This window comes from Sinomonas atrocyanea, assembly GCF_030811715.1.
In the GTDB taxonomy this organism is placed as follows: domain Bacteria; phylum Actinomycetota; class Actinomycetes; order Actinomycetales; family Micrococcaceae; genus Sinomonas; species Sinomonas atrocyanea_A.
The window spans coordinates 54,358-110,527 of the sequence record NZ_JAUSRH010000007.1 but is presented as its reverse complement, the minus strand read 5'-3'; the positions used below and the strand labels follow the sequence as shown (position 1 = coordinate 110,527).

Genomic DNA, 56,170 nt, shown 5'->3' with positions numbered 1-56,170 from the left:
GCGCGCCACGTCTGCCTGGGCGACCACCGCGGCGGCGCCGTTGCCCGCGGGGCCGCGGAGCACGCCGTCGTCCCCCACCATCGCCTCGAGGAAGTCCGCGTAGAGGCAGTCGCGCAGGAACGTGTAGCCGAGGCCGGCGGACTTGATGTACTCCTCGGTGGCGAAGTGGTCCCGGGCCAGGGTGAAGGTCGCGTCCGGGGCGGCGCCCATGAACGAGGTGTAGACCACGTGCCGCACCCCCGCCGCCGCGGCGGCGTCGACGAAACTGCGGTGCTCGTCCAGGCGGGTCTCGCTCTCGCGGCCGGAGACCATGAGCAGGGTCTCGACGCCCTCGAGCGAGCGCTCGCAGAGGCGCCGGTCGCCGTAGTCGGCGGGGCGCACGACGGCGCGCGGCAGCTCGGGTGCCTTCGCCGGGTCCCGGGGGAGCAGCACCAGGGGCTCGCCGCGCTCGGAGAGGAGGCGCGCCACGTGCCCGCCGATCGTGCCCGTGACGCCGGTGATGCCGAGGGTAGGGGAGCCGTCCATGCTTCTGAGCGTAGCCGCACAGCGGTTGGGCGCTATCTCCACAAGAGCGCGAAGCGGGTCTACAGTGTCGCCATGACTGAGCAGCGCGACCCCGGCCAAGAGCCGGCGGACGACGAGGTCGAATACCCCTCGCGCCAGGAGGCCGACGGCCCCGGCGACTCCGGCGACGACGCCAACGCCCTCCGCTTCACCGAGGAGGAGCAGCTCATCCACGAGCAGATCCGCCGGCACCGCGAGGAGGCGGAGCGGAAGAAGAAGGCGGGGCAGGGGTAGCCCTTTAGCCGGGCAGACGGCTGTGCCGCCCAGGAACGTCGGAGTCAGCTAATAGGCTGAGCCCTATGAGCATGTTTCGGGGAACAAAGGAAGACGGCCGCAGGCCCGACGGTTTTCGCGAGACTCTGCGCCCCGAACTGCTCCCACGGCGCTTCACTGCATGCGGTTTCGAGTGCGAGGAGCATTCCGGAAAAGTGTGCGAAGACGAGCGCGTCCTTGCGCGGGGGCGGTTCGGGGTGGTCGCCTCATGATCACGAGGTTTGGGCTGGAAGAGGATTCCATTCGGGCGCAAGTCATGGAATGGCTCGCTGTCCGAACTCATGACGGAGCGGGCGCGCTGCCGTGGGCGGAACTCCGAGACTTCACGCTAAATGGGGAGCGCCTGCCGTTGAAGGACCGCGTAAAGGGCATCTGGAAACCTGCGGGCTTCGGTGCCGCTCTCTCGATCACGACGACGTATCGTCCGGAGGGGGCGGAGCGGCCTTACGACGATGGGGTCTACGGCACAGACATTCTGCTTCGGTACAAGTGGAACGGGACTGATCCGCTAGAGGCGACCAACCGTGCACTTCGGGCAGCAATGGAACAACGAGTTCCGCTCATCTGGTTCGTGGGAATCTCAAAGGGATTATTTCAGCCCTACTTCCCTGTCTACGTGGTCGGCGAGGAATATGACCAGCACCAGTTCTTGGTGAGCGCGGACGCCGCAGAGCTTGGTTCCGACAGCTATGCGGAGGAACACATCAGGAGATACCTCGATGTCACGAAGCGTCATCGCCTTTTCCAAGGTATTTTCCGGAGCCAGGTCCTGCTTGCATATAACCAACGGTGCGCAGTGTGCAACCTTGGCCACGCTCCATTGCTGGATGCGGCACACATCGTGCCGGACCGTGATGAAGAGGGTATTGCGTCAGTCGTGAATGGGATGGCCATGTGCAAGATCCACCATGCGGCCTTCGATGCGCACCTACTCGGTGTGCGGCCCGATCTAGTGGTTCAGATCAAGGCAGATCTCCTTCAGGAAGTCGACGGTCCGATGCTTAAGTATGGTCTGCAGGAAATGCACGGACGTCCGCTGATGTCCGTTCCCCGGTCTAGGGGCCACCGTCCGCGGCAAGACCTGCTCGAGATGGCGTGGGACAGATTCAGAGCCGGTTAGCCAAGTCTTCAGACCGCCCCAAGGCGAAGGGGTGACCTTGTGCCGCAGGGGGCGGGGCGGCCGTCGAGCGCGGGTTTCGACTTCGCTCAACCACCGGGTTTCGACACCGCTCAACCACCGGGTGCCGGCTCTGCGTAACCGCCGCGCAGCCGTCATCCGGCGCCTCCTCAGTTGACCCTGCCCCGCGGGCCCCGGGAGGATTGATGGATGCCTACCACTCCACCGGGCCTGACCCTGGCACTGCGGCTCGTCGGCGCGGGCGTGCCCGACGGGCTCGCCGCCGTGCTCGCCGAGGCCTGCGCGCTCCCGCCCGGCCGCCGCACCGGCGAGGCCGCAGGCTGCGTCCTGGACCAAGCGGGGGCGCTGCGCGTGGTCGAGCTGCTCGAGGGGCAGCTGGGCCCGCAGGTTTCCACCCGGGATGCCGTGGTCGCGCTGCTCGGCGCCGGCGCGGTGCTGTTCGGCGCCGAGGAGTCCGCGCGCCTCGTCCTGCGGCACATGCCCGCGGCCGAGCAGGCGCTCGAGGAGATGGCCCAGGAGTCCGAGGAGGCGGCCTGGGAGGACCCGCTGCTGTCCGTGGAGGCCAAGGCCGAGCCGCTCATGATGCGTGCGGCGCTCGAGCTCGCCGCGGCGTCGGACCCGGCCTTCAACCGCGAGCTGTACATGGACGAGTCGGTCCTGCTGCCCGGGTTCATGATCGTCCCGCAGGGCAACGCCGAATCCGTCGAGCTCAACGGCGCCCTCGTGAGCACTCCGGGCGGCTTCGTCTTCGTCCTCAGCGACGGACTGCTCTCCGCCGAGACCGCGGGACTGCTGCCCGTGGAGCGGCTCGGGAAGGGTGCACAGGAGTTCCTGCTCGGCCAGATCAGCGCCGCCGTGTTCCTCGTTCCGGACTCGGTCGAGGAGGTCGAGGCTGGCGAGGGCACCGAGCTGGGCCGCTCCCCGGACGGCGAGCTCTACGCCCACTTCGAGGTTCCCCCGCGCGGGGTGGTCAGCATCGGCCTCGTCTACTCGCACTGGCCGGCGAGCCGGCAGGAGGTCCTGCTCCGGCGGTTCGAGACCGTCATGGAGCGCGTCGAGGACGCCCTGCAGGCGGCGTGACGCAGCGGCGGCCCCGCACCGGGAAGGTGCGGGGCCGCCGTCGTGCGTGGTGCGGTGAACGCGCCGGTCAGTCCTCTGCCGCGACGGTCACGGGCGGTGCGGGGATCGGCTCGATCCGGCCCATGAGGAGCAGGTACGAGGCCAGGCCGCCGATGAGGGCGATGCCGCCGATGATGAACGCATAGACGAAGTGCCCGGTCGCGTCGACGATGAAGCCGGTGACGATCGGGGCCGCGACGCCCGCGAGCAGGTTCACGCAGTTGACGATCGCCGCGAGGGAGCCCGCGCTGCCCTCGGGGGCGATCAGGGCCGGGAGCGAATTGCTGGTCACGTAGACGAGGGCGATCCCGGCGCTGCCGATGGCAATCCACGTGATCGCCACGAGGGGAGAGTTGCTGAACGCGGCGCCCACGGTGAAGAGGGCCACGATCATGCCGGCGACGAGCACGCCCTTGCGGATCCTGTCCGGGTTAGCGCCGCGGCCGATCACGCGGTCCACCCACCAGCCGCCGATCGTGAGCTCTGAGACGAACATCGCCAGGGCGGGGACGGCCGCGTAGATGCCGCTCTGGAGCACGCTCTGGTTCATGCTCGTCTGCATGTAGCCGGGCAGCCAGGTCAGGAGCATCCACAGCACGTAGCCCGCGCCGGCCAGGCCCAGCGAGAGCCCCCACACCTTGCGCTGGCGCAGCAGGTACCCGATGGTCCTCCAGTCGCTCGCGGGGCGCACGTCCTCGCTTGTCGCGCCGCCGTCGATGATGTAGCGGTACTCCTCGGCCGAGAGCGTGCCCTTGGCGAGCTTGTGCTTGGGGCCGGTGTAGCGCCAGAGGAAGGCGCCCAGGAACACGAGGGAGAGGACCGCCTGGAGCCAGAAGGCCTCGCGCCAGCCCCACGTGGCGACGGTGAACGCGATGAGCGGCAGGCCCAGGACGTTCGCCAGGCGCGTCCCGCTGTCGAAGATCGCCGTGCAGAGCCCGCGCTCGTGCCGCGGGAACCACAGCCCGGTCGCCTTCATCGCCCCGGGGAAGGCGGGCGCCTCGGCGACGCCGAGAAAGACTCGGGCGAGGACGATCACCCAGGCGCCGGAGGCGATGGCCGTCAGGACGGAGGCCACGGTCCACAGCACGGCGCTGGCGCCCCAGACCTTCTTGACCCCGAAGCGGTCCAGCAGCATCCCGGAGGGGATCTGCATGATCGCGTACGACCACAGGAACGCCGAGGAGAGGACGCCGAACTCGATCGCGGTCAGGCCGAACTCCTTGGTGAGCGGGCCCTGGGTGACGGAGATCGAGAGGCGGTCCACGTAGTTGATGAGGATGCCGAAGCCCATCAGCAGCGCGACGCTCCAGCGGGCCTTGCCACGCGGACGCACCGCCTTGACCGAAGGCTCGTGGTGGGTGTTCTTGGATGCTTGAGACAGCAAAGGAAGCTCCTGGGCAATGAAGAGAAGGACTCACTGCACGGGGCCGGGCGTGGTGCGCTCCGGCCCGTGCGCGGCAGGCCCGCCGAGGCGGTGCCGCCGATGGTTCAGCTGCGGTGGAGTGCTCTGCGTCGAAAGTGGCGTCAGGCGAGACCGAAGGGCGGCCGCGGACGGCCTGTCGGTCTGGGGCGTCCACGGACGATCAGAGTCTGGGGAAGGCGGCGACGGTGCCTGCACTTCCCGGCGCGCACCGAACTCGCCTTCAGCGCGGCGCCAGCAGAGGGATTCATCGGATTGCCATTTCTGTGTCGGCGAGGCGGCTGAGTGAGCTGCCTCACGTTCTGGATTGGTGTACCCAGAGTAGGACCCTCACTTCGGATTTCGCAAGAGGAAATTCCATTTTCGCATTGCGGAAGTCTGTGTGACGGTGCGCGCCCCCTCTGGCCTCGCGCGGCGCCCCCTCCGTAGGCTTGGCTCCAGGCGCCCGGCGAGCCGCCGGAACGTCACCAGGCACGGCGAAGGGGCTGGCACAGATGACCAAGACGCACGTCCACGAGTCACACCGGATCTCCGACCACGAGCACGGAGACGGCTGCGGCCACGAGGCGGTGGAGCACGGCGACCACGTCGACTACGTGCACGACGACCACCGCCACTTCCTCCACGGAGACCACTACGACGAGCACGAGCACGTCGCCGAGCACAGCGCCCAGGACCACCGGCACGGGCCAGGCTGCGGCCACGAGGAGATCCAGCACGGTGACCACGTCGACTACGTCCACGACGGCCACAAGCACGCCGAGCACGAGCACCACTACGACGAGCACTGAGGAGAACGGGATTTCGGCTCCGACCCATCACCGCGACGCTCCGTCCGACCGCCCGGAAATCCCGCTTGCCGGCGGGGACGTCACCGAGGGGATCGTGCGCGTGGGGGACACGGTGCGCCGCCCGCTAGGGCCGCACTCGCCGCTCGTCCACGCCGTGCTGGCGCACCTCGAGGCCGTCGGCTTCGACGGGGCGCCGCGCTTCCTCGGGCTCGACGGCCGGGGCCGCGAGGTCCTGACCTTCATCGAGGGGGAGGTTGCCGGCCGCCCGCACCCGGCGTGGCTCGCCGACGATTCCCGGCTCGCCTCGGTGGCGCGCCTCCTGCGCGCGTACGACGACGCCGTGGCCGGCTTCGCGCCCCCGGCCCGCCTCCTCGAGCCGGTCGCCCCGCCCGAACTGCCCGGCATGCCGCCCGAGCCGGACGCCTCCCCGGAGCTGATCGGGCACCTGGACATCACCCCCGAGAACGTCGTGTTCCGCGGCGGCGAGGCCGTGGCCTTCATCGACTTCGACCTGGTCCGGCCCGCCACCCGCGTCGACGAGGTGGTGAACCTGTGCCTGCACTGGGCGCCCCTCTCTCCCGAGCGGGACCGCAGCGGGGCGCTCCGGCGAGTCGACGCCGTCGTGCGCACCCGCCTCGTCGCCGACGCCTACGGGCTCGACGACGCCGCGCGCGCCCGCCTCATCCCCACCGCGGTGCGACGGACCGAGCGGTCGTGGCACCTCATGCGCCACCGCGCCCAGACGCTCGGGGGCGGCTGGGCGCGGATGTGGGAGGACGGCGTGGGGGAAGGGATCCTGCGCCGGCTCGCCTGGCTCGAGGCCGAGGGGGAGCGGATCAGCGCGGCGCTGTAAAGGCCGCCCGTGCCCGCTGAGGAGCCACGTCCGGCCCCTTGAGGAGTCACCTCCGACGCGTTGAGAAGTCATGAACTGCACGTTGAGGAGTCAGGTCCGGAGCGTTGAGGAGTCAGCGTCAGGACGTTGGCTCCTGGAGCGGGCGGAGGCGACTCCTTGAGCACGCGGAGGTGACTCCTTGAGCGGGCGGAGGTGACTCCTCAACGGGGAGGGCCCTACGCGCGCGCGGGCTGGACCGCCGGGAGCAGGATCCCGGCGAAGAACTCGCCGAGTTCGGCGTGCGCGTCGAGCGGCAGGACCTGCGCCACGTACTGGTCCGGCCGGGCCACCACGACGGCGCCGCGCTCGCGGTCGATCCCGCGCTCGTCGAAGATGTCCCGGCCGGCCTGGAGATCCGGGGCGAACATCTTCTCGTAGTCCACGAGCCCGAACCGGCCCTTGCGGGGCTTGAGGAACTCCGGCAGCTTCTCCACCGCGAGGTCCCGGTGGCCCTGCTGGAACACCGCGCGCACGTCGAACACGGCGTCCGGGTCCGCGCCGTCGGGCGTGAAACGCCGCACGGGCGAGCCCTCAGCCTCGGCGAGGAAGCGGCAGAACCGGGCGATGCCGGACTCGGGGGAGTGCGGGTCCCCGGCGTCGGCGAACGCGTAGATCCGCCACCGCCCATCCGCCCGGGCCACGTGCCCGAGGCCGATCCCCTTCGCATCCGCGACCCGGACCACCGGCGCCGAGTAGAAGCGCTGCCCGACCGGGAACCCCGCGGCGACTGACTGGTGCTCGCCCGAGCCGGTGAGCGGCCCCGGCGCGTACTCGGTGGCGAAACCGGCCGTGAAGCGGCCCGCCTCGGTGAAGATGCGCTGCTTCTCCGCAGCGTCGACGCCGCCGGCCTCCGGGTGGGCCGGGTCCTTCGGCTTGGCCGCCATCATGGTGGAGAAGCGCAGGTCGAAGTCGATGAGCTCCTGAGCGATCGCGCGGCGCTCCCCGGCATAGGTGTCCAGCAGCGACTCCGGGCTGCGGCCCTCGAGCACCGCGGCCAGCTTCCAGCCCAGGTTGAAGCCGTCCTGCATCGAGACGTTCATGCCCTGGCCGGCCTTGGCGCTGTGGGTGTGGCAGGCGTCCCCCGCGATGAAGACGCGCGGGGTGCGCGTGCCGCGCTCGGCGTCGGCCACGTCGTCGAACCGGTCCGCGATGCGCTGCCCCACCTCGTACACGGACCACCACGCGGTGTCCTTCACCTCGAGCGTGTACGGGTGCAGGACCTCCTGCGCCGCCTCGACGATCGACTCCCGCGTGAACCGCCTGCGCGCCTCGCGGTCGCCGGGCTCGAGGTCGCCGAGGTCCACGTAGAAGCGGATCAGGTAGCCGCCCTCGCGCGGGATGATGAGGATGTTCCCGCCGGACGGGCCCTGGATCACGGACTTGAGCCGGATGTCCGGGAAGTCCGTCACCGCGAGCACGTCCATGACGCCCCACGCGTGGTTGCGCGCGTCGCCGCGCAGCTCGATCCCGAGCGACTTCCGCACCGCGGACCGCGCGCCGTCGCACCCCACCACGTACTTCGCGCGCACGACGGCGGTGTCCCCGCCCTCGCCCCGGAGCGTCACCTTCACGGGGTGGTCGCCGCCCTCGGGGAGGACCTCGACGTCGGTGACCTCGAGCCCATAGTCCGGCACGAGCCGGGAGGGGGAGGAGCGCATCTTCTCGAGGAGGTAGTCCTGCATGCGGGCCTGGTTGACGATCACGTGCGGGTACTCGGACAGGCCCTCGGCGACGTCCTGGATGCGGCCGGTGCGGGCGATCCCGCCGTCGGCCGGCCCCCAGAACACCGTCTCGTTGACCCAGTACGCCTCCCGGAGGAGCTTCTCGGAGAGGCCGAACGCGGTGAACATCTCCACTGTGCGGCACGCGACCCCGTCGGCCTGGCCGATCTCGAGCGGGCCGCCGCGGCGCTCCACCACGCGGGTGGTGATGCCGGGGAACTCGGCGAGCTGGGCGGCGAGGACCACGCCCGCGGGGCCCGTGCCCACCACGAGCACGTCCACCTCCTCGGGCAGTGCGCCGCTGCCGGCGGCCGGCTCGGTGCCGGGGGCCGCGGGCCGGTCTTCGGGGTCTCCGGGACGGTAGCCGTCAAGGTAGAACTGCACAGACGCTCCTCGTTGCTCGCACGGGCGCGAGGGCCCCCGTCGGCCCCGCGGTCCTTGTCGGCCCCGCGGGCGGCACTGCCCGCGGGGCCCACCACCGAGGGTAGTGACAGGCATCACCGGGACGGCGAATCTGTTCTGCTCTGCAGAATACCCGGCTCAGGGGGCGAGCTCGGCCCGGAGGGCGCTGCAGGCGGCCTCCAGGGCGGCGACCGTCTCGGGCCGCTCGAGGGCGGCGGCCCGGGAGATCGGTGCGCTGAGCGTCACGGCGAGGGTCCCGGGCCGGCCGGGCAGGGCGAGCGCGGCGCCCACCGCGGCGATCTCGGGCTCGGTGCGGCCCAGGTTGCGCGAGTACCCGCGCCCGCGGACCTCGGCGAGCTCGCGGCGGAGGTCCGCGAGCTCGGCAGGGGTGAGGGAGTGGCCGCCCAGCTGCGCCCCGCGGCCCGTGTAGAGCTGGTCCACCACCGCGTCGGGCAGAGCGGCGAGGGCCGCGAGCCCGCCGGACGCGGTCCGCGCCGGCAGGACGGTTCCCGTCCGGTCCCCGACCCGCAGCAGCTGGGGGCCCTCGGCGGTGGAGAGGAAGCGCACGGTGGCCCCCACGCGCTCCACGAGGTTCACGGTCTCGCCGGTCTGCGCCGCGAGGGCTTCGAGCCGTGGCCGCGCCGCCGCGACGAGGCCGCGCACGTGCCGCTGGGCGGGCCCGGCGGCGAGGCTCGGGCCGGCGGTGTACCGGCGCTGGTCGTCCTGGAGGGCGAAGCCGCGGAACACGAGCGTGGACATGAGGCGGTGGGCGGTGGACGGGGCGACCCCGAGCTCTCGCGCGGCGTCGGCGATCCGCAGCCACTCGCGCTCCTGCAGCAAGAGCAGGATCCGCAGCGCGTTGTCGACCGAGTCGACCGCGTACTCGGGCCGCTTCACGATTCTCATGTTCTGCATAGCAGAATGCTAAGCGCTCGTGGTGTCCTCCGTGAGCGGCGGGACGCCGAACCGGTGGGCGGTGCCCGGGTGGAGCAGGGCGTCCTCCGGCCCGACCCGGACGCGGACGGGAGCGGCGTCCCCCGGCGCCGAGGCCACCTCGAGCGCGGCATGGGTCAGGTGCACGTCGAGGAGCTGGTCCCGGTAGCGCACGCGGAAGGAGACCGAGCGCACCTCGCGCGGCAGCCGCGGGGCGAACACGAGCGCGTTGCCCGTGAGGCGCAGGCCCGCGAAGCTGCGCTGCACCACGTCGATCGAGCCCGCCATCGCGCCCAGGTGGATGCCCGTCTGGGTCGTCCCGCCCTGGGTGTCGTCCAGGTCGGCGTCGAGGACCTCGCGGAACGTCTCCCACGCCCGCTCGGGGTCCATGCTGGCCAGCACCGAGGCATGCGCCACGCGGCTGAGCGTCGAGCCGTGTGCCGTGCGGGCGAGGTAGTAGTCCACCGTCCGGTCCAGCTGGGACGCGGTCACGGTGTAGCCCAGTCGTGCCAGTACGGCCTGGAGCTCCTCCTCGCCGAGCAGGTAGAGCAGCATGAGCGTGTCCGCCTGCTTGGCGAGCCGGTACCGGTTGGTCGTGTCCCCCTCGGCCTCGAGGATCAGGTCCAGCCGTTCGATGTTGTGGTACTTCTCCCGGTACCCCTCCCAGTCCAGCTCGGCCAGGTCCCCGTAGCCGGCGAACTGGCTGATGATCCCGTCGCCGTGGAACGGCACCGCCATCCGCCGGCTCAGGTGCTCCCAGCGCCGGACCTCCTCCGGATCGATCGCGAGGCGGGCCACGAGGTCCTCGCGGTCGTGGCCCTCGACGACCGTGAGGATCCGGCAGGCCTGCTGGCAGGTCCACGCGGCCATGACGTTCGTGTAGGCGTTGTCGTCGAGCCCCGGCGCGTCCCGGCCCGGGTAGCCGGTGTGGTACTCGTCCGGACCCATGACGCCGCGCACGTGGAAGCGGTCCTCGGCGGGATCGTGCTCGGCGAGCGAGGCGAACAGCCTGGCGACCTCGACCACGAGCTCGGCTCCGTGCCGCAGCAGCCAGAAGCGGTCCTGGGTCGCCTCGAAGTACTGCCAGGCGCTGAACGCGACCGCGAGCCCCACGTGCCGCTGCAGCCGCGAGACGTCCGGGATCCAGTGCCCGGAGCGGCGGTTGAACAGCCACCGCGGCGTCTCCTCCCGCCCGTCGCTGCCGCTCTGCCATGGGAAGAGCGCCCCCTTGAGCCCTGCCTCGGCCGCCGCGTGCCTCGCGGCCGGGAGGCGTCGCCACCGGTAGGCGATGAGGGAGCGGGACACGGCCGGGATCCGGGAGGTGATCAGGGGCAGGACGAACAGCTCGTCCCAGAACACGTGCCCGCGGTAGCCCTCGCCGTGCAGGCCCCGGGCGGGCACACCCACGTCCAGCTCCGTGACGATGGGCGAGAGCGTCTGCAGCAGGTGGAACACGTGCAGGTTGACCACGGGCTGGACGTCCTTGGCGGCGTCGATCCCCACCGTGAACAGCCGCCGCACGCGCCCCCACACGGCCGTGTGCGCGGCCGCGAGCTCGTCGAACCCGCCCCGCGACCGCTCGAGCACCGCGACCGCCCCGGTCCGGGGCGAGGAGACGGCGCGGTCCCGCGAGGTCGCGTACGCGCAGGTCTTGGCCACCCGCACCGGGACCCCGTCCGCGAGCCGCAGGGTGAACTCGCGGTAGTGCAGGCCGCCCACCTGGCCGCCGGTCGCCTCCGCCGGCACCTGCCCGTCCACCGTGTGGCGCAGGGCCACCGCGATCCGGATCCCGCTCTGGAGCGTCTCCGCCTCGATCACGACGCCGGCCCCGGCCCCCGCCTCCGCGTCGCCGCCGGCGGGGGTCACGTCGCGCAGGTGCCGGCGGGCCAGGAGGGCGTCCTCGAGCACGTTCTCGTTCGCCACGTCCACGTCCACCCCGCTGCGCAGCTCCGCCTCGCCGCTCCAGCCCTGGGCCGTGACCGTGGTCTCGAGCGCCATGAGCTGCTGTTCCGCCATCGAGACGAACCGCCGCTGCTCCACCCGGAGCCGCCGGCCGGCGTCGTCCTCGAGGTCCACCTGCCGGTGCAGGACCGCGGCACCGAGGTCCAGCACGCGGCGCTCGCGGCGGACCGTGAGGCCGCCCCGGGACCACCACTCGCCGCCGGCGATCCGCAGGTCCACGGGGAGCCAGTTCGGGGCATTGACCAGGTGCTCGTCCTCGGTCTCCTGGTCCTGGACCAGGTTCACCACCCGGTTGTACACCCCGCTCAGGTAGGTCCCCGGGTACCCGGTGCCGCCGTGGGCCGATTCGGGGGCGGCGCCGCGCACGCCGATGTACCCGTTCCCGAGGGTGGTCAGGGCCTCCCGGTGCCCCTCGTGGCCGGCGTCGAAGCCCTCGTAGACGAGCGTCCACGGGTCGGCGAGCACGAGGCCGAGGTCCAACTCGCCCACGTCGCCGAGGACGAGGTCGGCGCCCGCCTCCTCGAGCTCGGTGCGCCGCCCGGCCCGGTCGATCCCCACCACGAGCCCGAACCCGCCCCGGCGGCCGGCCTGCACCCCGGCCTCGGCGTCCTCGATCACCACGGCCCGCGCCGGGTCCACGCCCAGGCGCCGGGCGGCCTCGAGGAAGAGGGCCGGGTCCGGCTTGCCGGGGAGGCCGAGCTCGGCGGCCTCGTTCCCGTCCAGGACCAGGTCGAACGCGTCCTGCAGGTGCGCCGCCGCGAGTACGGCGTGGGCGTTGCGGCTCGAGGTCGCGAGCGCCACCGGGATGCGCCCGGCGCGCAGCCGGGCCACGAGGTCGGCGGACTCGGGGAAGGCCTGGACCCCGGAGGCGGCCAGGTGCCGGGCGAAGAGCTCGTTCTTGCGGGCCCCCAGACCGTGGACGGTCCAGGCCCCGGGCCCGTCGCCTTCGCTGCCGGCGGGCAGCGTGATCCCGCGGGAGCCCAGGAAGGTGGCCACCCCTTCCTGGCGGGGGCGCCCGTCCACGTAGCCGAGGTAGTCCTCGTGCCGGAAGGGGGCTGTGTCCGCGCCCGCGCCTACGCGCGGGTCGCGCAGGACCGCGTCGAAGAGCTCGCGCCACGCGGCCTCGTGCACGGCGGCGGTGTCCGTGACCACGCCGTCGAGGTCGAAGATGACCGCGCTGAACGGCGGCTGGATCGCTTCCACCGTGGGGGACCGCATGGCCCATGCCTACCAGTGGGGCGCGGTCACCTCAACAGTCCGCGCGGATCCGTCTAGTCCTGCGGGGCGGGGGCGCTCTCCAGCTCGAGCTCTTCGCCCTCGGGGGTCCGGCCCGCGGACGGCTTGGGGACGTAGGTGAAGGCCGAGGTGGCGAGGACCTTCCCGCCGGCGTCGGCCACGTCCACCGAGGCCACCACGATGGTGCGGCCCGCCCGCACGATCCGCGCCGTCGCGATCGCCGGCCCCACCCGGGAGTTGTCGATGAAGTTCAGGCTCGACTGCACGGCCAGTGGGAAGTGGCCAGGCTCCACGACCTGCATGGCCAGGAACGTCCCCGTGACGTCCGCCGCGCCGAACAGCGCCGTGGCCGCGAACATCCCGCCCGCCTGCCGCAGGCGCGGGGCGAGCGGCATGCGCATGGCGAGGGACGCGCCGTCGCACGCGTGCGGCTCGATGGCGAGGGTGTCCGTGATCTCCTCGAAGCCGAGGCCCGCGCGGAACGCGTCCCATCGGATCACGAACTCCTCCAGGCTGGCGGGCACGGGCATGCGGGGTCCTTTCGCTCGGGCGGGCGTCCCGGCTGGATCCGGGAGCAGCCCGCTGGTGCCACCGATCCCGGCGGCCGGCAGGTTACTCGGCTCCGCCCGGCTCGGCGTCGGCGTCGGCGCGGTCCGCGATCCACCCGTTCACGCCGGGGCCGAGGATCTCCGCGCCCGCGGGGGCCAGGAGCGCTCCGTCGGCGAACCCCGGCAGCGGTGGGTCCACCGTGACCACCGGGCGTGGATCGTGCCGGGCCAGCAGCAGCCGGCGCACGAGCTCGGGCAGCCGCACCGCCTCCGGCCCGGCGATGGTCACGTCCCGGGCCCTCCTGCGGGTGGCCTCGCGGAGCAGGACCTCGGCCACCGCGGCGACCGCGATGGGCTGGACGTACCAGTCCTGCACGGTGACGTGGTCCTCGGCGTAGTCCACCGCGCTCGAGCGCTCGGCGAACTCGAACCACTGGGCCGAACGGACCACGGAGACCTCGAGCCCGCTGTCCCGCACCGCCTCCTCCTGGTCGCGCTTGGCAACGTAGTAGGTGAAGGCGTCGAACTCCGGCTTCTCGATGTTCGCGATGGAGAGCAGGACGAGCCGCCGCACCTCGGCCTCGACGCACGCGTCCACGAGGTTCCGCGCCGAGCGCACGACGGCGTCGAAGCGGCTCATGCTCTCATCCGGCGGAGTGGGGCTCGAGGCGTCGATGGCCACGTCGGCGCCGTCGAGCGCCTCGGCGAGCCCCTCGCCGGTGACGAGGTTGACCCCGGCGCTGCGGGTCATCACCACCACGTCGTGGCCCTGTTCGTCGGCCAGCGCTGCAACCCGCGACCCGGCCGTCCCCGTTCCACTCACCACGGCGATCCTCATGGACCCAGCGTAAGCGCCAGCGCGGCGGCCGCGGGGGTGTCCGGCTGGCCGGCGTCTCGCAGGACGGGCTGAGTCGAAACCGCTGTGGTCCGACCGCTACGCTCTGACCCATGGCACGAGCGACCGACGCACCCGAGGCACGCCCCCACCGTGCCGCACCGCCCAGCCGGGCCCGCCTCGCCTTCCTGGGGCTGTGCCTCGTGCTCATCGGCCTCAACCTGCGCACCGCGTTCTCCAGCTTCGGGGCCGTGCTCACGGAGATCCGGGCCAGCGGCTCGGTGCCCGAGTGGGGCGTCTCCCTGCTCACCACCGCGCCCGTGACCCTGCTGGGCGTCTTCGCCCCTCTGGCCCCGGTGCTCTCCCGCAGGTTCGGCTCGAAGCGCGTGCTCCTCGGGGCCATGGCCGTGCTCACCGCGGGGCTCCTGGTCCGGCCCTCCGAGTGGGGTCCGGCCGGGCACCTCCCGGGGCTTATCCTCGGCACCGCGCTGTGCGGGGCCGCGATCGCGCTGTGCAACGTGATCCTGCCGAGCGAGGTCAAGCAGGACTTCCCCCACCGGCTAGGGCTCATGGGCGGCCTCTACACCGCGGCGATCGTCGCCTCCGCCGCGCTGGGCGCCGGGTTCACCTACCCGGTGTTCGAGGCCACGGGGTCCTGGAGCTCTGCCCTGCTCTTCTGGGCGTTCCCGGCCCTGGCCGTCGCCGTGCTCTTCGTGCCCGTGGCCGTGCGCGCCCGCCACCGGCGCGTCCCGGCCGGGCACGTGGCCGCCGGCGGGCCGGGGGTGTGGCGCTCGCCCACCGCGTGGCACGTGACCCTGTACATGCTCTTCCAGGCCATGACGTCCTTCAGCGTGTTCGCCTGGCTGTCCCCGATCCTGCGCGAGCGCGGGATCGACGGCGCCACGGCCGGGCTCATGGTCTCGGCCTCGATCGTGCTGCAGATGCTCGGCTCCCTCTTCGCGCCGAGCCTCGCCGCGCGGCTGTGGGACCAGCGCGCCCTCAACGTCACGCTGGCCGTGATGACCTCCGTCGGGTTCGCCCTCAGCGTCCTCGGGCCGCTCCAGCTCATCTGGGTCTGGATCGCGCTCCTGGGCCTCGGTCAGGGGGCCCTCACCGCGGCCGCCCTGACCATGATCATGCTCCGCACTCGGCACGGCCACACCGCCGTGAACCTCTCGGGCATGATGCAGGGCATCGGCTACGGGGTCGGGTCCCTCGGCACGCTCCTCGTGGCCCAGATCCACCAGTCCACGGGCAGCTTCTCCCTCGCCGGCTGGGCGTTCCTGGCCATCGGCGTCGGGGCCTCGGTGTTCGGCTACCTCGCCGGCCGGCGGCGCAACGTCGATGAGGCCGGCTGATCCCCGTCAGCCGGCGCCGGCGACGTACGTGTTGACCGGCCGGCCGGTCGCCCCGTACTCGAGGTGCAGCGTGAGCCGGCCCTTCCGCTCGAGCTCGCTCAGGTAGCGCTGGGCGGTGGGGCGCGAGATCCCGATGAGGTCGGAGACATCCTGGGCGCCGAGCGGGCGGTCGGCGGCGAGGACGGCGTCGAACACCTTCTGCATGGTCGGCGGCAGGCGCCGCGCGGACCCCGGGCCGGCTCCTGTCCCGGCCGCCGCGGCGGCGCGCTGGGACGCGAAGAGCGCGTCGACGTCGTTCTGGCCCGTGATGCCGGTCCTGCTGCGGGACTCCGCGTCGGCGCGCCACCGCCGGTACGCCCCGAGCTGGCCCGCGAGCTGCTCGAACCCGAACGGCTTCACGAGGTAGTGCACCGCCCCGCCGCGCATCGCGGCGCGCACGGTCGCGATGTCCCGCGCGGCGGTGATGATGATGACGTCCACGTCGTGCCCCGCCTCGCGCAGGGAGCTCAGCAGGGCGATGCCGTCCTCGTCGGGCAGGTACACGTCGAGCAGCACGAGGTCAGGGCGGTCGCGGACGATCGCCGCGCGCGCCTCTGCGGCGGTGTGCGCCTCGCCCACGCACTCGTACCCGGGCACGCGGGCCACCTGGGCGGCGTGCAGCCGCGCCACCCGGAAGTCGTCGTCGACCACGAGCACCCTGATCACGGCCGCGCCTCCCCGTCCTCGCCCCTCGGAATCCACACCTCGAACCGCCCGCCGGGTCCGGCGAACACGTCCATCGTGCCACCCGCGCGCCGCACGATCCGCGTCACGAGCGCGAGCCCGATCCCGCGCCGCAGGTCGGGCTTCCCCGCCTTCCCCGGCTTGGTCGTGTAGCCGTCGCGCACGACGTCGTCCACCGCCTCCGCGGGCACCCCCGGGCCGCTGTCGGTCACCGAGACGAACACCCCGGACGAGTCGTCGAGCGTGAGCGTGACCTCCCGCGGCCCCGGGAGGCCGGAGACGGCGTCGACCGCGTTGTCGAGGAGGTTCCCCACGATCGTGAGGAGGTCCTGCGTGCCGAGGCCGGGCTCGCGCAGGCGAGAGTCCTCGGAGACGGCCAGATGCACGTCCTGCTCGGCGGCGATGGTGATCTTGGCGAGGATGAGCGCCGCGAGCTCGGGCGGCTCGATCCGCGCCCGCAGGCCCTCGCCGAGGGACCGGGACGAGTCCGCAATGCCGGAGATGAACGTGCGGGCCTGCTCGGGCTCGCCGAGGTCCAGGAGGCCCCCCACGGTGTGCAGGCGGTTGGCGTACTCGTGCTCCTGGGCGCGGAGGGCCTCCATGAGCCCCTCGAGCGAGCGCAGGTCGCGGACGAGTGCCTCGACCTCCGTGCGGTCGCGCAGCGTCACGACAGCGCCCACGCTGCGGCCGCCCACGCTCACGGGCATCCGGTTGGCCACGAGGAGGGCGTCGTCGGTGATGACCGTCTGGTCGGTGCCCGGGGCATCGCCGGTGAGGACGTCGCGGAGGCGGCCGGGCGGGGTGAGCTCCTCGATGGGCCGGCCCAGGGCTGTGTCCCCGAGGTGCAGGAGCCGGCGTGCCTCGTTGTTGATCACGGTGACCCGGCCGGCGTCGTCGAGGCCCACCATGCCCTCGCGGATGCCGTGCAGGAGCGCCTCGCGGTCCTGCAGGAGCGAGGCGATCTCCGCCGGCTCGAGGCCGAAGGTGGCCCGCTTGATGGTCCGCGCGAGCAGGAACGAACCCGCGCCGCCGAGGACCAGGATGAGCGCCCAGTAGGCGGCGATCGTGTCGGCGTCCTGGCCGAACTCGGTGGTCACCGCTGTCTCCAGGATGCCGACGGACACCTGGCCGATGACCTTCCCGGACCCGTCGAGGACGGGGGCCTTGGCGTTCGCCGAGTCGCCGAGGCTCCCGTGGTCGGTCCCCACATGCGTCTGGCCGTCGAGCACCGCGACGGGCTCTTCGAGCTGCTTGCCGATGAGCGAGGGCGTGGGGTGCGAGAACCGGATGCCGTTCCGGTCGGAGACCACCACGTAGTCGGTCTTGGCCCGGGTCCTCACCTGTTCGGCGAGGGCCTGGATCTGGTGGTCCGGATCGCCAGCGGCCAGGTCTGCGGCGACCTCGGGCATCTGGGCCACGGACTCGGCGACGCCGAGCGCCCGGAGCCGGAACTGGTCGTCGAGGATCTGGCCGACGATCTGCCCGGCCACCAGGGCCCCGAGCGCCGCCGTGACGACGAGCAGGCCCAAAGTCCACACGAGGATCTGCGAGGCCAGCGGACGGGCACCCCACCAGTCCCGGGCACGCTTCACCGCAGGACGCCCTGCTCCGAATGAGCAGAAGGCTCGAAACCTGAATTAACGCTGATAACCCTCGCAAGACGCGCAAGGCTGGCTGTGGGACGCGGCGCTTTTCTACTCTCGGAGCAGCCGATGTGATCCATTTCACGGGGCATGGATTAAGGATCCACCAGACAAAGGCGTCCCTGCAAATTCGGAGCAGGCATGCAAAGACAGAGAGGTCTTTTGACCATGGGAGTAATTCATCCCATCCGGCCGCCGGCGATCGGCGCCGAGGATGCGGGGATCGAGATCTCCGGGCTGACCAAGCGCTACCTCACCCCCAAGGGGGAGACCTTCACGGCCATCCGGGACGTCACGGTCACGGTCGAGCCGGGACAGTTCTGCTCGATCGTCGGCCCGACCGGCTGCGGCAAGTCGACCACCTTGGCCCAGGTCTCCGGACTCGAGCGGCCCAGCGAGGGGTCGGTGCATGTGGGCGGCCGGCGGGTCGAGGGCGTCACGGACGGCGTGAGCTACATGTTCCAGGCGGACGCCCTCTTCCCGTGGAAGAGCGTCCTCGCGAACGTCATGATGGGCCCCGTGCTCCTCGGCACCCCCAAGCGCGAGGCCACCGAGCTCGCCCGGGACTGGCTGCGGCGCGTGGGCCTGGCCGGATTCGAGGACCGCTACCCGCACCAGCTCTCCGGCGGCATGCGCAAGCGCGTCGCCATGGCGGCGGCCCTGATCAACAACCCGCGCATCCTGCTCATGGACGAGCCCTTCGGGGCCCTGGACGTGCAGACCAAGGCCATCATGCAGAACGAGCTCCTCAAGCTCTGGGAGGAGCTGCGGCCCTCGGTCCTGTTCATCACCCACGACCTCGACGAGGCCGTGGCCCTCTCCGACCGGGTGGTCATCATGACCAGCAGCCCGGGCTCGGTGAAGGACGTCTTCGACATCGACCTGCCCAGGCCGCGTGGGAACGTCCAGGAGATCCGCCACGAGGAGCGGTTCCTCGAGCTCCAGGGACGCATCTGGGACTCACTCAAGGATGAGGTCACGCGGGCCTACGCGCGCACGGCAGGGGTTGGAGCATGACGGCCATGGCACAGGAGAAGGTGCGCGCCCCCGAGGCGCGCAAGGACCAGGGAGCCGAGCTCCAGGCGGCCGCACGGAAGTCCTTCCGCCGCCGCAGGACGCTCATCTGGACGGGCCGGATCGCCCTCGCCGTGGCCGTGGTCGGCGGCTGGCAGTGGTTCACCGAGGAGGGCTGGGTCGACAAGTTCTTCTTCGGCCAGCCGTCGGAGATCTGGAACAGCCTCGTGAAGCTGTTCACCGAGGGCACCGCCTTCGGCACCATCTGGGAGAACCTGTGGGTCACGGTCCAGGAGGCCTTCCTCGGGTTCCTGCTCGGCACCCTGGTCGGAGTGGTCCTCGGCATCCTGCTGGGCTCGAACAAGTACCTCTCCGCCGTCATCGGCCCCTACATCCGGATCGTGAACTCGATCCCCAGGATCGTGCTCGGCTCGATCTTCATCGTGGCGTTCGGCCTCGGCGTCTTCCCGAAGATCCTCCTCGCGGCGGTGCTCGTGTTCTTCGTGGTGTTCTTCAACGCGTTCCAGGGCGTCCGCGAGGTCGACCAGAACCTCATCGCCAACGTGCGGGTCCTCGGCGCCTCGCCGTTGCAGGTGGCCCTCCACGTGACCATCCCGTCCGCCATGACGTGGATCATCGCGAGCCTCCACACGGCCTTCGGCTTCGCGATCATCGGCGCGCTCGTCGCCGAGGTGCTCGGGGCCCAGCAGGGCGTCGGGCTGATCATCAGCCAGGCCCAGGGAACTTTCGACCCGAATACGGTCTTCGCCTGCATGGTCATCATCGCCGTCATCACCCTCGGTGCGGAATTCCTGATCAGCCTCCTGGAGAAGTCCCTCCTCAAATGGCGGCCGCCGAACCGCTCCGAGGCGCAGGCCATCTAGTATTTCTTCCCTTTTTCACCCGGAAATTCCATCAGGAATAACACAGAGGATGCGTACAACAATGAAGATGAAGCGCAGCATCTACGCCGCAGCCGCCGCCGGAGCCGTGGCGCTCAGCCTGTCCGCCTGCGGCGGGGGCAGCACCGCCTCGAGCGGGAGCACCGCCGGCGGCGGCTCCAGCGCGGACAGCGCGAACATGCCCACGGTCAAGCTCATGGTCGGCGGCATCGACAAGCAGATCTACCTCCCGTACCAGCTCGCCCAGCAGCTGGGGTACTACCAGAAGTACGGGGTCAAGGTGGAGCTCTCCACGGAGCAGCAGGGCGGCGTCGGCGCCGAGGACGCGATGGCCTCGGGCCAGGTCGACATGGCCGGCGCCTGGTACATCCACACCGTCGACTTCCAGTCCAAGGGCAAGAACGTCATCAACCTCGTCCAGCTCTCCGGAGCGCCGGGCGAGCGCATCATGTGCAGCCCCAAGGCCAACGTCCACACCGGCGCGGACCTCAAGGGCAAGACCGTCGGCGTGACGGACCTCGGCTCCGGCACCGACGAGCTCACCCAGTTCATCGCGTCCAAGGCCGGCATTTCGAAGAACGACTACCACACCATCGCCGTGGGCGCCGGTGCCACCGCGATCGCGGCGATCCAGCGCGGCTCGGCCGACTGCGTCATGACCACGCAGCCCACCGTCGGGGCGCTGGAGGCCAAAAACCTCGCGGTCCCGGCAATCGACCTGGCCACGGCGGACGGCGCGAAGGCCGCGCTGGGCGGCACGCTCCCCTCGGCCGGGCTCCTGGCCCAGGCGGACTGGGTGAAGTCCCACGAGGACGCCGCCCAGAAGGTCGTCGACGCGCTCGTGGACACGATGCATTGGATCAGCACCCACTCCGCGGCGGACATCGCGGACAAGCTGCCGCAGTCCTACGTCCAGAACGCCACCATCACCAAGGACCAGTACGTGAAGGCGCTCGACCAGGACAAGGCGCAGTTCCTGCCGGACGGGATCATGCCCGAGGGCGGCCCGAAGACGATCTTCGAGGAGGAGAAGACGATCGGCGTGGACACGTCCAAGATCAAGGTCTCGGACACCTTCACCCAGAAGTACGCCCAGGCGGCCCTCAAGCTCGAGGGCTACACCGCCTCCTCGACCCCGGCGGGGGACAACGGCTGACGCCAGCCCGAACCAGCGGCGGCCCCGCACCGAGAAGGTGCGGGGCCGCCGTCGTGCGCCGGTCAGCGGGTGGTGTCGATGCTGCTCATGTCGCCGTAGCGGGAGCCGACGACGGCGTCCCGCGGCACCGCGCGCTCGAGTGCCTCGAGCTCGTCCCGGCTCAGCTCCACGTCCCTGGCCGCGGCGTTCTCCTCGAGGTACTTCACGCGCTTGGTGCCGGGGATCGGGACCACGTCCTCGCCCTGGGCGAGGACCCAGGCCAGGGCGATCTGCCCCGCCGTGACCCCCTTCGCCGCGGCGATCTCCTTGACCTTGTCCACGAGCCTGAGGTTCGCCTCGAGCGCCTCGCCCTGGAAGCGCGGGAAGTAGCGGCTGCTGCGGGCATCGCCCTCCTTCGCGAGGGACTCGGCGGTGATCTGGCCGGTCAGGATGCCCCGGCCCAGCGGCGAGTACGGCACGAGGCCGATCCCCAGCTCCCGGATGGTGGGCAGGATCTCGTCCTCGAGGTCGCGGGTGAACAGCGAGTACTCGGTCTCGAGGGCGGTGATCGGGTGGACGGCGTGCGCGCGCCGGATCGTCGCCGCGGAGGCCTCGGAGAGCCCGAGGTGCCGGACCTTCCCGGCCTGGACGAGCTCGGCCATCGCGCCCACGGTGTCCTCGATGGGCACCTTGGGGTCCACGCGGTGCTGGTAGTAGAGGTCGATGTGGTCCACGCCGAGGCGCTGCAGGGACGCGTCGCAGGCCTGGTGGACGTACTCGGGGGTGCCGCTGATGCCCAGGCGCTCGCCGTTCGGTCCGCGGACGTTGCCGAACTTCGTGGCCAGCTGGACCTCGTCGCGGCGGCCCGCGATCGCCCGCCCCACGAGCAGCTCGTTCGTGAACGGCCCGTACATGTCCGCGGTGTCCAGGAACGTGATGCCGAGTTCGAGCGCCCGGTGGATGGTCGCGAGGCCCGCGGCCTCGTCGGGGGTGCCGTAGAACTCGGACATGCCCATGCAGCCGAGGCCGAGGGAGGAGACGGTGAGCGGGGAGGCGGTGCCGAGGGTTCGTGTCTGCGTCATGGTCCTAGCCAACTCCCTCGGGTGGGGAGCGCGTCAAGCCCCGCGCTCACTCGCGCACGGACGCCTCGCCGCCGCTGCGGTGCCGGCTGGAGGCCGCGAGCGGGACCCGCCACCGCAGGCGCAGGGCGAGGATCCGGAAGGCGAAGACGACCACCGCCACGATGACTCCGGCGGCCGTCGAGTACAGCCCGAGCGCCCACAGGGCGGCGACCGCGCCGGCGCCCACCATGGCCGGGATGGCGTAGAGGTCGTGGCGGTCGAAGAGCCCGGGCCGCACATTGGCCACAGTGTCCCGCATCAGGCCCCCGCCGATCGCGGTCACCGTCCCGAGCAGCGCCGCGGAGACCGGGTTCACCCGGTAGCTCAGGGCCGTCACCGTGCCCGTGATGCAGAACAGCGCCAGCCCCGCGGCGTCGAAGGTCAGGAGCGTCCGGCGCGCCTTCTGCACCGCGGGCATGAGGAAGTAGACCACCGCGGCCGCCAGCACGGGCGGGGCGAGGTAGACGGGCTCGGCGAACGAGTTCGGGAAGCGGCCCAGCACGAGGTCGCGGATCACGCCGCCGCCGAGCCCGGTGAGGGAGCCGAGCAGGAGCGAGCCCACGATGTCGAAGTTCTTCTGCACGGCCAGGAGGCAGCCCGACACAGCGAAGAAGAACACCCCGAGGAGGTCGAACACGAGGGACCAGGTGCGGGCATCCATGCACCCAGCGTAGGGCCGGGCCCTGCTCTGACGCCGCGCGCGGCGCGGGGGATGTCCCCCGGGCGGCGCGGGTTGGCAGAATGGCCGGTATGCGGAGCTTTGGGGCGGAGGAAGAGCTGCTGATCGTGGACCCCGAGACGGGTGCGCCCCAGCCGCTCGTGGACCGGGTGCTGGCGGTCATGGGCCGTCCGCGGGATGTGGAGCGCGAGTTCAAGCTCGAGCAGGTGGAGGTCCAGACGGAGCCCTGCCTGACGCACGAGGAGCTGCTCGGCCAGCTCTACCACGGCCGGCGTGCCTTGGACCGGGCGGCGCGGCAGGTCGGCGCCCGCATCGCTGCCCTCGGGACCTCGCCGCTGAGCTCCGCGACCCACCTCAGCGAGGGGGACCGGTTCGCGGCCATGGCCGAGGAGTACCGCCTGACCGCGCTCGAGCAGCTCACCTGCGGGCTGCACGTGCACGTGTCCATCTCCTCCGCCGAAGAGGGCGTGGGGGTGCTCGACCGGATCCGCGAGTGGCTGCCCCTGCTCGCGGCGCTGAGCGCGAACTCGCCGTTCTGGCACGGGGCGAACACGGGCTACGCGAGCTTCCGCACCCAGGTGTGGAACCGGTGGCCCACCTCCGGTCCGCAGGAGCCGTTCGGCTCGGCCGAGGTGTACAACCGGCTCGTCGGGTCCATGGTGGGCACGGGCAGCATCCTCGACGCGGGCATGGTGTACTTCGACGCCCGCCTCTCGCGCCGGCACCCGACGGTGGAGGTGCGCGCCTCCGACGTGTGCCTCAACGCCGCCGACTCGGCCCTCGTCGCGGTCCTCGTCCGCGGCCTCGTGGAGACCGCGGCGCGCGAGGCCGCCGAGGGCCGCGCGCCGCTCGGGACCCCGGGCGCCGTGCTGCGCCTGGCCGCGTGGCGGGCCAGCCGCTCCGGGCTCAACGGCGACCTCGTGGACCCGCGTTCGGGTCGGCCCGTCCCCGCCGAGGACGCGCTCGGCGCCCTGCTCGAGCACGTGGGGCCGGTGCTCCGCGAAACCGGCGAGCTCGCCGGGGCCGAGAGGGCCGTGCGCGGCGTGCTCGCCCGCGGTTCGGGGGAGCGCGCCCAGCGCGAGACCGCGTCCGACGGGGAGGGGCTGGCCGGCGTCGTGCACGCCGCCGTCGAGGCGACGCAGCAGCGCGACGGCGGGTGGGACATCCCCTGACGCCACGCGTCCCCGCGCGCCACCCCGCCTCGCCCGCCTTGAGGAGTCACCTTCGTCCCGTTGCGGGGTCACCTCCGTCAGGTTGAGGGGTCACCTCCGCCCGTTGAGGGGTCATGTCCGCCGTGTTGAGGGGTCATGTCCGCCGTGTTGAGGGGTCATGTCCGCCGTGTTGAGGGGTCACGTCCGCCGTGTTGCGGGGTCCCTGACTCCTCGAGCGTGCGTGGGTGACTTCTCAGGCGTGCGTAGGTGACTCCTCGAGGGTGCGTACGTGACTCCTCATGCCGATCGATCGGGCCGTTGACAGCAAGCATATTTCCTATAGGATCTTTTCGTGAGCTGCCTCACGGCAGCGTTTCCTCACCCATCAGCTGCAACGGAGCACCATGTCGAACCAACCAGCGTTCACGGCAGAGTCATGGCCGATCGCGACCTGCCTCCACGGATTCCAGGCGGTGGACCGCCGCACGGGAGTGGCGATGCATGATGCATCGCCCGAGGTCTGGGACGACATGTTCGCCCAGATCGCCGACGTCGGCTTCAACCTCGCCGAGCTGGCGGACAGCCACGTCCGCCCGGCCGACCTCGAGCCCGCTCGCAGGGACGAGTTCCTGGCCATCGCCAAGTCCCACGGCGTGGGCATCCCGTCGGTCCACCTCCAGCGCCAGAGCGTGATCATGCCCGGCCACGAGGAGCGCAACCTCGCCTACGCCCACCGGACCATCGACGCCGCGGCCGAGTGGGGCATGCAGGTCTTCTCGACCGGCCTCCACCAGCCCTTCAGCGAGGCCCAGCGCAAGGCCCTGTGGTTCTGGACCGCCGAGGGCCCCAAGGACCCCGACGACCGCGAAGTCTGGGACACCGCCGTCGGGCGCATCCGCGAGCTCGGCAAGCACGCCGCGGACGTCGGCCTGCGGATGTCGCTCGAGATGTACGAGGACACCTACGTGGGCACGGCCGACAGCGCGGTGCGCTTCATCGAGGAGGTGGGCCTGGACAACGTGGGCATCAACCCGGACGTCGCCAACCTCATCCGGCTGCACCGGCCGGTCGAGGACTGGCGCTACCTCTTCGACAAGACCCTCCCGTACGCCAACTACTGGCACGTGAAGAACTACACGCGCGACGAGGCCGGGGACGGCAGCTGGGCCACCTCAGTGCCCTCGACCATGGAGATGGGCCTCATCAACTACCGCCAGGTGTTCCGCGACGCCATCGCGGCCGGCTTCGACGGGATCATCCTCACGGAGCACTACGGCGGCGACAGCCTCGGCGTCTGCGCGACGAACCAGAAGTACATCCGCACTCTGCTCCCCAAGGGCTAGGAGAACCACATGCCTGACATCACCGTTGCCGTCGTCGGCTCCGGATACATGGGCGGCGGGATCGCCCAGGTCCTCGCGCTCGCCGGCGCCACTGTCAAGATCGCGGACATCTCCGAGGAGATCGCCACCAACAACTACGAGCGGCTCCTGGCCGAGGCCCGCCAGTTCGTGGCGGACGGGCTCTTCCCGGACGACGCCGTCGCGCGCCTCGAGGCGCACCTCTCGCCTGCCGCCTCGATCGAGGAAGCGGTGGCCGACGCGGACTTCATCGAGGAGGCTGTGCCCGAGAAGATCGAGATCAAGCACGAGACCCTCCGCCGCATCAGCGCGGCGGCGCGGCCGGACGCTGTCATCGGCTCCAACACCTCGACGATCCTCATCGCCTCGCTCGCGGAGGCCGTCACGAACCCGGAGCGGTTCCTCGGCGTGCACTTCTCCAACCCGGCTCCGTTCATTCCCGGCGTCGAGCTCATCCCCCACGCCGGGACGGACGAGGCCGTGATCCCGCTCGTCGAGGACCTCGTCGCCTCCACCGGCAAGGAGACGGCCCGGGTGAAGGACGCGACCGGGTTCGTGCTCAACCGCCTCCAGTACGCGCTGTTCCACGAGGCCACGCAGATCGTCGAGGAGGGCATCGCGACCCCGGAGGACATCGACACGATCGTGCGCACCACGTTCGGCTTCCGCCTGCCCGTCTTCGGGCCGTTCGCGATCGCGGACATGGCCGGCCTGGACGTGTACGCGTTCTGCTACGCGTCGCTGCAGACCCGCTGGCCCGAGCGGTTCGCCACCCCGGAGTCCCTCAAGGAGCTCGTGGACGCCGGCAAGTTCGGCACCAAGTCCGGCGCCGGCTACCTCGACGTCCCCGCGGAGCGCACCCCGGAGCTCGTCGCCTACCGCAACAAGGCCTATGTGGCCATCAAGAAGCTCATGGACGAGCTCGGCCCCGCCCCCATCCAGCCGGCGCCCGCCGCGGCTGCCCACTGAAGACCAGGAGATCCGCATGACTGACTTCCCCGCATCCCGCACCGTCGTCCTGACCGGCGCGGCCTCCCCGCGCGGCATCGGCCGCGCCTCCGCCCACTACCTCGCCGAGCGCGGCTGGAACATCGGCATCATCGATGTCGAGGCCGAGGCCGCCAAGCGCGTGGCCGAGGAGATCGCCCTCGAGCACGGCGTCCAGGCTGCCGGCGCCGGCGCCGACGTCTCGGACGAGGCCCAGGTCCGCGCGGCGTTCGACGAGCTCGAGGGCGAGCTGCCCCAGATCGTTGCCCTCGTCAATCTCGCCGGCGTCTCCTCGCCGGTGCCCTACCTCGAGGTCACCGCGGAGGAGTGGAACCGCGTGATGGGCATCAACATGAACGGCGTCCACTACGCCACCCGCCGCGCCGTCGAGTCCATGGTCAAGAACGGCGTGGGCCGCGTGGTCAGCCTGTCCTCGGTCTCCGCCCAGCGCGGCGGCGGGACCTACAGCAAGACCGTGTACTCCGCGGCCAAGGCCGGCGTCATCGGGTTCACGCGCAGCATCGCCCGCGAGCTCGGCCAGCACGGCATCACCGCCAACGCGATCTCGCCCGGGCCGATCGACACGGACATCATGGGCGGCACGCTCACGGACGAGCGCAAGGAGAAGATGGCGGCCGACGGCGTGCTGCCGCGCATCGGGACCCCGCGGGACATCGCCGCGGCCATCGCCTACCTCATCAGCGAGGACGCCGGCTTCGTGACGGGCCAGACCCTGAACGTCGACGGCGGCCTGTACATGCACTGAGACGGAGCACCCGCGTGAAATCCATCATCGGCCCCTGGTCGAAGTCCCGCCTCGCCTTCCTGGCCATCGGGATCGTGTTCGTCGCCGTCGGCGTCGTCACGCTCCTGCAGGGCCGCTAGCACCACCGTTCCCGTTCCATCAACGACACCCAACCCCTAGGTTCATCTCAAAGGAGAGCTGACGTGACCCTGCCCGCTCCGCGGACGGCCGCGCCCTCGGCGCATGACATTGCGCTGAAATCCGCCATCGCGAAGGCCGCACGGCACCTGATGCCGATGCTGGTCATCCTCTATTTCGTCGCCTTCCTCGACCGCACTAACGTGGGATTCGCCCAGGCGGCCCTCAGGGCGGACCGGGGCGTCGGCGACGCCGCGTTCGCCCTCGGCGCCGGCATCTTCTTCATCGGCTACGCCCTCTTCGAGGTGCCCAGCAACCTGCTCCTGAAGCGCTTCGGCGCACGCTTCTGGCTCGCGCGCATCTCCATCACGTGGGGCATCGTCGCGGCAGCGTTCGCCTTCACCACGGACGACGTCATGTTCAACGTGCTGCGCTTCCTCCTCGGCGTGACCGAGGCCGGCCTCTTCCCGGGCGTGATCATGTTCCTGTCCGAGTGGTTCCCGAACAAGGTCCGCGTGCAGATGTTCGCGATCTTCTACCTCGCCCAGCCGTTCTCGCAGATGATCGGAGCGCCGCTCTCCGGCGGACTCATCAGCTTCGGCGACTCCCTGGGCTTCGCCCGCGGCTGGCAGGTCATGTTCTTCGGCGAGGGCCTGCTCGCCGTCATCGCCGGCATCGCGGCGCTGTTCCTCCTCACGAACAGCCCGGCCAAGGCGAAGTTCCTCTCCGACGAGGAGAAGCTCGCCCTCTCGAACGCGATGGCGGTCGAGGACCGTGCCCGCACCGAGGACGGCCCGAGCGGCATCTGGCGCGCGATGGCGAACTGGAAGGTCTGGTACTTCACGGTCATCTACTTCGCCCTCCAGATCGCGGTCTACGGCACCACGTTCTACCTCCCGCAGGAGGTCGCGGGCCTGCTGGGCAAGAAGGTCGGCTGGGAGGTCGGCCTCGTCTCCGCCATCCCGTGGCTCGTGGGCCTGTTCGCCTGCTACTTCCTCGGCAAGGCGGCCCACACGGTGGCCCGCCGGCGCAACTGGGGCAGCCTGCTCTACGTCGGAACCGGCGTGTTCATCATCGGCTCCGCCTGGGCCGGCGCGAACAACCTGCCGCTCCTCGGCATCCTGTTCATCACCCTCGCGGTGGCGAGCTTCCTCACCGTCGGACCGATCACGTGGGCCTACCCCACGGCCTTCCTCACCGGCGCCGCCGCCGCGGCCGGCATCGGCCTCATCAACTCCCTGGGCAACCTCGGCGGCTTCGTGGCCCCGCTCATGCGGACCGCGTTCAACGACGCGCTGCCCACCAAGAGCGGCGAGTGGGGCGTGGTGTCCCTGGGCGTCTTCGCCTTCCTCGCCGCCGCGATGGTCTTCGCAACCAAGTTCTTCAAGGGCGCGAAGTCGGACGAGCTGCTCGGGGCCGAGGAGTTTACCCCGGTCCACTGACCCGCACGGCCCATGGCGCCCCCAGACCCTCGAGGGTCTGGGGGCGCCTGCCGTTCGTCGCCGGGTGGCCGGAGGCGAGGACGACGCCGGGCCTGTCACCTCGTGAGGTGACCGGCCCGGCGTCGTGCGTGGGTTGCGGGGGAGCTGGAGCCGCGGGGAGCAGCCGGCGTCAGGAGGAGGCGACGTCCCGGCGGGCCCGCTCGCGGACCCGCTCGATGTGGGCGCGCATGGCGCGGGCAGCGGCGGCGCCCTCCCCGGAGCGGAAGGCCTCGAGGATGGCGCCATGCTCGACCACGGCCTCGTCCGCGTCGCTCACCCCGGACTTGACGGTCTGGCGCATGCGGTGGACGCGGGTCGAGATGGCCTCGGACATGTCGATCAGGAACGGATTCTGCGTGCCCTCGAAGATGAGGTGGTGGAAGTTCCAGTCGACCGCGTAGTAGTCGCGCATCAGCGCCAGCGAGAGCTTCTCGCCGTGCGCCACGGCCTCGTCGACGACGCGCGTCATCTCGATGTGCGCGGCGAGGGCCTGCTCCAGGCGGGGCACGAGCGTCTCCGCGTGCCGGGCCGCGAGTTCCGTGGCGCCGCCCTCGAGCACGAGGCGGGCATCGAAGAGCGCCTCGAGGTGATCCTCGGCGAGCGGCGGGGCGACGCGGTAGCCCTTGAGGGCCTCCCGGGTCACGAGTCCGGTGCGCTCGAGCTGGACGAGGGCCTCGCGGACGGGCGTGGGGGAGACCTTGAGGTCCCGGGCGATCGCGTCGATGGAGAGCCGCGTCCCGGGGGCCAGGTCCGCCGTCATGAGCATGTCGAGGACCAGATCGTAGACGCGGTCACGCAGCCCCCGGCGCTCGAGGGCTGCGGCCCCGGCGAGGGGGTAGACGGTCTCAGACATGGGCTCCTCCTGAGTCCTTGATGGTACCAGTCCCGCCTGTGCCGACGAGGGCGGCGACCTCGTCGAGGATGGCCTCCACCGCCGCGGGATCGTGGGCGAAGCGGCCGAGGAACAGGCCGTCTGCCGAGTCGGCGATCTGGGTGAGGAGGCCGGGGCCGGCGCTGCCGCCGTAGATGACAGCCGAGCCCTCGCGCCCGGGCAGTGCCCGGACGTGGTCGCGCAGGGGCGCGCACACCGCGCGGATGTAGTCCGGGTCCGCCGGCTGTGGTGCGCCGATCGCCCACTGGGGCTCGTAGGCGGCGATCACTCGGCCGGACAGGCCGGACGCCCCGGCCGAGGCCAGGGCGTCGTCGAGCTGCCGGATGCATTCCTGCGCGGCCGCCGCCGGTTCGAGGCGGTGGGCCTCGCCCACGCACACGAGCGGGACGAGCCCGTTGCGCAGCGCCGCGGCAGTCTTGGCGCGCACCACGGCGTCGTCCTCGCCGAACAGGCGCCGCCGCTCGGCATGCCCGACCTCCACGAGGGAGCAGCCGAGCTCGGCGAGCTGGGCCCCGCTGACCTCACCGGTGAACGGGCCGAAGTCCTCGGTGGCGAGGTCCTGCGCGCCGACCATGGCGGCGCCGTCGAGCGCCCCCAGCGCCGCCGCCACCGAGAGGTAGCCCGGGACCACGAACAGTCCCGCGCTCCCGCCCGCGGTCGCGGGGTGCCGCCGGGCGATCTCGGCGACCGACCGGCACCACGCGAGCGTGCGCTCGTGGGTGAAGTACATCTTGGTGCTCGTGCCGAGGAGGACGGGCGGGAACGCCGTCACGCTCATAGCCCTTCGTAGCTGCAGATCTCGCGGACCTTGTCGTTGGAGGCGCTCGTCTCGTCGAAGACGTACGTGAGCCACTCGCGCACATTCCTGCGCGCCTGCTCGATCCCGATGACGCGCTGGCCCATGCACAGCACCTGGGCGTTGTTGGACAGCACGCTGCGCTCCACCGAGAAGCTGTCGTGGGCCGTCACCGCCCGGATGCCCTTGACCTTGTTCGCCGCGACGGCGACGCCGAGGCCGGTGCCGCACACGAGGATCGCGCGGTCGGCCTCGCCCCGGGCCACCATCTCGGCGGCGGTCGTGGCGATGGTGGGGTAGTTGGTGTGCCCGTCGGCATCCACCCCCACGTCGGCCACGGAGGCGACCAGCCCGCTGTCCTCGAGGTCCTTCTTGATGACTTCCTTGTAGTCGAAGCCGGCGTCATCCGAGCCGACCACGATGCGCCATGCGGGCATGCGTGCTCCTTCGTCGTGGGTACTGCGTCTGTGGTGGTCTGGGTCTGTGGCGTTCTGGGCCTGCGGTGGTCCTGGTCCGGCAGCCGGTCAGCGGGCCGAGAGGACCGCGTGGACGCGCTCGACGATGAGGGCCAGGGAGACCGCTCCGGGGTCCGGCGTGCCGAGGGACTTGGCGCCGTGGGAGCGGGCGCGGCCCATGCCGGGCATGAGGTCCGCGGTCGCCTCGGCGGCCTGGGCTGCGGCGGAGGCCGCGCGCTGCCAGGCCTCGGCGAGGCTCTCGCCCGCCTCCACCCGCTCGGCGAGCGTGTCGGCGAACGGGACGAGCGCGTCGACCATCGTCTTGTCGCCCACCTTCGCCTTGCCGTAGTCCATGACCGCGTCCCTGGCCGCGGAGACCCCTGCGGCGACGGAGGGCGCCGTCGGCGGCTCGGTGTCCCCGAGGCGCGAGCCGACGGTCTTGAGGATCAGGCCCCAGAGCGCCCCGGAGGTGCCGCCGGCACGGTCGGACCAGGCGTCGCCGCAGCGGACGAGGAGGCTCTCGGCGCCCGCTCCCTGCTCGGCCAGCGCGGCGGCAGCCTCCGCGGCGGCCACCGTGCCGCGCTGCATGCCGATGCCGTGGTCGCCGTCGCCCGCGATCGCGTCGATGCGGCCGAGCTCCGCTGCCTGCTCGCCGATCAGCTCCCGCACCGCGGCGAGCGCCTCGCCGATGAGGCGCGCGGCCTGGCGGGACTCCTCGGACGACGGCGGCAGCTCGGCCTCCGCCTCGTCCTCGCCGGAGGCGGTGACGGCCTCGAGCGCGGAGGTGTCCATCGAGCCGGTGCGGAAGGCGGGGGTGTCGGCGGGGGCGAGCCAGAGGCGCTCGAGCTCGTCGTCGACCCAGAAGAGCGTCAGGGAGGCGCCGGCCATGTCGAAGCTCGTGCAGAACTCGCCGACCTGCGGGTCCACGAGCGTCAGCCCGGCCTCCTCGAGGAGGTCCGCGATGCGCGCGTAGACCACGTAGAGCTCCTCGTTCTTGACGGAGCCGAGGCCGTTGAGGATGGGCACCACGCGGCCGCCGCGGACCGAGGCGCCGTCGGGGATCTCGGCGGGGTCCAGGAGGTGCCGGACGAACAGCTCGGCGAGGCCGTCCGCGCTCGGGATGTCGGTGATGTCGATCCCCGGCTCGCCGTGGATGCCCAGGCCGACGGCCATCTTGCCCTCGGGCACCGTGAACAGGGGTTCCTCGGCGCCCGGGAGGGTGCAGCCGGTGAAGGCCACGCCCATGGAACGCGTGCGGGCGTTGGCGGCGATGGCCACGCGTTCGACGTCGTCGATCCCGTAGCCCTGGGCCGCGGCGGCGCCGGCGGCCTTGAAGACGGTGAGGTCGCCGGCGATCCCGCGGCGGCGCTCGGCCTCGGCCGGCGGGGCGCTGAAGATGTCGTCGGTGACGGTGACCGTGCGGCAGTCGATGCCGTCGGCGCGCACGGCCTCCTGCGCCGCGCCGAAGTGCAGCACGTCGCCGGCGTAGTTGCCGAAGCTCAGGAGCGCGCCGCGGCCCTGCTCGCTCGCGCGGATCACGCCCTCGACCTGATGGGCGGACGGGGAGGCGAAGAGGTTGCCCATCGCCGCGCCGTGGGCGAGGCCGGGGCCCACGAGGCCGCCGAACGCCGGGTAGTGGCCGGAGCCGCCGCCGATCACGAGCGCAACCTCGGGCTCCGGGGACCGGGTCGAGCGGGACACCCCGCCCGTCACCCTGCGCACCCAGCGCGTGTTGGCGCGCACGAATCCGTCCACCATGTCATCGGCGAACGAGGCCGGATCATTCCACAGCCGGGTCATGTGCTTCTCCTCGACATTGAGTCACCTGCGACGCCCAAACCCTCGGGCCTCTTTCCTATAGGATATTTGAAGCAGGGTGACCTGCGTCAAGTCTGGGTCCACGACCGACGCGAACGCCCCCGCAGCTCCCGTCGGCGACGGGCCCTGCGGGGGCGCACACGCTTCCGCGTCGTTCCGGGCCCGCCTCAGCCCCGCCGTTCGGAGGGGGAGGCTGCGGCGTGCGGGGCGGCCTCCGCCGTCGGCCGGTCCCCGCCCTTGCGCAGGGTGAGCATCACCAGGCCGGCCGCGAGCAGGCAGGTGGCGAGGAAGACCGAGGTCGCCATGAAGCTCCCATGGGTCACGTCCTGGAGGAACCCTCCGACGTAGGGGCCCACGAACCCGCCGAGGTTGCCGACGGCGTTGATCAGGCCCATGGCGCTTCCCGCGACGACCACGGGCATGGCGCGCGAGGCCGAGGCCCAGAAGGGGCCGTCGTAGGCCAGGGCGCCCGCCATGGCGATGCTGATGAACGTCACTGCGAGGATCGGCATGGCGCTGCCTGTGGCCACGGAGATGACCAGGGCCACGGCGCCGACGGCCATGGAGAGCAGCACGTGCGTCGAGTAGCGGCCGGAGCGGTCCGCCGCCTTGGCGTTGTACCAGAGGGCGAACATGGCCAGCACGTACGGGATCGCGGTGACGAACCCGACCTCGAGCGATGAGCCGGACGTGATCGTCTTGACGACCTTCGGGAGCCAGATGTTCAGGCCGTAGAAGCCGATCTGGATCAGGAAGTACACGATCGTCAGGCGCCAGACGGCACTGTTGGCGAAGACGTGCCTGATGCTCACGTGCTCCACGTGCGGGGACGCGGCCTCGTCCGCCGCGAGCCCCTCCTCGATGTAGGCGCGCTCCTCGGGCGAGCACCACTTGGCGTCGCGCGGGCGGTCGGCGATCATCAGCCACCAGATGGGGGCGGCGATGACGAACGGGAAGATGCCCTCGATGATGAACAGCCAGCGCCAGTCCGAGAAGGAGAGGATCCACCCGGACAGGGGCGCGGTGATGATCGAGGCGATGGCGATGTTCATCATCCAGAAGGCGTAGGCGCGGGCGCGCTCGGCCGCGGGGAACCAGTGGCTGATGAGGACCAGGATTGCCGGCCAGATGCCGGCTTCCGCCACGCCGAGGAAGAAGCGGACGACGAGCAGCTCCCCGAAGTTCTGGATGAAGCCGCCGAGGACCGCCAGCACGCCCCAGACGAGGATCATGATGCCGACGAACTTCTTCGCGCTCCAGCGCTCGGCCAGGTGGCCGCCGGGGATCTGGAGCGTGAGGTAGCCGATGAAGAAGATGCCTGCGGCCAGACCCTGCTGTGCAGCGTCGATGCCCAGGTCCTTCTGGAGTCCGTTCAGGGCGAATCCGATGTTGGTCCGGTCCATGAACGAGATGATGTAGACGATGATCGCCACGGGGATCAAGCGCGTCCAGCGCTTCCTGCCGATGGCGCCGTGGACAGCTTCGGCCACGATAGCCTCCTGTTTCCTATAGGATATACCCCCTTTTTCACGCTAGGCGTGGCCTGGGTCACTGTCAAGGGTGCAGTTGCTACGGGGGAGGGAGGCGGCGCCGGGCCGCCTTGGTCTCGCCGCGGCGCTTCTTGGACTCGAGGCGGCGGACCTGCGAGCCCCTGGTGGGCCGGGTGGCCCGGCGGACGGGCCCCGGCGGCAGGAGCGCCTCGGAGAGCAGTGCGACGAGCCGGACGCGGGCCTCCTCCCGGTTGCGCAGCTGGGAGCGCTCGCCGGAGGCCACGATGCTCAGCCGGCCGCCCACGAGCCGGCCCGCCAGCCGCGTGAGGACGCGCTCGCGCTGGGCGTCGGTGAACGCCACGCTGGTGCCGGGCTCGAAGAGGAGCTCCACGCGGCTGTCGGTCGTGTTGACGCCCTGCCCGCCCGGGCCGCTCGATCGGCTGAACCGCTCCACGAGTTCCGCCGCGGGAACGGTGATCCCGTGCCGGGCGCCGGGCTGCGGAGGCACTCTGAGGTCCCGCCCGGGTGTGTCCATGCGCCTATTCTCCGGCACGGCGACCGGCAGTCCGGCGCCGCTCACCCACCGGGGTCTCGGATCGTTCAGCCGCCGTGCCGCAGGAGGCGCTTGAGCAGCGGGCGGTAGAGCAGCGGCGCCACGGCGCCGGCCACCCAGCTCGCTGCGCGCCCGAGGCGCGCCACGCCCAGGTCCTGCGACCAGCGCACGGTCGAGCCGCCGTCGTGCGCGGTGACGGTGAGGTCGACGGCCCCGAGCACGAGCGGGCCGCCCTTGACGATCCGGGCCCGGCCGGGCGCAGCCTCGGTGGGCGGGGTGATCGATTCGATGGTCATGACGTCGTCGAAGCCCACGGGTCCCACGGCGGTGCGTCCGGTGAAGAGGTGCCCGGGGTGGAGCTCGTCGGCCGTGGCGAGGCCTTCGGTGATGCGGGTGAACGGGATGAAGCGGTCATGGCCCCGCAGATCGAGCACCCGCGCCCACGCCTCACCGGGCGAGAGGGGCGTGGTGATGACGATGTCGAAGTGCCGCATGCCGCTCAGCCGCCGTGGGTGAGCGCGCGCTCGAGGTCCCCGATCAGGTCCCCGACGTCCTCGAGTCCCACGGAGAGCCGCACCACGCCGTCGCCGAGGCCGATGGCCGCGCGCCCCTCGGGCCCCATGGCCCGATGGGTGGTCGTGGCGGGGTGGGTGATGAGCGACTTGGAATCGCCGAGGTTGTTGGAGATGTCGATGACCCGCAGGCCGTTGAGCAGCCGGAACGCTGCCTCCTTGCCCCGGCCCTCGGGGGCGTCCAGCTCGAACGTCAGGACGGTCCCGCCGGCGCTCATCTGCTTCTTCGCGAGCTCGTACTGCGGGTGCGAGGCCAGATGCGGGTACTTGACCCAGCGGACCTCCGGGCGCGCCTCGAGCCATTCGGCGATGGCCAGGGCGCTCGCGGACGAGTGCCGCACCCGCAGCCCCATCGTCTCGAGGCCCTTGGCGAGCACCCAGGCGTTGAAGGCGGAGAGCGCCGGGCCGGTGTGCCGCATGAGGTTCTTCACCGGCCCGTCGATGAACTCCTTCGTGCCCAGCACGGCCCCGCCGAGCACGCGGCCCTGGCCGTCGATGTGCTTGGTGCCGGAGTACACGACCACATCCGCGCCGAAGTCGAGGCTGCGCTGGAGCAGGGGAGTGGCGAAGACATTGTCGACGACGACCTTCGCGCCCGCGGCGTGCGCGAGGTCCGCGACGGCCTGGATGTCCACGAGCTCCTGCATCGGATTCGACGGTGACTCGAAGAACACGGCCGTCGTGGGCACGGAGAGCGCCTCGCGCCACTGGTCGAGGTCGGGGCCGTCCACGAACACGGTCTCCACGCCCCAGCGGGGCAGGATCTCGTTCAGGATCACGAAGCACGAGCCGAACAGGCTGCGCGCGGCGACGACCCTGTCCCCGGCCCCCAGCAGGGCCGCGAGCGCGGTGAACACCGCGGACATCCCGGACGCCGTGGCGAAGCACGCCTCGGTGCCCTCGAGCAGTCGGAGCCGCTCCTGGAAGGTCGCGACGGAGGGGTTGCCGTAGCGCGAGTAGACGAAGCGCTCCTCCTCGCCGGTGAAGGCGCGCTCGGCGGCCTCGGCCGAGGAGTAGACGAACCCCGAGGTGAGGAAGACCGCCTCGGACGTCTCCTGGAAATCTGAGCGCAGGAGTCCCCCGCGCACCGCCTGCGTGTCCTCGCTCCAGCTGGCGGCGTCGATGTCAAAGCTCACGGAATTCTTCAGTCCTGTCCCAGATTCGTCGGCAGCCCGCGGTTCTTCCAGCCGTTGACGTTGCGCTCCCCGTCGGGCCCGGGCACGCCCTCGAAGCCCTCCAGGACGCTGTACGCGGTGAACCCGAGGTTCGTGGCCACGGCGGCCGCGGCGGCCGAGCGGTGGCCCGAGCGGCACAGGAACAGCAGCGGCGTGGCCCGGTCTTCCGGCCCCTGGAGCTCGAGCTCCATCACGAAGTCCGGGTTCGGGATCCCGCCCGCGAACACCCAGGGGATGAAGAGCGGATCGTTCTCGGTGCCCTTGGTGTCCGGGATGCCCACGTGCGCCCACTCCTCCTCGGTGCGCACGTCGACGAGCACGGCCTCGCCGCTCGCGAGCTTGGACCAGGCCTCCTGCGGGGTGAGGTCGCCGGCGTAGCTCACGCGTGGCCCTCGCCCTCGTACTCGAGGGAGTCCACGGCGGAGGCGACCGCGGCGTCCGCCCGGGCCACCGTGTGGGGAAGGACCACGGCCTGGGCCACGATGACGTCCGTGCCGTTGAAGGTGGCGGCCGGGCTGCCGTGGAGCACGTACCCGTCGGCGAGCGCCTGGGAGATGCGGGCGCAGAACTCGCGGGTGTCCGGACCGGTCAGGAGCCGGTACGCCAGCTTCTCCTCGGCGGGGCCGCCCGGGGCCGCCGGGTCGTTCAGGGGAGTGGTCGCGGCTGCCGCCGCGGTCTGCTCGGTCGCAGTATCGGGCATGACGGGGCTCCTTCGGGCTTGCGTATCGAGAAACGAATGCCGAGTAGTCACCTGAGGCACCCCGCCACCTGGAGGGTTGCCGGCCAGCTAAGTCAGGGCTTGGCACTGGCGCTCATTACTCTTCGATCGAACGTAGCACGGGGCACTGTGGCCGACCATGGGACTGCGGTAACGATTGGCAATATGCCGATTCCGACGGCCGGTTCAGAAGATGGACCAGCCGGTCCGTTCCGCGAGCTCTGCCAGGGCGGCGGCGCCTGCGAGGGAGTTGCCGTGGGCATCGAGGCGTGGGCTCCACACGCAGATGGAGCAGATGCCCGGCACGACAGTGAGGATGCCGCCGCCCACGCCGCTCTTGCTCGGCAGCCCGACGCGGTAGGCGAACTCCCCGGCGGCGTCGTACATCCCGCAGGTGAGCATGACGGCACCGATCCGCTTGGCGGCGGACGCGGAGACGACCCGCCCGGAGGGGCCGACGCCGTCGTTCGCCAGGAAGAGGCCCGCGCGGGCGACGTCGGCGCAGGACATCTCGATCGAACACTGGCGGACGTAGTGGCGGACCACCGAGCCCGGGGGATTGCGGAGGTTGCCGAGGTCGGCGAGGAAGTGCGCCAGGGCGAAGTTGCGCTCGCTCCGGGCCAGCTCGGACTCGAAGGCCTCGACGTTGACCGCGCTCCGGCCGGTGGGGGAGGAGAGCAGCCCGAGCACCTCCTCGCTGGCGTTCCCGAAGGCGTCGATGAGGTGGTCGGTGACCACGAGCGCACCCGCGTTGATGAAGGGATTGCGGGGGATGCCCCGCTCGGCTTCGAGCTGCACGAGGGAGTTGAAGGCCGTGCCCGAGGGCTCGCGGAGCACCCGGGACCACAGGTCTGGACCATCCTCGCGCCCGAGGGCCAGGGCGAGGGAGAACACCTTCGAGATGCTCTGGATCAGGAACGGGTCCCCGGCGTCTCCAGCGGTGAAGACCTCCCCGGAGACCGTGGCCACGGCAAGCCCGAAGCTCCTGAAGTCGGCACCGGCGAGGTGCGGGATGTGGTCGGGCACCGACCCCGCGACCCGGGTGGGGCGGAACTCGCGGACGAGGTCGTCGAGGAGACCCCCGAGCCCGTCCCCGGCGACCCCGACGCGCCGCTCGGCCTGGAGGAGGGCCGGCCCGCGCATCAGCGCCCGCTCCCGGCGCCGTCGAGGTCCCCGCGGTGCCACAGCCCGAGGTGGAGCTGCACGATCGTGGCGTGGGCGGGATTGCCGAGGTCCAGGCCGGTGAGGCGCTCCGCCTTGCCGACGCGGTAGTAGACGGTGTTCCGGTGCACCTGCATGGCGTTGGCGCAGGCGGAGACGTCCATCGAGGCCCTGAAGTAGCTCTCGAGCGTCTCGGCGAGCTCCACATCGGTCAGCAGCAGGTCCGTGAGCGCGCGATGCCTGAACCCCGAGGAGGCGAACCGGGCGATGGCCTCGTGGAGCAGGACGTCGGCCTCGACGTCCTCGATCGTCGCGACCTGCGCCTCGCCGTTGCGCACGAGGCAGTCCAGCACCGCCGCCGTCTCCGCCCGCGAGCCGTGCAGCGCGGTCACCCCGGGGACGATCCTGCCGATCGCGACGAAGGCCACTGCCCCGAGGTGCCTGCGCGCGTCCGCGACGATCAGGGCCGCGAGCGAGCGCAGCGCGGCAGCCGCCGTGCGGGTGGTGAGGCTGGGCACGACGACGGCCGTGTGGCCCTCGTGCTGCCCCACGATCGAGGAGCCCTTGAACGCGGCCGCGTGCAGCGCGACCAGGTCGGCGAGCTGCCCGCGGACGAGCTCGGCGTCCTCGGCGAGGGCGTCCGGGCGGGACAGCCCGACCAGGAGCAGGCACGACGGCGTGTCGAGAGCCACGCCCAGCGTCTTGGCGCTCGCGGCCGCCTCCGCGGGCCCGGACAGCAGGCGGCCGATCCGGTCCTCGTGCATGGTGACGGACTGCTGGTTCCGGTACCGGATCAGTTCCGACGCCGCCCGCCGCGCGGCGCCCGTCAGGGCGTAGACCACGTCGTCGCCGAAGCCCGAACCGGTCTCCTGGAGCCAGATGTAGCCCATGATCCGCTCGCCCGCGAAGATGGCGATCGCGGCCCGCTCGCGCAGCTGCTGGTCGGGGCTCGCGGGGACCCGCACGACCCCGCGGCTGCGGTGCATCTCGCGGTAGGCGCCGAGGTCCTTGAGCATGAGCTCGTACTCGCGCGGTCCCCTCCGCGTCAGGATGGAGGCCTTGCGGAGCTCGTCGATGTTGTTCGAGAGCGTCGAGTACGCGAGGACCCGGTTCGCGGCGTCCTCGATCACCACGTGGCTCGAGGTGACCCGCGCGGTGGTCTGGGCGAGGGCGAAGAGGTCCTCTTCGAGGAGCGCCATCGCCGCGGGCTGCGGCTCGGCGTCGTCGAGGCGGGACTTCGCGACCGAGAGGATCTGGTCCCACGGTGCCTCCGGGGCGATGAGCAGGAGGCCCACGCCGCCGGCCCTGCACAGCTCCTCGAGCTCCGGGGCCTGGTCCCCCGAGGCCTTGACCGCGAGCGCCGTGGGCCCCGCGTCGACGAGGCGCTGCACGGCCGGCAGGGCGGCGCGGCCCCGTGCCCCCGCCAGGCACACGAGGGCCGCGCGGACGTCGGGCTGCGCGTCGGTGTCCTCCGCATCCAGCATGAGGACCCGCCCGACGGACGGGTCCGCCCCCTCCGCGTCAAGCCCGAGTCGTGCCCACCCCGCCGGGAGCTCCGCGAGGATGTCGTTGATCGTTCGGCCCACTGCCTCTTCCTTGAAGCGCGCTCTCTGCCCCCGCAAGGGGGCTTCCATGACCCGCACCATGCTAGGCGCCCCGCGGGCGCCCTCTTGTGGGGCGGGGCACAGGAAGGGGCGGTCCGTCTTGTGCGCGGTGACAAGGCATGCCGCCGCGCCAGGGCTGCGTGGGCGGTTCACAGCCCGCTGCCGACTCGGTAGTGTCGCGCCTGTGGACGAGAACTACGAAGTCATCGTGGTCGGCGGAGGGTTCGCGGGCGTCGCGGCGGCCCGGACACTCGGGCGCAAGGGCGTGCGGGTCCTCCTGATCGACAAGAATCCCTACCATCAGTTCCAGCCGCTCCTGTACCAGGTGGCGACCGTGCAGCTGGGCGTCTCGGAGGTGGCCCGCTCCCTGCGCGACATCTTCCGCAGCCAGCCCAACGTGCGCGTGCTGGTCGAGGAGGTCACCTCCGTGGACCCGGCAGGGAAGCGGGTCACCACCTCGGACGGCAAGGTGTACGAGGGGCGCTTCCTCGTGCTCGCCTCCGGCGCCGAGGCGAACTTCTTCAACACCCCCGGGGCGGAGGAGCGCACCTTCCCGCTGTACTCGGTGGACGACGCCGTGAGCCTCGGCGGCGCGCTCTCGAACGCGCTCGAGGCGGCGGATCGGGCGGATGACGGCACGGAGCTGAACTTCGTGGTGATCGGAGGCGGCCCCACCGGCGTCGAGACGGCGGGGGCGATGGCCGAGACGGTCAAGTACGTCCTCGGCGACTACTTCTCCCCGCGGCTCGCCAGCCGGTGCCGGGTGCACCTCGTGGACATGATCCCGAACGTGCTCAACGCGTTCTCGGACAAGTCCAAGGAGTACGCGGCCCGCCGCCTCGAGGGGATGGGCGTCGAGCTGCACCTCGGCGTCCCGGTGAGCGAGATCGCCCCGGACAAGGTGGTCTTCAAGGACGGCAGCGAGATCCCTGCCACCCTCGTCGTGTGGGCCGGCGGCCTCAAGGCCGGCCCGGTGGTCACGGGCTCGGGGCTGCCGCAGGGCCGCGGCGGGCGGATCGACGTCAACCCGGACCTGACTGCCCCCGGCATGGAGGGCGTCTACGTCCTGGGCGATGCGGCGAACATGACCGACGACAAGGGCAACAAGCTGCCGCAGCTGGGCTCCTGCGCGCTGCAGGCCGGCGGGTGGGCGGCGAAGAACATCCTCGCCGACATCGAGGGCCGCCCCCGCGAGCCGTTCCACTACTCCGACAAGGGCTACATGGCCATGGTGGGGCGCGGCTCGGCCGTGGCCGAGGTGGGGCCGGGCCCCAACCGCAAGCTGCTCTCGGGCCCGCTCGCGTTCCTCGCCTGGCTCGGCGTGCACGTGGTGCTGCTGTCCGGGAGCATGCAGAAGATCCGCGCGCTGGCCACGTGGCCGAGCGACTACATCAGCCACCGCCGCTCGTTCGTGGTCCTGAGCCGGCCGGACCGGGCGCACAGCTAGCTCGCGCCGGAACAGGCCGACGGCGCCGGGCCGCCTCAGGGGGCCCGGCGCCGTCGTGCTGTGGGCCGGTGGTCAGCCCGCGGCCGGCTCGCCGGCGCGGTTCCGCTCCGGGGCGTCCTCGGCGAGCAGCGCGTCGATCTGGCCGGAGGCCTCCCGCATGCCCTCCTCCATGCCCATCGCCGCCATGCGCTCGAGCTGCTCGAGGCTGCGGAACCTGCTGACGGTGGTCATGCGCGTGCCGGGGCCGAGGTCCTCGAAGGTCACCACGAAGGACGTGCTGTCCTCGGGGTCGGTCGGGGAGCCGTCCTCGTTCGCGAAGCCGTCCTCGATCTCGAGGCGGTGCGGCGCGTCCATGGACTTGATCTCCCACCAGCCGTGGGCCGTGGTGCCGTCCGGCCCGGTCATGTAGTAGTGGCAGCGGCCCCCTGGGGCGAAGCTGTGGGTGGCGAACGTGGCGGGCCACGAGGGCGGGCCCCACCACCGCTCGAGCTGGCGCGGGTCCTCCCACACCTGCCAGACCCGGGCCGGCGCGGCGGCGAACTCGGTGACGAGCGTGAAGGTGAGCTTCTCGGTGTCCTTGGTACTGCTGACGAAGGTCATTGCTGGGTCCCCTGGTCGGTGCCTGACTGCGGTGTCTCCGCGTCGAGGATGGCCTCGATGCGGTGGATGCGGTCCCTCCACAGCGCCTCGTAGGCGTCGAGGAGGCGGGCCGCCGTGCGGAGCGCCGCGGGATTGGAGTGCACGATCTGCTCCCTGCCGCGCCGTTCCTTCGTGACGAGCTGTGCCCGTTCGAGCACCGCGACGTGCTTCTGGACCGCCGCGAAGCTCATGGCGTAGTTCCGGGCGAGCTCCGAGACCGACTGGTCGTGCAGCATCGACTGCCGCAGGATGTCCCTGCGGGTCGCATCGGCCAGCGCCGCGAAGATCCGGTCGATCTCCGCATCGGACAGGTCTCGGAGGCTCTGATCTACAACCATTTGGTTGTAGGTTAGCGCAGGCTTCTCCCGAGGGGAAGCGGGCCAGTGCCGGGATTCAGCGCCAGAGCACCGTGGTCGCTCCGCTGCGCCGGTCCCAGACGATGCTGCCGCCCTGGAAGTCCTGCCGGTAGCCGGTGCTCACGGCGTACTCGTTCGTGAGCGGGTAGCCGAGGCCGCCCCACGCCCAGTTGAGCCGCTCGTAGGCGGCCTTGATGCCGCCCTTGACGTAGTGCGTGCCCGATCCCGAGGACCACCAGTAGACGGCGCCCTGGAACCACTGGTAGCAGCCCCCGCGGGGCCCGGAGCACTGCTCGTCCTGCAGCGGCAGCCCGAGGTCCCAGCCGTCGGCGATCCACGCCGAGCCGATGGCGCCGCGGACCATGTGGGCACCCGTGGACGGGCTCCACCAGATGCTGCCGCCGCGGAACGGCTCCCAGCACGTGGTGCTGCCGGGGTAGCACTGCTCGTCGCCCGTGGGGTAGCCCAGCGGCCCCCACGCCCAGTTGAGCGCGGCGTACCTGGCGCCGATCCCGCCGTGCGGCCACGTGGCCGGGCCGCCGCTGGGGTCCTTCCACAGGATGCCGCCCTCGAAGCGCTGGTAGCAGCCGCCGCCCGGGGCCGAGCACTCGATGTCCCAGAGGGGGTAGCCCAGCGGCCCCCACGCCCAGTTCTCCAGCTCGTACCGGAAGCGGAAGCCGTCGTTGCGCACGGTGTGCGCGCCCGTGGCCGGGGACCACCAGATGAGCCCCTCCGCGAACCACTGGTAGCACCCGCCGCGGGGGCCAGTGCACACCTCGTTGCCGAGGGGCTCCCCGAGCGCGGACGCGCCCCCGTCCGCGGCGTACTTGGCACCGATGGCACCCCTGACCACGTAGTCGGGGGGCGGCGTCCCGGTCGGCGAGGCGGCCGCGGTGGTCGGGGCGGACTCCGTCGGCGCGGCGGTCGGGGCCGGCGGGGTCGATTCCGACGGGCTGGCGGATTCCGTCGGGGCGCCGCCGGTGGGCGCCTCCCTGGTGGGCGCTCCCGTCGCTGCCCCGGCGGTGTCCGTGGGCGAGGCGGTCGCGGTCGCGACGTCCGACGGCGGCGGGCTGGGCGCCGTCGTGGCGCTCGCCGGGCCGCTCGGCCCACCCCACAGGACGGCGCCCAGGGCGCAGGCAGACAGGACTCTGAGGGCGCTGCGGTGCCCCCGGACCGTGGTGACGCGCACGTCAGTTCCTCCCCGAGAAGGCCACCCCCGAAGTGGCACAGGCGAAGCGTATCCGGAGGGCTCCCTCCGCGGAAGTCGCGGGGGAGCCGTGCGCGGGGCTATGCCCCGAGCAGGTGGTTCGGCAGGCGGCCCCCGGGCGCCTTCCCGCGGATCTCAAGCAGCTCGCGGGCGTGCTCCCACAGGCGCCGGTCCTCGTCGGAGACCGGCTCCCACCGGGGCACGGGCACCGCCGTCCCGGTCTCGTCCCGGGCCACCATGACGGTGAGGCAGTACGTGGTGAGGTGCAGCTCGTGCCCGCGGGGCGAGCCCGAGCGGACGTGGACCGCGATGTGCATGCCCTTGGTCCCCGTGTACACGAGCCGCGCCTCAACCTCCACGACGTCCCCGATGAGCAGCGGCCGGTAGAACCGGACCCCGCCGGAGAACACCGCGACGGCGTCCCGCCCGCAGTACCGCGAGGCGCACACGTACGCCGCCTCGTCGATCCACTTCATGACCGTGCCGCCGTGGACCTTGCCGCCCCAGTTGACATCGGTCGGGGCCGCGAGGAACCGCAGGACCACCCGCTCGGCGGTGCCGGCCTCGGTGTACTCCTGGCGCTTCATGGACGCGACGATCTCGTCCCGCACCGCGATGCGGGCCTTCGCGTGCGCCTCCGCCTCGCGCTCATCCTCGGTGCGCGGCACCCACGCGGGGACCTCGACCGGGCGCCCGTCCTCGCCGACCGCCACGAAGATCACGAGGCAGTCGCTGCGCATCGTGGGCGTGCCGCCCTTCGGGTCGCCTGAGGACACCACGGTGCGGATGTGCATCGAGCTGCGGCCGGTGTACACGATCGTGGCCGTGACCTCGACCATGTCCCCGACGTTGACGGGGTCGGCGAAGTGGATGTTGCCCACGTACGCGGTCACGCAGTACGTCTTCGCCCAGCCCACGGCCGCCGCGTACGCCGCCTTGTCGACCCACTCGAGGACCGTGCCGGCGTCGACGGAGCCGGAGTGGCCCTTGTCCGTCGGCGCCGCGAGGAAGCGGAGCGTGACCTCGTTGGACTGCCGCGGGCCCGCAGCGGCCGGCGGGACGGCGGCGGGAGGCGCGCCGCCGGCGTCGTGCGCCATGCCCTAGCCCCAGAGCCGCTGGGTCGCGAGCCGGGCGCCCTCGGAGAGCGCCTCGAGCTTGGCCCACGCGATCTGCGGGTGGACGCGGCCGCCGAGCCCGCAGTCGGTGGAGGCGATGACCCGCTCCCGGCCCACGATCGACGCGAAGTTCTCGATGCGGTCCGCGACCAGCTCCGGGTGCTCCACCACGTTGGTCGCGTGCGAGACCACGCCCGGGGCGATCGTCTTGTCCTCGGGCAGGTCCAGGTCCCGCCAGACCTTCCACTCGTGCTCGTGGCGGACGTTGCCCGCCTCGAACGAGTAGGAGCCGGCGTTGATGGAGAGCATCGTCTCGGCGAGGTCCCTGAACGGGATGTCCGTGGTGTGCGGGCCGTGCCAGGAGCCCCAGCACAGGTGGAACCGGATCTGCTCCTGCGGCAGGCCGCGGATGGCGTGGTTGAGGGCCTCGACGCGGACCTGGGTGAACTTGAGGTAGTCCGCCAGGCTGGGCTCGGGGTTGATCATGTCCCAGTTCTCGGCGATCGAGGGGTCATCGATCTGGACGGTGAGGCCCGCGTCGATGATGGCCTTGTACTCCTCGCGCATGGCGTCGGCACACGCGAAGACCAGCTCCTCCTCGTCCTGGTAGTACTCGTTGAGGAGCCGGCTCGCGGAGCCGGGGGAGAGCGCGGGGAGGAAGCCGGTCTCGTAGCCGTTCGCGGCGAGGGCGGCCTTGAGGTTGGCGACGTCGCGCTGCACGGCCTCCTGCCCGATGTACGTGATGGGGCCGGTGACCGTGGGCTGGGCGACGGACTTGCGGCCGGTGAGGATGAACGAGTTCGGGTCGTTGTAGGCCTCGTTGAACCGGACCCGGTCCCGGCGGTCCCGCATCGTGGTGAGGCGGATGTGGCCGGGCTCCGAGCGGATCTCCTCGGTCATCTGCCAGCGGTCCACCCCGCCCTGCGAGAGGCCGCCGAGGCGGGCGAAGGAGTAGTTCCACCAGGCCCCGTAGTCCACGGAGTTGGACATGGTGTGGCCGTACTCGCCGTCGTTGGGCAGGGTGATCCCCGCCTCGCGCTGCTTCGCGACGATGTCCTTGACGGAGCCGGCGAGGAGGTCCTCGAACGCCGCCGAATCGTCCGGGTTCTCGGCCTGCGCGGCGTTCGCCGCGAGCAGCTCGGGCGTGCGGGGGAGCGATCCGGCGTGCGAGACCTGGATGGAGTCGGTGTTGTGCATGGGGCCAGTCTTGCCGATCCGGGCTGGCGTCCGCGAGTGTGTGCGCGTGTGTGAACCCGCCGGTAGGACGCGCTCAGTCGCGGTCGGTGTCGCCGAACCCGGTGTGCACGGCGCCGGCGGCATCAGGGATGCCCGCAGCGCCGGAGGTGCCCAGGCCCGCGGTGTGGGGACGGCGCTTCGGCCTCGCCGGCTCGGGCGGAGCAGGGAGTTCGACGCGCGGCTCGCCGGGCGGAGTGTCCGCGTACCGGCGCGCATCGTGCAGCTGGAAGGACTCCTGGTTGTGGCCGTAGTTCTCGCCCTGGCTGTAGCCGTCATCGAGCGGCGCGTCGTGGTCGTATGCCGCAAGGCCCGGCGGCGGCGGCACGCGATCGTCCTGTTCCATACGGGAACCGTAGTCATACTGCGCCGCCGGGCGCCAGACCTTTCCGCCATGCGGCGCGAGTGGCCGGCGGCGGCCCGGGGCCATCGTCAGACGAACGCCGAGGCCCCCGTGACGGCCCGGCCCACGATGAGCGAGTTGATCTCGTAGGTGCCCTCGTAGGTGTAGAGGACCTCGGCGTCGCCGAACAGCTTCGCCATCTCGTAGTCGGTCGTGATGCCGTTGCCGCCCAGCAGCGAGCGGCCCATGGCCACCGAGGCGCGGGCGAGCCGGGTGGTGGTCGCCTTCGCCATCGCCGACTGCGCCATCTCGAGCCGGCCGGCCTCCTGGATGCGGGCGAGCTCGACCATGAGGGACAGGGACGCCTGGGCGTTGCCGAGGATCTCGGAGAGCTGCTGCTGGATCAGCTGGAAGCCTGCGAGGGGCCTGCCGAACTGCACCCGCTCGAGCGCGTACGCGCGGGCGATGTCGAACGCGGCGAGCTGGATCCCCGCCGCCTGCCAGCCGACCCACGCGCGGGAGTCCCGCAGGAGCTCGTTGGCACGGTCGAACGCCGTGGCGCCGGGCAGAAGGTTCGCCTCGGGCACCCGGACCCCGTCGAGCACGAGGTCCGCGTTCTGCATGATCCGCAGGCCGATCTTGTTCGCGATCTTCGTGGCCGTGAAGCCGGGCCTGTCCGTCTCGACGATGAACGCCTTGATCGCGCCGTCCGCCGTGTCCCGAGCCCAGACGAGGACGAAGTCGGCAATGGTGCCCGCCCCGATCCATCGCTTCGCCCCGTGCAGGACCCAGCCGTCGCCGTCGCGCGTCGCGGTCGTGGCGAGGCCGCCGGCGATGTCCGAGCCGTGCTCGGGCTCGGTGAGCGCGAATGCGCCGAGGGCCGTGAACGACTCGAGGCCCGGCAGCCAGCGCCGCTTCTGCTCCTCGGAGCCGAGCTCGTGGACCATGCCCACCACGAGCTCGTTGTGGATCCCCACCAGCGCAGACAGGGAGACGTCGGCGCGGGCGGTCTCCATGTACGCGAGCCCCTGGAACAGGCGGGACGAGCCGTCCGTCTGGAGCCGGCCGAGGCCCAGGGACGCGAGCTTCGGGAGGAGCTCGAAGGGGAACTCCTCGCGGTTCCAGAAGGGGGCGGTGAGGGGCCGGACCTCACGCTGGAGGACCTCCCGCAGCTCGGCGAAGCGCTCCCGCTCTGCAGGGGAGAGCAGGTCCGCCATATGCATGAGGTCCGCGTCCGGAAAGGGGAGCGGGGAGGCGGAAGCCGGGCGGAGCGGGGCTGGTGCGTGGAGCATGGGGACCTCTTCATCGCGGCGCTGTTCAAACCCTAGGATGTCCAACTATATTTCATCGTGACGGAGATCACTAGGACGGAAAGGCGAGGCGATGACTGTCACCGACGACTTCAGGGCTGCCCGCGACAGGCTGCTCGAGCTCCGCGAGGACTACGCCCGCGCCCACGCGGAGTTCGCCTGGCCCCGGTTCGCGGAGTTCAACTTCGCCCTCGACTGGTTCGACGCCCTCGGCGCCGATCCGGTGCGCGGGAGCCAGCCCGCCCTCGTGATCGTGGAGCAGGACGGCAGCTCGACCCGCCGCACGTTCGCCGAGCTCTCGGCCCGCTCCTCGCAGGTGGCCACGTGGCTCCGAGGCCAGGGCGTGCGGCGCGGCGACCGCATGATCATCATGCTCGGCAACCAGATCGAGCTCTGGGAGCTCATGCTCGCCGGGATCAAGCTCGGCGTCGTCATGATCCCCACCACCACGCTCATGGGCCGCCGGGACCTCGAGGACCGCGTGGAGCGCGGCGGCGCCCACTGGGTCGCCGTCGGCGGGGCGAACGCGCACAAGTTCGACGACGTGCCGGGCGCCTACCGCCTCATCGTCGTCGGGGGCGCCGGTGCGGAGCCTGCCCCTGCGCGCGAGGCCCTCGACTACGCGGGCTCGGCCGAGGCCAGCGCCGACTTCGTCCCGGACGCCCCGACCAAGGCCGATGAGACGCTCCTGCTCTACTTCACCTCCGGCACCACCTCGCGGGCCAAGCTCGTGGAGCACACCCACGTCTCCTACCCCGTGGGGCACCTCTCGACGATGTACTGGATCGGCCTCGAGCCCGGCGATGTGCACCTCAACGTCGCCTCGCCGGGCTGGGCCAAGCACGCGTGGTCCAACGTCTTCACCCCCTGGATCGCCGAGGCCACAGTGTTCATCTACAACTACGAGCGCTTCGACGCCTCCGCCCTCATGGACCAGATGGGCCGCGAGGGCGTCACGAGCTTCTGCGCCCCGCCCACCGTGTGGCGCATGCTCATCCAGTCCGACCTCGCCCAGCTCAAGACCCCGCCGCGGAAGGTCGTCTCCGCCGGCGAGCCGCTCAACGCCGAGGTCATCGGGCAGGTGCGCAAGGCCTGGGGCGTGATCATCCGCGACGGCTTCGGCCAGACCGAGACCACCGTCCAGGTCGCCAACACCCCGGGCCAGCCCGTCACCGTCGGTGCGATGGGACGCCCGCTGCCGGGCTACGACGTCGTGCTCGTGGACCCCGCCACCGGGGAGGAGGCGGACGACGGCGAGCTCTGCCTCCGCCTCGACCCCCGCCCCGTGGGGCTCATGAAGGGCTACTACGGCGACCCCGAGAAGACCGCCGACGCCTTCCGCGGCGGCTACTACCACACGGGCGACATGGCCACGCGGGACGCCGACGGCGTCATCACCTACGTGGGCCGCGGCGACGACGTGTTCAAGTCCTCCGACTACCGGCTCTCCCCGTTCGAGCTCGAGAGCGTGCTGATCGAGCACCCGGCCGTCGCCGAGGCCGCCGTGGTGCCGTCCCCCGACGAGGTGCGCCTCTCGGTGCCGAAGGCGTTCGTGGTGCTAGCCGGCGGGTACGAGCCCGGGCCAGAGATCGCCGAGGAGATCCTGCGGTACTGCCGCAGCCAGCTCGCCCCGTTCAAGCGGATCCGCCGCATCGAGTTCAGCGAGCTGCCCAAGACCATCTCGGGCAAGATCCGCCGGGTCGAGCTGCGCCACACAGAGCAGGCGCGGCACTCGGCGGCGGCCGGCGCGTCCGCCGGCGGGTACGGCATCGAGTACGCCGAGGCCGACTTCCCCGGTCTGAGAGACTAGCCAGCACATCCAGGCTGTGACAGGAGGACCATGGGCGACCCGCTTCCCCGCGACCCGATCGCCGACGCCCGGCGCAACTGGGAACGGAACGGATGGGCTGACGTCGCGGCGCCCATGGCCGCCATCACGGCGATCATGCGGACCCAGCAGATCCTCATCGCCCGCATCGAGGACGTGCTCAAGCCCCTCGGGCTCACGTTCGCGCGGTACGAGATGCTCGCGCTGCTCAGCTTCGCCCGCACCGGCTCGCTGCCGATGAGCAAGGCCAGCGCGCTCCTGCAGGTGCACCCCACGTCGGTGACCAACGCCGTGGACCGGCTCGAGGGCGCCGGGTACGTCACGCGCACGCCGCACCCCACCGACGGGCGCACCACGCTCATCGAGCTCACGGACAGCGGCCGCGCGCTCGCGGAGAAGGCCACGGTGGCGCTCAACGCCGAGGTGTTCGGGCGGTCCGGCTTCACCGGCGAGGACGTCGATGCGCTCCTGCGCATCCTCGGCGACTTCCGCCGCCAGGCCGGCGACTTCACCGAGTGACCCCGGGCCGGCGCCGGGCAGCCGTGCTCAGGCGGTGCGGGGGAAGGGGTCCTCAGGTGGGGCCGGGCGCGGGGCGTTCGCCGAGGCCGGCGCGGCGGACCGGGCCTTCTCCGGGTAGCCCTCGGGCGCCGCGATGAGGTACACGATCATCACGACGAGCCCGAAGCCGATCAGCCCCAGGAGCAGGGTCAGCAGGAACCACATCTTGTCCTGCAGCTGGTACGAGTTCACGAGCGCCCCCACCCACGCCACGAACTGCGCGATGATGCCGCTCAACGCAATGAGGCCGCCCACGCAGATGAGGACGACCGTGGACCAGAAGGTCCCGCCCGGCGTCGGCACGAAGTCGTAGCCGTTGCCGCTGCGTGCGCTCACGTACGTCCCGCCGTACGCGAGCATGATGGCCGTGGCCACCCCGGCGACCACGAGGCCGGCCACCATGCCGATGATGCCCCAGATCCACGTCCTGGTGATGATTCCCTTGGTCATGTCAGGCTCCTCCCGCGCTCTGCAGGCGCGCCGCCCCCACGTCCGCCCGCAGCCCTTGCGTCCACGGTCCCCCCAGGGCGGCGGGGCGGAAAGGGCCTTTGGTCACCGCGGCCCGGCGGGGGAGGGGTCAGGCCTGGGACTGCTCCCGGATCGTGTTGATGATGCCCGAGAAGTCGGTGCCGGCTCCGCCCTGCGCGACGAACGAGTCGTAGATCCGGGAGGCGAGCTGGCCCATCTCCGCGGCCACCCCGGTGTGCTCGAGCGCGTTGACGGCGAGGCGGAGGTCCTTGGCCATGAGCGCCCCAGCGAACCCGGGCTGGTAGTCGCGGTTCGCCGGGCTCGTGGGCACGGGCCCGGGGACGGGGCAGTTCGTGGTGAGGGCCCAGCACTGGCCCGAGGCGTGCGCGGCGACGTCGAAGAGCGCCTCGTGCGTGAGCCCGAGCTTCTCGCCGAGCACGAACGCCTCGCTCACGGCGATCATGGAGACGCCGAGGATCATGTTGTTGCACACCTTGGCCGCCTGGCCCAGGCCGTGCGCGCCGCAGTGGACCACGCGCTTGCCCATGGTCTCCAGGATCGGGCGGACCACCGCGACGTCGTCGTCCTCCCCACCCACCATGAACGTCAGGGTCGCCGCCTCGGCGCCGACCACCCCGCCGGAGACGGGGGCATCCACCGACCGGTGGCCGGCGGCGATCGCCGCCTCGGCGGCCTCCTGCGCCTCCGTGACGTTGATCGTGGAGCAGTCGAGGAAGAGGGTGTTGGGCGGGGCGGCGGCGAGCAGGCCCTGCTGGCCCTCGGCGCCGCGGTAGGCGTCGAGGACGTGGCGGCCGCTCGGGAGCATGGTCAGGACGATCGCGGCCCCGGCCACGGCCTCGGTGGCCGTCTCCGCGAGGGGGATGCCGTGGGAGCGCGCGGCCTCCACGGCGGCGGGGACGGGGTCGTAGCCCAGAACCGTGTAGCCCGCCTTGAGCAGGTTCACCGCCATGGGCCCGCCCATGTGGCCGAGGCCGAGGAAGGCGATGGTTCCGGATGCGGACGGCTCACTCATGGGTGTCTCCTTCGGTCTCGTGCTGGCGGGTCACGGGGCCGCCACCCCTGCGGCGAGGCCCAGCTCCTCCGCGTCCAGTGGGGCGAAGCAGGCCTCGACGTCCTCGCGGCCCACCTCCGCGAGGGTGGGCGGGTTCCAGCGGGGGCTGCGGTCCTTGTCGATGACCTGGGCGCGGATCCCCTCGCGGAAATCGTGCCCGGCGAGCAGGCGGAGGCCAATCCGGTACTCCGTGTCGAGGGCCTCCTCGAGCGCGCCGGGGACGGGGCCTCGGGCCCGGGCCCGGCGCAGCGCCGCGAGCGTGACCTTCACGGCCAGCGGCGACTTCGTCTCGATCGCTGCCGCCGTCTCCCACGCGGCAGGGACGGGGTTGGCCTTCAGCCGGCGCACGATCTCCTCGGCGTCGTCCGATGCGTACGCCTCGTCGATCCACCCCCGCTGCTCCGCGAGCTCCGAGAGGGGAGGCTCGACGGCGAGGCGCGCCACGGCGTCGTCCGCCGGCTCCGTCTCGAGCGCCTCCACGAGCTCGCCCAGCCGGGCGGCCGGGACGAAGAAGTCGGCGAGGCCCAGATGGAGGGCGTCCGCGCCGTCCAGATGGGCGCCGGTCAGCGCCGCGTGCGTGCCGGACTCGCCGGGCGCGTTGGCGAGCAGGAGCGTGCCGCCGACATCCGGCACGAACCCGATCGTGGTCTCCGGCATGCCCATCCGCGTCCGTTCCGTCACGACCCGGTGCGAGCCGTGCACCGAGACGCCCACCCCGCCGCCCAGCACGAGCCCGTCCATGAGGGCCACATAGGGCTTCGGGTAGCGGCTGATCAGCGAGTTGAGCCGGTACTCGGTGGCCCAGAAGTCCTCCGTCGCGTGGCCGCCGTCCAGCATGTCCCGGTAGATCGCGACGATGTCCCCGCCGGCGCACAGTCCCCGCTCGCCGGCGCCGCGCACGAGGACGGTCTCGACGGCGTCATCCGCCGCCCACGCGGTGAGCCGGGCGAGCATGGCCTCCGCCATGCCCGCCGTGAGCGCGTTGACGGCACGGGGCCGGTTGAGCACGACGACGGCGAGCCGCCCCCGCCGCTCGAACAGGACCTCGTCGTCGCCCGCGGCGGACGCCTCCGTGGGCGCGGACATTCAGCTGCCCGCCGGCATCACGAAGCTCGCGCCCTGGCGGACGCCGGAGGGCCAACGGGTGGTGACGGTCTTGGTCTTGGTGAAGAACCGGAACGCGTCCGGGCCATGCTGGTTGAGGTCGCCGAAGCCCGAGGCCTTCCAGCCGCCGAACGTGTAGTAGGCGATCGGCACGGGGATCGGCACGTTGACCCCGACCATGCCCACCTCGACGCGGCTGGCGAAGTCGCGGGCGGCGTCGCCGTCGCGGGTGAAGATCGCGACGCCGTTGCCGAACTCGTGCTCGCTGCACAGGCGCAGCGCCTCGTCGTAGTCCGCTGCCCGGACCACGCTCAGCACGGGGCCGAAGATCTCCTCGCGGTAGATCGACATCTCCTTGGTGACCCGGTCGAACAGCGTGGGGCCCACCCAGAAGCCGCCCTCGTAGCCGTCCACCGTGTGGCCGCGGCCGTCCACGAGCAGCTCGGCGCCGTCCTCGGCGCCCTGGGCAATGTAGCCCTCGATCCGCTCCTTGGCCGACGCCGCGACGACCGGCCCGAAGTCCACGTCCTTGTCCATGCTCGCGCCCACGCGGAGGCCCTTGATCCGCTCCTGCAGCTTGGCGACGAGCGCGTCCGCGGTTTCCTCGCCCACCGGGACGGCTACTGAGATGGCCATGCAGCGCTCGCCGGCGGAGCCGTAGCCGGCGCCGATGAGGGCGTCCGCCGCCATGTCGAGGTCGGCATCCGGCAGGATGACCATGTGGTTCTTGGCGCCACCGAAGCACTGGGCGCGCTTGCCCTGGGCCGCAGCGCCGGCATAGATCGCCTGGGCGATGGGCGTGCTGCCCACGAAGCCGATCGCCTTGACGCGCGGGTCCTCGATGAGCGCGTCCACGGCCTCCTTGTCGCCGTTGACCACATTGAACACGCCGTCCGGCAGGCCCGCCTCGGTGAGGAGCTCCGCGAGGCGGAGCGGGACCGAGGGGTCGCGTTCGCTCGGCTTGCAGATGAACGCGTTGCCCGCGGCGAGGGCCGGCCCCGCCTGCCACAGCGGGATCATGGCAGGGAAGTTGAACGGGCTGATCCCGGCGACCACGCCGAGCGGCTTGCGCAGCGAATGCACGTCGATGCCCGTGCCCACGCTGTCGGAGAACTCGCCCTTGAGCAGGTGCGGGGCGGCGCCGGCGGAGAACTCGACAACCTCGAGGCCGCGCTGGACATCGCCCTTCGAGTCGGCGAAGGTCTTGCCGTGCTCGGAGGAGAGGAGCTCGGCGAGCTCGTCCATGTGCTCGTTGGCGAGGTCGACGAACTTGAGCAGGATCCGGCCGCGGCGCTGCGGGTTCATGGCGGCCCACTCGGCTTGGCCCTTCTCCGCGTTGGCGATCGCCTCGCGGACCTCGTCGCGGCTGGCGAGCGGGAGCCGGGCCTGGACCTCGCCCGTGCAGGGGTTGTAGACGTCGCCGAAGCGGCCGGAGGTCCCGTCGACGCGGGCGCCGCCGATGTAGTGGTACAGGTCGTGGACCATGGAAAGCTCCTTTGCTCGTGTGTGATCCAGGTCATCTGGGACCGAAGATACTCGGACTTCCAAGTAATTGCCAGAGGCTTCGGTCCCGCCGTGGCGTCACACTGCGCCGAAGTCACCCCGTGGGTCCGCGAGGTCGGGTCGCGGAGACGCGAAGTCACCCCGTGGGTGCGCGAGGTCGGGGTGACGTCGGCGGCCTGCGGGGTGACCTCGGCGTCCGGCGGGGTGACCTCGGCGGGGAGGGCCAGCTAGGCGATCTTGTCGAACAGCCCCGCGAGCTCGGCCGTCAGCGCCCGCGCGAGCTCGGGGTCGGCCCCGATCGCCTTGCCGTCCACGTGGTTCACCGGGGTGAGCAGGCGCACCGAGGAGATGAGCCACACGGCGTCCGCGTCGAACAGGTCCTCCGGCTCGAGCGGGCCGTACCCGAGTTCCCAGCCGGCCTCCTTGGCGGCCGCGAACAGCGCCCCCTGCGACGTGCCCGGGAGGATGCCGGAGTCGAGCTGGGGGGTGACGAGCCTCTTGAGGGTGAGGCGGCCGGCGTCGTCCTTCTCGGCGTGCGCGATGAGCACGGTGGAGGTGGGCCCCTCGAGGACCTTGCCATCGGCGGAGGTGAAGATGACGTCGTCGGCGCTGTGCGTGTGGGCGTAGCGCAGCGCGGCCATGTTCACCGCGTAGGAGAGGGTCTTCGCGCCGAGGAGGAGCCACGGGGCCCGCTCGGCGAGGTCGGAGTCGTAGCCGCGGTCCAGGAGCAGGACGTCGATGCCCTCCTCGCGCTGCCGCTTCGCCGCCGGCGCCGGCGCGGAGGCGGCGACCCAGCACGTGGCCTCGTGCGCGCCCTCGACCCCCCGGGTCGCCACGAGCTTCACGACAACCTCGGTGAGGGGGCCGACCACGCGCTGGTACTCGTCGAGCGCCGTCACGATGGCCCGCTCCCAGGCCTCGTGGTCGGGCACCTCGAGCTCGAGCAGCGCCGCGCTGCGGGTCATCCGGGCCAGGTGGGCCGGGAGCTTGCGCACGTGCCCGTCCAGGACGAGGAGCGTCTCGAACACCCCGTCGCCGCGCGTGGCCCCGAGATCGGTGGCGAACAGCTGCGGCTTCGTGGCGTCCTCGATCCGCCCGTCGGGGAACGCGCGGTCGAGGAACGTCAGGACGGTGTGAGTCATGGGGACAGCTTAGGCTGTGCCCATGCTCCTCCAGTTGCCGCTGATCGGCCTCCTGCCCGATTGGCTCACCTTCGCCCTCGGCGTCGTCGATCTCGTGATCCGCGTCGCCGTGCTCGGCATCATCCCCGGGAACCGCCGGCCCACGACGGCGATGGCGTGGCTGCTGGCCATCTTCTTCATCCCGACCATCGGGCTGCTGGTGTTCCTCCTCTTCGGCAACTTCCGCTTCTCGGGCCGCCGCCGGGACCAGCAGCAGGAGGTCAACGCGCGCGTCCGGGCGGCGCTCGCCGACTCGCACGACGTCGACACCACCTTCCCGGGCCCGGAGTGGCTGCACTCGGCCGCCGAGCTCAACCGCGGGCTCGGCTCGCTGCCCATGGTCAACGGCAACCAGGTCCGCCTCATCCCCGGCTACGAGGACGCGATCGCCGAGATGGCGGAGGCGGTGCGCGGTGCGAAGCGGTTCGTCAACGCCGAGTTCTACATCGTCAGCTGGGACGAGGTCACCGAGGACTTCTTCGCGGCCCTCACCGAGGCCGCCGAGCGCGGCGTCGAGGTCCGCTTCCTCTTCGACCACATCGGCACGCTGCGCATCAAGGGCTACCGCACGTTCCTCAAGCGGCTCAAGGCCACGAAGGTCCAGTGGCGGCGGATGCTCCCCGTCATGCCCGTCCACGGCCAGTGGCGCCGGGTGGACCTGCGCAACCACCGCAAGATCCTCGTCGTGGACGGCGAGGTCGCGTTCACGGGCTCCCTGAACCTGATCGAGCGCTCCTACCATCGGCGGGCCAAGCGCAAGTGGGTCGAGCTCATGGCCCGCCTCGAGGGCCCGGTGGTCACGACCCTCAACGTCGTCTTCGCCACCGACTGGCTCTCGGAGACGGACGTGCTCCTCGAGGACCAGCTCGAGGCCGCGGAGCACGCCGGCGACGCCCCAGCGCAGGTGGTGCCCAGCGGCCCGGCGTTCGCGAACGAGAACAACCTGCGCCTCTTCAACACCCTCATCTACTCGGCCCAGCGCCGGCTCTCGATCTGCAGCCCCTACTTCGTCCCGGACGACTCGCTCCTCTATGCGGTCACGACAGCGGCGCAGCGCGGCGTCGACGTCGAGCTGTTCGTCTCGGAACAGGGCGACCAGTTCCTCGTCCACCACGCCCAGCAGTCCTACTACGAGCAGCTGCTCACGGCGGGCGTGAAGATCTACCGCTACCCCAAGCCGTACGTCCTGCACGCCAAGCACTTCACCGTGGACCACGAGGTCGCCGTCCTGGGCTCGTCCAACATGGACATGCGCTCCTTCTCGCTCAACATGGAGGTCTCGCTCATGCTCCCCGGGGGC

General features: G+C 71.6%; 53 protein-coding genes and 1 riboswitch (2 of these 54 running past the window's edge). Of the genes, 18 read left to right on the top strand and 35 right to left on the bottom strand.

What is annotated here, in order from left to right:
- Positions 1-525: the 5' portion of an SDR family oxidoreductase gene (locus J2W21_RS12375; RefSeq protein WP_307114812.1), read on the bottom strand. The gene continues 321 nt to the left of window position 1, outside the view; the window shows 525 of its 846 coding nt (coding positions 1-525); its start codon is at positions 523-525; its stop codon lies off the left edge, out of view.
- Between the two features lie 72 nt (positions 526-597).
- On the opposite strand from J2W21_RS12375, the gene J2W21_RS12370 reads away from it, so the two are divergent.
- The 3 genes from J2W21_RS12370 to J2W21_RS12360 all read left to right on the top strand — a co-directional run bounded on the left by J2W21_RS12370 (position 598) and on the right by J2W21_RS12360 (position 3,055).
- A complete protein-coding gene (locus J2W21_RS12370) occupies positions 598-798 on the top strand; it encodes a hypothetical protein (protein WP_307114811.1) in 201 nt (66 codons plus the stop codon).
- Positions 799-1,093: 295 nt separating this feature from the next.
- A complete protein-coding gene (locus J2W21_RS12365) occupies positions 1,094-1,957 on the top strand; it encodes an HNH endonuclease (protein WP_307114810.1) in 864 nt (287 codons plus the stop codon).
- A 207-nt stretch (positions 1,958-2,164) separates the two neighbouring features.
- Positions 2,165-3,055 (top strand): hypothetical protein, encoded by an 891-nt coding sequence (locus tag J2W21_RS12360; RefSeq protein ID WP_307114809.1) that lies wholly within the window; start codon positions 2,165-2,167, stop codon positions 3,053-3,055.
- Between the two features lie 67 nt (positions 3,056-3,122).
- Here the strand turns inward: J2W21_RS12360 and J2W21_RS12355 are convergent, their stop codons facing one another.
- Positions 3,123-4,478, bottom strand: a complete 1,356-nt coding sequence (locus J2W21_RS12355; RefSeq protein WP_307114808.1) for an MFS transporter — start codon at positions 4,476-4,478, stop codon at positions 3,123-3,125.
- A gap of 530 nt (positions 4,479-5,008) precedes the next feature.
- Between J2W21_RS12355 and J2W21_RS12350 the strand changes: the two genes are divergently transcribed.
- Together J2W21_RS12350 and J2W21_RS12345 are read left to right on the top strand one after the other, a co-directional pair.
- Positions 5,009-5,305 carry a hypothetical protein gene (locus J2W21_RS12350; protein ID WP_307005231.1) on the top strand — a complete coding sequence of 99 codons (297 nt, stop codon included), beginning with the start codon at positions 5,009-5,011 and terminating at the stop codon, positions 5,303-5,305.
- On the top strand, positions 5,235-6,158 hold the full coding sequence (locus J2W21_RS12345) for a phosphotransferase (protein WP_307114807.1): 924 nt from the start codon (positions 5,235-5,237) through the stop codon (positions 6,156-6,158). The genes J2W21_RS12350 and J2W21_RS12345 overlap by 71 nt, the downstream gene beginning before the upstream one ends.
- Positions 6,159-6,373: 215 nt before the next feature.
- On the opposite strand, the gene J2W21_RS12340 is transcribed toward J2W21_RS12345, so the two are convergent.
- From J2W21_RS12340 to J2W21_RS12320, 5 genes are all read right to left on the bottom strand, one after another.
- On the bottom strand, positions 6,374-8,302 hold the full coding sequence (locus J2W21_RS12340; protein ID WP_307114806.1) for an FAD-binding monooxygenase: 1,929 nt from the start codon (positions 8,300-8,302) through the stop codon (positions 6,374-6,376).
- A 156-nt stretch (positions 8,303-8,458) separates the two neighbouring features.
- On the bottom strand, positions 8,459-9,235 hold the full coding sequence (locus J2W21_RS12335) for an IclR family transcriptional regulator (protein WP_307114805.1): 777 nt from the start codon (positions 9,233-9,235) through the stop codon (positions 8,459-8,461).
- Between the two features lie 9 nt (positions 9,236-9,244).
- Positions 9,245-12,433 (bottom strand): beta-phosphoglucomutase family hydrolase, encoded by a 3,189-nt coding sequence (locus tag J2W21_RS12330; protein WP_307114804.1) that lies wholly within the window; start codon positions 12,431-12,433, stop codon positions 9,245-9,247.
- Positions 12,434-12,486: 53 nt separating this feature from the next.
- Positions 12,487-12,981 carry a PaaI family thioesterase gene (locus J2W21_RS12325; RefSeq protein ID WP_307114803.1) on the bottom strand — a complete coding sequence of 165 codons (495 nt, stop codon included), beginning with the start codon at positions 12,979-12,981 and terminating at the stop codon, positions 12,487-12,489.
- A gap of 82 nt (positions 12,982-13,063) precedes the next feature.
- Positions 13,064-13,837, bottom strand: a complete 774-nt coding sequence (locus J2W21_RS12320; RefSeq protein WP_307114802.1) for an SDR family oxidoreductase — start codon at positions 13,835-13,837, stop codon at positions 13,064-13,066.
- Between the two features lie 110 nt (positions 13,838-13,947).
- Between J2W21_RS12320 and J2W21_RS12315 the strand changes: the two genes are divergently transcribed.
- Entirely contained in the window at positions 13,948-15,192 is a 1,245-nt protein-coding gene (locus J2W21_RS12315; protein ID WP_307114801.1) for an MFS transporter, read from the top strand.
- A 6-nt stretch (positions 15,193-15,198) separates the two neighbouring features.
- On the opposite strand, the gene J2W21_RS12310 is transcribed toward J2W21_RS12315, so the two are convergent.
- Positions 15,199-15,897, bottom strand: a complete 699-nt coding sequence (locus J2W21_RS12310) for a response regulator (protein ID WP_307114800.1) — start codon at positions 15,895-15,897, stop codon at positions 15,199-15,201.
- On the bottom strand, positions 15,894-17,507 hold the full coding sequence (locus tag J2W21_RS12305) for an ATP-binding protein (protein WP_307114799.1): 1,614 nt from the start codon (positions 17,505-17,507) through the stop codon (positions 15,894-15,896). Before J2W21_RS12305 ends, J2W21_RS12310 begins: the two co-directional genes overlap by 4 nt.
- 219 nt (positions 17,508-17,726) lie before the next feature.
- Between J2W21_RS12305 and J2W21_RS12300 the strand changes: the two genes are divergently transcribed.
- From J2W21_RS12300 to J2W21_RS12290, 3 genes are all read left to right on the top strand, one after another.
- Positions 17,727-18,575 carry an ABC transporter ATP-binding protein gene (locus J2W21_RS12300; protein ID WP_307114798.1) on the top strand — a complete coding sequence of 283 codons (849 nt, stop codon included), beginning with the start codon at positions 17,727-17,729 and terminating at the stop codon, positions 18,573-18,575.
- A 5-nt stretch (positions 18,576-18,580) separates the two neighbouring features.
- Positions 18,581-19,456, top strand: coding sequence for an ABC transporter permease (locus J2W21_RS12295; RefSeq protein WP_307114797.1), 876 nt, complete (start codon positions 18,581-18,583; stop codon positions 19,454-19,456).
- Between the two features lie 67 nt (positions 19,457-19,523).
- Entirely contained in the window at positions 19,524-20,630 is a 1,107-nt protein-coding gene (locus J2W21_RS12290; protein ID WP_307114796.1) for an ABC transporter substrate-binding protein, read from the top strand.
- A 62-nt stretch (positions 20,631-20,692) separates the two neighbouring features.
- Here J2W21_RS12290 and J2W21_RS12285 read toward each other — a convergent pair whose 3' ends face one another.
- Entirely contained in the window at positions 20,693-21,691 is a 999-nt protein-coding gene (locus tag J2W21_RS12285; protein WP_307114795.1) for an aldo/keto reductase, read from the bottom strand.
- A gap of 46 nt (positions 21,692-21,737) precedes the next feature.
- A complete protein-coding gene (locus tag J2W21_RS12280) occupies positions 21,738-22,391 on the bottom strand; it encodes a trimeric intracellular cation channel family protein (RefSeq protein WP_307114794.1) in 654 nt (217 codons plus the stop codon).
- Between the two features lie 89 nt (positions 22,392-22,480).
- Between J2W21_RS12280 and J2W21_RS12275 the strand changes: the two genes are divergently transcribed.
- The 5 genes from J2W21_RS12275 to J2W21_RS12255 all read left to right on the top strand — a co-directional run bounded on the left by J2W21_RS12275 (position 22,481) and on the right by J2W21_RS12255 (position 28,233).
- Positions 22,481-23,581 carry a carboxylate-amine ligase gene (locus J2W21_RS12275; RefSeq protein WP_307114793.1) on the top strand — a complete coding sequence of 367 codons (1,101 nt, stop codon included), beginning with the start codon at positions 22,481-22,483 and terminating at the stop codon, positions 23,579-23,581.
- A 383-nt stretch (positions 23,582-23,964) separates the two neighbouring features.
- Positions 23,965-24,903 (top strand): sugar phosphate isomerase/epimerase family protein, encoded by a 939-nt coding sequence (locus tag J2W21_RS12270; RefSeq protein WP_307114792.1) that lies wholly within the window; start codon positions 23,965-23,967, stop codon positions 24,901-24,903.
- Between the two features lie 9 nt (positions 24,904-24,912).
- Positions 24,913-25,890: a 3-hydroxyacyl-CoA dehydrogenase family protein gene (locus J2W21_RS12265; protein WP_307114791.1), complete on the top strand. Its 978-nt coding sequence runs from the start codon at positions 24,913-24,915 to the stop codon at positions 25,888-25,890.
- 16 nt (positions 25,891-25,906) lie between these two features.
- Positions 25,907-26,674: an SDR family NAD(P)-dependent oxidoreductase gene (locus J2W21_RS12260; protein WP_307114790.1), complete on the top strand. Its 768-nt coding sequence runs from the start codon at positions 25,907-25,909 to the stop codon at positions 26,672-26,674.
- A 182-nt stretch (positions 26,675-26,856) separates the two neighbouring features.
- Positions 26,857-28,233 carry an MFS transporter gene (locus tag J2W21_RS12255; protein ID WP_307114789.1) on the top strand — a complete coding sequence of 459 codons (1,377 nt, stop codon included), beginning with the start codon at positions 26,857-26,859 and terminating at the stop codon, positions 28,231-28,233.
- Positions 28,234-28,402: 169 nt separating this feature from the next.
- Here the strand turns inward: J2W21_RS12255 and J2W21_RS12250 are convergent, their stop codons facing one another.
- From J2W21_RS12250 to J2W21_RS12195, 12 genes are all read right to left on the bottom strand, one after another.
- Positions 28,403-29,125, bottom strand: coding sequence for a GntR family transcriptional regulator (locus tag J2W21_RS12250; protein WP_307114788.1), 723 nt, complete (start codon positions 29,123-29,125; stop codon positions 28,403-28,405).
- Complete coding sequence (locus J2W21_RS12245; RefSeq protein ID WP_307114787.1) at positions 29,118-29,942, bottom strand: triose-phosphate isomerase family protein; 825 nt, start codon at positions 29,940-29,942, stop codon at positions 29,118-29,120. Before J2W21_RS12245 ends, J2W21_RS12250 begins: the two co-directional genes overlap by 8 nt.
- Positions 29,939-30,397: a ribose-5-phosphate isomerase gene (locus J2W21_RS12240; RefSeq protein WP_307114786.1), complete on the bottom strand. Its 459-nt coding sequence runs from the start codon at positions 30,395-30,397 to the stop codon at positions 29,939-29,941. The genes J2W21_RS12245 and J2W21_RS12240 overlap by 4 nt, the downstream gene beginning before the upstream one ends.
- Positions 30,398-30,484: 87 nt before the next feature.
- Positions 30,485-32,215, bottom strand: coding sequence for a dihydroxyacetone kinase family protein (locus J2W21_RS12235; protein ID WP_307114785.1), 1,731 nt, complete (start codon positions 32,213-32,215; stop codon positions 30,485-30,487).
- 185 nt (positions 32,216-32,400) lie between these two features.
- Complete coding sequence (locus J2W21_RS12230) at positions 32,401-33,723, bottom strand: MFS transporter (protein WP_307114784.1); 1,323 nt, start codon at positions 33,721-33,723, stop codon at positions 32,401-32,403.
- 79 nt (positions 33,724-33,802) lie between these two features.
- Positions 33,803-34,258 carry an alternative ribosome rescue aminoacyl-tRNA hydrolase ArfB gene (arfB, locus tag J2W21_RS12225; RefSeq protein WP_307114783.1) on the bottom strand — a complete coding sequence of 152 codons (456 nt, stop codon included), beginning with the start codon at positions 34,256-34,258 and terminating at the stop codon, positions 33,803-33,805.
- Positions 34,259-34,323: 65 nt separating this feature from the next.
- The gene (locus J2W21_RS12220) at positions 34,324-34,770 is read right to left on the bottom strand and encodes a hypothetical protein (protein WP_307114782.1); all 447 of its coding nucleotides are present in this window, start codon (positions 34,768-34,770) and stop codon (positions 34,324-34,326) included.
- 5 nt (positions 34,771-34,775) lie between these two features.
- Entirely contained in the window at positions 34,776-35,984 is a 1,209-nt protein-coding gene (locus tag J2W21_RS12215) for an O-succinylhomoserine sulfhydrylase (protein WP_307114781.1), read from the bottom strand.
- Between the two features lie 8 nt (positions 35,985-35,992).
- Complete coding sequence (locus J2W21_RS12210) at positions 35,993-36,406, bottom strand: rhodanese-like domain-containing protein (protein ID WP_307114780.1); 414 nt, start codon at positions 36,404-36,406, stop codon at positions 35,993-35,995.
- Positions 36,403-36,672: a DUF1737 domain-containing protein gene (locus tag J2W21_RS12205; RefSeq protein WP_373423107.1), complete on the bottom strand. Its 270-nt coding sequence runs from the start codon at positions 36,670-36,672 to the stop codon at positions 36,403-36,405. Before J2W21_RS12205 ends, J2W21_RS12210 begins: the two co-directional genes overlap by 4 nt.
- Positions 36,673-36,728: 56 nt before the next feature.
- Positions 36,729-36,843, bottom strand: a riboswitch (SAM riboswitch).
- A gap of 84 nt (positions 36,844-36,927) precedes the next feature.
- Positions 36,928-37,884: a glutaminase gene (locus J2W21_RS12200; RefSeq protein WP_307114778.1), complete on the bottom strand. Its 957-nt coding sequence runs from the start codon at positions 37,882-37,884 to the stop codon at positions 36,928-36,930.
- Entirely contained in the window at positions 37,884-39,488 is a 1,605-nt protein-coding gene (locus tag J2W21_RS12195) for a PucR family transcriptional regulator (RefSeq protein WP_307114777.1), read from the bottom strand. Before J2W21_RS12195 ends, J2W21_RS12200 begins: the two co-directional genes overlap by 1 nt.
- A gap of 202 nt (positions 39,489-39,690) precedes the next feature.
- On the opposite strand from J2W21_RS12195, the gene J2W21_RS12190 reads away from it, so the two are divergent.
- Positions 39,691-40,953: an NAD(P)/FAD-dependent oxidoreductase gene (locus J2W21_RS12190; RefSeq protein WP_307114776.1), complete on the top strand. Its 1,263-nt coding sequence runs from the start codon at positions 39,691-39,693 to the stop codon at positions 40,951-40,953.
- Between the two features lie 72 nt (positions 40,954-41,025).
- Here J2W21_RS12190 and J2W21_RS12185 read toward each other — a convergent pair whose 3' ends face one another.
- The 7 genes from J2W21_RS12185 to J2W21_RS12155 all read right to left on the bottom strand — a co-directional run bounded on the left by J2W21_RS12185 (position 41,026) and on the right by J2W21_RS12155 (position 47,138).
- Complete coding sequence (locus J2W21_RS12185) at positions 41,026-41,553, bottom strand: SRPBCC family protein (RefSeq protein ID WP_307114775.1); 528 nt, start codon at positions 41,551-41,553, stop codon at positions 41,026-41,028.
- Positions 41,550-41,930 carry an ArsR/SmtB family transcription factor gene (locus J2W21_RS12180; protein ID WP_307114774.1) on the bottom strand — a complete coding sequence of 127 codons (381 nt, stop codon included), beginning with the start codon at positions 41,928-41,930 and terminating at the stop codon, positions 41,550-41,552. Before J2W21_RS12180 ends, J2W21_RS12185 begins: the two co-directional genes overlap by 4 nt.
- A gap of 55 nt (positions 41,931-41,985) precedes the next feature.
- Positions 41,986-43,137, bottom strand: coding sequence for an LGFP repeat-containing protein (locus J2W21_RS12175; protein WP_307114773.1), 1,152 nt, complete (start codon positions 43,135-43,137; stop codon positions 41,986-41,988).
- A gap of 98 nt (positions 43,138-43,235) precedes the next feature.
- Entirely contained in the window at positions 43,236-44,252 is a 1,017-nt protein-coding gene (locus tag J2W21_RS12170) for an acyl-CoA thioesterase (protein ID WP_307114772.1), read from the bottom strand.
- A 3-nt stretch (positions 44,253-44,255) separates the two neighbouring features.
- Positions 44,256-45,467, bottom strand: coding sequence for a cobalamin-independent methionine synthase II family protein (locus J2W21_RS12165; RefSeq protein ID WP_307114771.1), 1,212 nt, complete (start codon positions 45,465-45,467; stop codon positions 44,256-44,258).
- Positions 45,468-45,540: 73 nt separating this feature from the next.
- Positions 45,541-45,849 carry a hypothetical protein gene (locus tag J2W21_RS12160; RefSeq protein ID WP_307114770.1) on the bottom strand — a complete coding sequence of 103 codons (309 nt, stop codon included), beginning with the start codon at positions 45,847-45,849 and terminating at the stop codon, positions 45,541-45,543.
- An 86-nt stretch (positions 45,850-45,935) separates the two neighbouring features.
- A complete protein-coding gene (locus tag J2W21_RS12155) occupies positions 45,936-47,138 on the bottom strand; it encodes an acyl-CoA dehydrogenase family protein (RefSeq protein ID WP_307114769.1) in 1,203 nt (400 codons plus the stop codon).
- Positions 47,139-47,229: 91 nt separating this feature from the next.
- On the opposite strand from J2W21_RS12155, the gene J2W21_RS12150 reads away from it, so the two are divergent.
- Together J2W21_RS12150 and J2W21_RS12145 are read left to right on the top strand one after the other, a co-directional pair.
- Positions 47,230-48,966, top strand: a complete 1,737-nt coding sequence (locus tag J2W21_RS12150; protein ID WP_307114768.1) for an AMP-binding protein — start codon at positions 47,230-47,232, stop codon at positions 48,964-48,966.
- A gap of 30 nt (positions 48,967-48,996) precedes the next feature.
- Positions 48,997-49,503 (top strand): MarR family winged helix-turn-helix transcriptional regulator, encoded by a 507-nt coding sequence (locus J2W21_RS12145; protein ID WP_307114767.1) that lies wholly within the window; start codon positions 48,997-48,999, stop codon positions 49,501-49,503.
- Positions 49,504-49,530: 27 nt separating this feature from the next.
- On the opposite strand, the gene J2W21_RS12140 is transcribed toward J2W21_RS12145, so the two are convergent.
- The 5 genes from J2W21_RS12140 to J2W21_RS12120 all read right to left on the bottom strand — a co-directional run bounded on the left by J2W21_RS12140 (position 49,531) and on the right by J2W21_RS12120 (position 54,831).
- The gene (locus tag J2W21_RS12140; RefSeq protein ID WP_307114766.1) at positions 49,531-49,992 is read right to left on the bottom strand and encodes a hypothetical protein; all 462 of its coding nucleotides are present in this window, start codon (positions 49,990-49,992) and stop codon (positions 49,531-49,533) included.
- A 127-nt stretch (positions 49,993-50,119) separates the two neighbouring features.
- Positions 50,120-51,043: a 3-hydroxyisobutyrate dehydrogenase gene (gene mmsB / locus J2W21_RS12135; protein WP_307114765.1), complete on the bottom strand. Its 924-nt coding sequence runs from the start codon at positions 51,041-51,043 to the stop codon at positions 50,120-50,122.
- A gap of 30 nt (positions 51,044-51,073) precedes the next feature.
- On the bottom strand, positions 51,074-52,168 hold the full coding sequence (locus J2W21_RS12130; protein ID WP_307114764.1) for an enoyl-CoA hydratase/isomerase family protein: 1,095 nt from the start codon (positions 52,166-52,168) through the stop codon (positions 51,074-51,076).
- A complete protein-coding gene (locus tag J2W21_RS12125; RefSeq protein ID WP_307114763.1) occupies positions 52,169-53,671 on the bottom strand; it encodes a CoA-acylating methylmalonate-semialdehyde dehydrogenase in 1,503 nt (500 codons plus the stop codon).
- A 245-nt stretch (positions 53,672-53,916) separates the two neighbouring features.
- Positions 53,917-54,831 (bottom strand): aminodeoxychorismate lyase, encoded by a 915-nt coding sequence (locus J2W21_RS12120; RefSeq protein ID WP_307114762.1) that lies wholly within the window; start codon positions 54,829-54,831, stop codon positions 53,917-53,919.
- Positions 54,832-54,853: 22 nt separating this feature from the next.
- Here J2W21_RS12120 and cls point away from each other — a divergent pair, with 22 nt between their 5' ends.
- Positions 54,854-56,170: the 5' portion of a cardiolipin synthase gene (cls, locus tag J2W21_RS12115; protein WP_307114761.1), read on the top strand. The gene runs 141 nt beyond the window's last position; the window shows 1,317 of its 1,458 coding nt (coding positions 1-1,317); its start codon is at positions 54,854-54,856; its stop codon lies beyond the right edge, outside the window.

Bases quoted from the DNA above. Each gene is read 5' to 3' on its own strand.
- J2W21_RS12370 (WP_307114811.1), top strand. From the start codon at position 598: ATGACTGAGCAGCGCGACCCCGGCCAAGAGCCGGCGGACGACGAGGTC.
- J2W21_RS12365 (WP_307114810.1), top strand. From the start codon at position 1,094: ATGGAATGGCTCGCTGTCCGAACTCATGACGGAGCGGGCGCGCTGCCG.
- J2W21_RS12360 (WP_307114809.1), top strand. From the start codon at position 2,165: ATGCCTACCACTCCACCGGGCCTGACCCTGGCACTGCGGCTCGTCGGC.
- J2W21_RS12350 (WP_307005231.1), top strand. From the start codon at position 5,009: ATGACCAAGACGCACGTCCACGAGTCACACCGGATCTCCGACCACGAG.
- J2W21_RS12335 (WP_307114805.1), bottom strand. From the start codon at position 9,235: ATGCAGAACATGAGAATCGTGAAGCGGCCCGAGTACGCGGTCGACTCG.
- J2W21_RS12330 (WP_307114804.1), bottom strand. From the start codon at position 12,433: ATGCGGTCCCCCACGGTGGAAGCGATCCAGCCGCCGTTCAGCGCGGTC.
- J2W21_RS12325 (WP_307114803.1), bottom strand. From the start codon at position 12,981: ATGCCCGTGCCCGCCAGCCTGGAGGAGTTCGTGATCCGATGGGACGCG.
- J2W21_RS12320 (WP_307114802.1), bottom strand. From the start codon at position 13,837: ATGAGGATCGCCGTGGTGAGTGGAACGGGGACGGCCGGGTCGCGGGTT.
- J2W21_RS12315 (WP_307114801.1), top strand. From the start codon at position 13,948: ATGGCACGAGCGACCGACGCACCCGAGGCACGCCCCCACCGTGCCGCA.
- J2W21_RS12300 (WP_307114798.1), top strand. From the start codon at position 17,727: ATGGGAGTAATTCATCCCATCCGGCCGCCGGCGATCGGCGCCGAGGAT.
- J2W21_RS12295 (WP_307114797.1), top strand. From the start codon at position 18,581: ATGGCACAGGAGAAGGTGCGCGCCCCCGAGGCGCGCAAGGACCAGGGA.
- J2W21_RS12290 (WP_307114796.1), top strand. From the start codon at position 19,524: ATGAAGCGCAGCATCTACGCCGCAGCCGCCGCCGGAGCCGTGGCGCTC.
- J2W21_RS12285 (WP_307114795.1), bottom strand. From the start codon at position 21,691: ATGACGCAGACACGAACCCTCGGCACCGCCTCCCCGCTCACCGTCTCC.
- J2W21_RS12280 (WP_307114794.1), bottom strand. From the start codon at position 22,391: ATGGATGCCCGCACCTGGTCCCTCGTGTTCGACCTCCTCGGGGTGTTC.
- J2W21_RS12275 (WP_307114793.1), top strand. From the start codon at position 22,481: ATGCGGAGCTTTGGGGCGGAGGAAGAGCTGCTGATCGTGGACCCCGAG.
- J2W21_RS12270 (WP_307114792.1), top strand. From the start codon at position 23,965: ATGTCGAACCAACCAGCGTTCACGGCAGAGTCATGGCCGATCGCGACC.
- J2W21_RS12265 (WP_307114791.1), top strand. From the start codon at position 24,913: ATGCCTGACATCACCGTTGCCGTCGTCGGCTCCGGATACATGGGCGGC.
- J2W21_RS12260 (WP_307114790.1), top strand. From the start codon at position 25,907: ATGACTGACTTCCCCGCATCCCGCACCGTCGTCCTGACCGGCGCGGCC.
- J2W21_RS12250 (WP_307114788.1), bottom strand. From the start codon at position 29,125: ATGTCTGAGACCGTCTACCCCCTCGCCGGGGCCGCAGCCCTCGAGCGC.
- J2W21_RS12245 (WP_307114787.1), bottom strand. From the start codon at position 29,942: ATGAGCGTGACGGCGTTCCCGCCCGTCCTCCTCGGCACGAGCACCAAG.
- J2W21_RS12240 (WP_307114786.1), bottom strand. From the start codon at position 30,397: ATGCCCGCATGGCGCATCGTGGTCGGCTCGGATGACGCCGGCTTCGAC.
- J2W21_RS12235 (WP_307114785.1), bottom strand. From the start codon at position 32,215: ATGACCCGGCTGTGGAATGATCCGGCCTCGTTCGCCGATGACATGGTG.
- arfB (WP_307114783.1), bottom strand. From the start codon at position 34,258: ATGGACACACCCGGGCGGGACCTCAGAGTGCCTCCGCAGCCCGGCGCC.
- J2W21_RS12220 (WP_307114782.1), bottom strand. From the start codon at position 34,770: ATGCGGCACTTCGACATCGTCATCACCACGCCCCTCTCGCCCGGTGAG.
- J2W21_RS12200 (WP_307114778.1), bottom strand. From the start codon at position 37,884: ATGCGCGGGCCGGCCCTCCTCCAGGCCGAGCGGCGCGTCGGGGTCGCC.
- J2W21_RS12185 (WP_307114775.1), bottom strand. From the start codon at position 41,553: ATGACCTTCGTCAGCAGTACCAAGGACACCGAGAAGCTCACCTTCACG.
- J2W21_RS12180 (WP_307114774.1), bottom strand. From the start codon at position 41,930: ATGGTTGTAGATCAGAGCCTCCGAGACCTGTCCGATGCGGAGATCGAC.
- J2W21_RS12170 (WP_307114772.1), bottom strand. From the start codon at position 44,252: ATGGCGCACGACGCCGGCGGCGCGCCTCCCGCCGCCGTCCCGCCGGCC.
- J2W21_RS12165 (WP_307114771.1), bottom strand. From the start codon at position 45,467: ATGCACAACACCGACTCCATCCAGGTCTCGCACGCCGGATCGCTCCCC.
- J2W21_RS12160 (WP_307114770.1), bottom strand. From the start codon at position 45,849: ATGGAACAGGACGATCGCGTGCCGCCGCCGCCGGGCCTTGCGGCATAC.
- J2W21_RS12155 (WP_307114769.1), bottom strand. From the start codon at position 47,138: ATGCTCCACGCACCAGCCCCGCTCCGCCCGGCTTCCGCCTCCCCGCTC.
- J2W21_RS12150 (WP_307114768.1), top strand. From the start codon at position 47,230: ATGACTGTCACCGACGACTTCAGGGCTGCCCGCGACAGGCTGCTCGAG.
- J2W21_RS12145 (WP_307114767.1), top strand. From the start codon at position 48,997: ATGGGCGACCCGCTTCCCCGCGACCCGATCGCCGACGCCCGGCGCAAC.
- J2W21_RS12140 (WP_307114766.1), bottom strand. From the start codon at position 49,992: ATGACCAAGGGAATCATCACCAGGACGTGGATCTGGGGCATCATCGGC.
- mmsB (WP_307114765.1), bottom strand. From the start codon at position 51,043: ATGAGTGAGCCGTCCGCATCCGGAACCATCGCCTTCCTCGGCCTCGGC.
- J2W21_RS12130 (WP_307114764.1), bottom strand. From the start codon at position 52,168: ATGTCCGCGCCCACGGAGGCGTCCGCCGCGGGCGACGACGAGGTCCTG.
- J2W21_RS12125 (WP_307114763.1), bottom strand. From the start codon at position 53,671: ATGGTCCACGACCTGTACCACTACATCGGCGGCGCCCGCGTCGACGGG.
- J2W21_RS12120 (WP_307114762.1), bottom strand. From the start codon at position 54,831: ATGACTCACACCGTCCTGACGTTCCTCGACCGCGCGTTCCCCGACGGG.